General features: G+C 74.3%; 54 protein-coding genes (2 of these 54 cut by a window edge). 36 read left to right on the top strand and 18 right to left on the bottom strand.

From position 1 onward, the window contains the following. The 6 genes from ACFVUY_RS07375 to ACFVUY_RS07350 form a co-directional block, all read left to right on the top strand. Positions 1-545: the end of a MurT ligase domain-containing protein gene (locus ACFVUY_RS07375; protein WP_359898457.1), read on the top strand. The gene continues 718 nt to the left of window position 1, outside the view; only the last 545 of its 1,263 coding nucleotides appear in the window; the start codon falls outside the window, past its left edge; it ends in the stop codon at positions 543-545. A 46-nt stretch (positions 546-591) separates the two neighbouring features. Next, the gene (locus ACFVUY_RS07370) at positions 592-1,320 is read left to right on the top strand and encodes a glutamine amidotransferase (RefSeq protein ID WP_359898456.1); all 729 of its coding nucleotides are present in this window, start codon (positions 592-594) and stop codon (positions 1,318-1,320) included. Between the two features lie 352 nt (positions 1,321-1,672). Then, positions 1,673-2,698: a 6-phosphofructokinase gene (locus tag ACFVUY_RS07365; protein ID WP_359898455.1), complete on the top strand. Its 1,026-nt coding sequence runs from the start codon at positions 1,673-1,675 to the stop codon at positions 2,696-2,698. A gap of 119 nt (positions 2,699-2,817) precedes the next feature. Further along, positions 2,818-3,813, top strand: a complete 996-nt coding sequence (locus ACFVUY_RS07360; RefSeq protein WP_387728018.1) for a 2-hydroxyacid dehydrogenase — start codon at positions 2,818-2,820, stop codon at positions 3,811-3,813. Between the two features lie 112 nt (positions 3,814-3,925). Then, positions 3,926-4,561: an RNA polymerase sigma factor gene (locus tag ACFVUY_RS07355; protein ID WP_387728016.1), complete on the top strand. Its 636-nt coding sequence runs from the start codon at positions 3,926-3,928 to the stop codon at positions 4,559-4,561. Then, complete coding sequence (locus ACFVUY_RS07350) at positions 4,558-5,619, top strand: CU044_5270 family protein (protein WP_387728014.1); 1,062 nt, start codon at positions 4,558-4,560, stop codon at positions 5,617-5,619. The genes ACFVUY_RS07355 and ACFVUY_RS07350 overlap by 4 nt, the downstream gene beginning before the upstream one ends. 164 nt (positions 5,620-5,783) lie before the next feature. On the opposite strand, the gene ACFVUY_RS07345 is transcribed toward ACFVUY_RS07350, so the two are convergent. Next, complete coding sequence (locus ACFVUY_RS07345; RefSeq protein ID WP_387728012.1) at positions 5,784-6,749, bottom strand: NAD-dependent epimerase/dehydratase family protein; 966 nt, start codon at positions 6,747-6,749, stop codon at positions 5,784-5,786. 202 nt (positions 6,750-6,951) lie between these two features. Here ACFVUY_RS07345 and ACFVUY_RS07340 point away from each other — a divergent pair, with 202 nt between their 5' ends. After that, positions 6,952-7,959 carry a cytochrome c oxidase assembly protein gene (locus ACFVUY_RS07340; protein ID WP_387728010.1) on the top strand — a complete coding sequence of 336 codons (1,008 nt, stop codon included), beginning with the start codon at positions 6,952-6,954 and terminating at the stop codon, positions 7,957-7,959. A gap of 178 nt (positions 7,960-8,137) precedes the next feature. Then, complete coding sequence (locus ACFVUY_RS07335) at positions 8,138-8,725, top strand: YdcF family protein (protein WP_387728008.1); 588 nt, start codon at positions 8,138-8,140, stop codon at positions 8,723-8,725. Between the two features lie 82 nt (positions 8,726-8,807). Here ACFVUY_RS07335 and ACFVUY_RS07330 read toward each other — a convergent pair whose 3' ends face one another. Next, positions 8,808-11,030 carry an NADP-dependent isocitrate dehydrogenase gene (locus ACFVUY_RS07330; RefSeq protein ID WP_387728006.1) on the bottom strand — a complete coding sequence of 741 codons (2,223 nt, stop codon included), beginning with the start codon at positions 11,028-11,030 and terminating at the stop codon, positions 8,808-8,810. Between the two features lie 448 nt (positions 11,031-11,478). Here ACFVUY_RS07330 and ACFVUY_RS07325 point away from each other — a divergent pair, with 448 nt between their 5' ends. Together ACFVUY_RS07325 and ACFVUY_RS07320 are read left to right on the top strand one after the other, a co-directional pair. Further along, positions 11,479-11,829, top strand: a complete 351-nt coding sequence (locus ACFVUY_RS07325) for an SAV_915 family protein (protein WP_387728004.1) — start codon at positions 11,479-11,481, stop codon at positions 11,827-11,829. Beyond that, the gene (locus ACFVUY_RS07320) at positions 11,826-12,152 is read left to right on the top strand and encodes a hypothetical protein (protein ID WP_387728002.1); all 327 of its coding nucleotides are present in this window, start codon (positions 11,826-11,828) and stop codon (positions 12,150-12,152) included. Before ACFVUY_RS07325 ends, ACFVUY_RS07320 begins: the two co-directional genes overlap by 4 nt. Before the next feature lie 81 nt (positions 12,153-12,233). Here the strand turns inward: ACFVUY_RS07320 and ACFVUY_RS07315 are convergent, their stop codons facing one another. Together ACFVUY_RS07315 and ACFVUY_RS07310 are read right to left on the bottom strand one after the other, a co-directional pair. Then, positions 12,234-12,494 carry a hypothetical protein gene (locus ACFVUY_RS07315; RefSeq protein WP_387688066.1) on the bottom strand — a complete coding sequence of 87 codons (261 nt, stop codon included), beginning with the start codon at positions 12,492-12,494 and terminating at the stop codon, positions 12,234-12,236. Positions 12,495-12,578: 84 nt separating this feature from the next. Continuing rightward, entirely contained in the window at positions 12,579-13,460 is an 882-nt protein-coding gene (locus tag ACFVUY_RS07310; RefSeq protein WP_387728000.1) for a DMT family transporter, read from the bottom strand. A gap of 277 nt (positions 13,461-13,737) precedes the next feature. Between ACFVUY_RS07310 and ACFVUY_RS07305 the strand changes: the two genes are divergently transcribed. Both ACFVUY_RS07305 and ACFVUY_RS07300 read left to right on the top strand, forming a co-directional pair. Beyond that, positions 13,738-14,658 (top strand): threonine/serine dehydratase, encoded by a 921-nt coding sequence (locus tag ACFVUY_RS07305; protein ID WP_387727998.1) that lies wholly within the window; start codon positions 13,738-13,740, stop codon positions 14,656-14,658. Positions 14,659-14,926: 268 nt separating this feature from the next. Further along, positions 14,927-16,588 carry an APC family permease gene (locus ACFVUY_RS07300; protein ID WP_387727996.1) on the top strand — a complete coding sequence of 554 codons (1,662 nt, stop codon included), beginning with the start codon at positions 14,927-14,929 and terminating at the stop codon, positions 16,586-16,588. Positions 16,589-16,648: 60 nt separating this feature from the next. Here the strand turns inward: ACFVUY_RS07300 and ACFVUY_RS07295 are convergent, their stop codons facing one another. Continuing rightward, complete coding sequence (locus tag ACFVUY_RS07295) at positions 16,649-18,274, bottom strand: FAD-dependent oxidoreductase (protein ID WP_387727994.1); 1,626 nt, start codon at positions 18,272-18,274, stop codon at positions 16,649-16,651. 303 nt (positions 18,275-18,577) lie between these two features. On the opposite strand from ACFVUY_RS07295, the gene ACFVUY_RS07290 reads away from it, so the two are divergent. The 9 genes from ACFVUY_RS07290 to ACFVUY_RS07250 all read left to right on the top strand — a co-directional run bounded on the left by ACFVUY_RS07290 (position 18,578) and on the right by ACFVUY_RS07250 (position 25,343). Further along, on the top strand, positions 18,578-19,753 hold the full coding sequence (locus ACFVUY_RS07290; RefSeq protein WP_387727992.1) for a SchA/CurD-like domain-containing protein: 1,176 nt from the start codon (positions 18,578-18,580) through the stop codon (positions 19,751-19,753). Positions 19,754-19,780: 27 nt separating this feature from the next. Beyond that, the gene (locus tag ACFVUY_RS07285) at positions 19,781-20,206 is read left to right on the top strand and encodes a cupin domain-containing protein (protein WP_359912324.1); all 426 of its coding nucleotides are present in this window, start codon (positions 19,781-19,783) and stop codon (positions 20,204-20,206) included. Continuing rightward, on the top strand, positions 20,203-21,459 hold the full coding sequence (locus tag ACFVUY_RS07280) for a beta-ketoacyl-[acyl-carrier-protein] synthase family protein (protein WP_387727990.1): 1,257 nt from the start codon (positions 20,203-20,205) through the stop codon (positions 21,457-21,459). Before ACFVUY_RS07285 ends, ACFVUY_RS07280 begins: the two co-directional genes overlap by 4 nt. Positions 21,460-21,464: 5 nt before the next feature. Beyond that, the gene (locus ACFVUY_RS07275; protein ID WP_387727988.1) at positions 21,465-22,703 is read left to right on the top strand and encodes a beta-ketoacyl synthase N-terminal-like domain-containing protein; all 1,239 of its coding nucleotides are present in this window, start codon (positions 21,465-21,467) and stop codon (positions 22,701-22,703) included. Between the two features lie 29 nt (positions 22,704-22,732). Further along, a complete protein-coding gene (locus ACFVUY_RS07270) occupies positions 22,733-22,993 on the top strand; it encodes an acyl carrier protein (RefSeq protein WP_359912333.1) in 261 nt (86 codons plus the stop codon). Between the two features lies 1 nt (position 22,994). Beyond that, positions 22,995-23,450 carry an SRPBCC family protein gene (locus tag ACFVUY_RS07265; RefSeq protein WP_387688081.1) on the top strand — a complete coding sequence of 152 codons (456 nt, stop codon included), beginning with the start codon at positions 22,995-22,997 and terminating at the stop codon, positions 23,448-23,450. Continuing rightward, positions 23,447-23,776 carry a TcmI family type II polyketide cyclase gene (locus ACFVUY_RS07260; RefSeq protein ID WP_359912339.1) on the top strand — a complete coding sequence of 110 codons (330 nt, stop codon included), beginning with the start codon at positions 23,447-23,449 and terminating at the stop codon, positions 23,774-23,776. The genes ACFVUY_RS07265 and ACFVUY_RS07260 overlap by 4 nt, the downstream gene beginning before the upstream one ends. A gap of 328 nt (positions 23,777-24,104) precedes the next feature. Continuing rightward, positions 24,105-24,560 (top strand): hypothetical protein, encoded by a 456-nt coding sequence (locus ACFVUY_RS07255; protein ID WP_387727986.1) that lies wholly within the window; start codon positions 24,105-24,107, stop codon positions 24,558-24,560. A 102-nt stretch (positions 24,561-24,662) separates the two neighbouring features. Beyond that, positions 24,663-25,343 carry a class F sortase gene (locus tag ACFVUY_RS07250; RefSeq protein ID WP_387727984.1) on the top strand — a complete coding sequence of 227 codons (681 nt, stop codon included), beginning with the start codon at positions 24,663-24,665 and terminating at the stop codon, positions 25,341-25,343. A 146-nt stretch (positions 25,344-25,489) separates the two neighbouring features. Here the strand turns inward: ACFVUY_RS07250 and ACFVUY_RS07245 are convergent, their stop codons facing one another. From ACFVUY_RS07245 to ACFVUY_RS07235, 3 genes are all read right to left on the bottom strand, one after another. Further along, complete coding sequence (locus ACFVUY_RS07245) at positions 25,490-26,524, bottom strand: methyltransferase (protein ID WP_387688087.1); 1,035 nt, start codon at positions 26,522-26,524, stop codon at positions 25,490-25,492. A gap of 149 nt (positions 26,525-26,673) precedes the next feature. Continuing rightward, a complete protein-coding gene (locus tag ACFVUY_RS07240) occupies positions 26,674-27,756 on the bottom strand; it encodes a nitrous oxide reductase family maturation protein NosD (RefSeq protein ID WP_387727982.1) in 1,083 nt (360 codons plus the stop codon). A gap of 366 nt (positions 27,757-28,122) precedes the next feature. After that, complete coding sequence (locus ACFVUY_RS07235) at positions 28,123-29,493, bottom strand: cytochrome P450 (protein ID WP_387727980.1); 1,371 nt, start codon at positions 29,491-29,493, stop codon at positions 28,123-28,125. A 231-nt stretch (positions 29,494-29,724) separates the two neighbouring features. Between ACFVUY_RS07235 and ACFVUY_RS07230 the strand changes: the two genes are divergently transcribed. Then, a complete protein-coding gene (locus ACFVUY_RS07230; RefSeq protein WP_380545737.1) occupies positions 29,725-30,717 on the top strand; it encodes a deoxyribonuclease IV in 993 nt (330 codons plus the stop codon). Between the two features lie 43 nt (positions 30,718-30,760). Here ACFVUY_RS07230 and ACFVUY_RS07225 read toward each other — a convergent pair whose 3' ends face one another. Next, positions 30,761-30,976 carry a hypothetical protein gene (locus ACFVUY_RS07225; protein ID WP_359912359.1) on the bottom strand — a complete coding sequence of 72 codons (216 nt, stop codon included), beginning with the start codon at positions 30,974-30,976 and terminating at the stop codon, positions 30,761-30,763. 440 nt (positions 30,977-31,416) lie between these two features. Here ACFVUY_RS07225 and ACFVUY_RS07220 point away from each other — a divergent pair, with 440 nt between their 5' ends. Next, complete coding sequence (locus tag ACFVUY_RS07220; protein ID WP_387688094.1) at positions 31,417-32,817, top strand: amino acid permease; 1,401 nt, start codon at positions 31,417-31,419, stop codon at positions 32,815-32,817. Between the two features lie 190 nt (positions 32,818-33,007). Continuing rightward, entirely contained in the window at positions 33,008-33,655 is a 648-nt protein-coding gene (locus tag ACFVUY_RS07215) for an HNH endonuclease family protein (protein WP_387727978.1), read from the top strand. 153 nt (positions 33,656-33,808) lie between these two features. Here ACFVUY_RS07215 and ACFVUY_RS07210 read toward each other — a convergent pair whose 3' ends face one another. Beyond that, entirely contained in the window at positions 33,809-34,690 is an 882-nt protein-coding gene (locus ACFVUY_RS07210) for an SDR family NAD(P)-dependent oxidoreductase (protein ID WP_387727976.1), read from the bottom strand. Between the two features lie 81 nt (positions 34,691-34,771). On the opposite strand from ACFVUY_RS07210, the gene ACFVUY_RS07205 reads away from it, so the two are divergent. The 6 genes from ACFVUY_RS07205 (at position 34,772) to ACFVUY_RS07180 (ending at position 40,805) form a co-directional block, all read left to right on the top strand. Next, complete coding sequence (locus ACFVUY_RS07205; protein WP_387727974.1) at positions 34,772-35,449, top strand: TetR family transcriptional regulator; 678 nt, start codon at positions 34,772-34,774, stop codon at positions 35,447-35,449. Between the two features lie 137 nt (positions 35,450-35,586). Next, the gene (locus tag ACFVUY_RS07200) at positions 35,587-35,775 is read left to right on the top strand and encodes a YegP family protein (RefSeq protein WP_387688102.1); all 189 of its coding nucleotides are present in this window, start codon (positions 35,587-35,589) and stop codon (positions 35,773-35,775) included. A gap of 109 nt (positions 35,776-35,884) precedes the next feature. Continuing rightward, positions 35,885-37,102 carry a glycosyltransferase family 4 protein gene (locus tag ACFVUY_RS07195; protein ID WP_387727972.1) on the top strand — a complete coding sequence of 406 codons (1,218 nt, stop codon included), beginning with the start codon at positions 35,885-35,887 and terminating at the stop codon, positions 37,100-37,102. Further along, positions 37,099-38,409, top strand: coding sequence for a glycosyltransferase (locus tag ACFVUY_RS07190; RefSeq protein WP_387727970.1), 1,311 nt, complete (start codon positions 37,099-37,101; stop codon positions 38,407-38,409). The genes ACFVUY_RS07195 and ACFVUY_RS07190 overlap by 4 nt, the downstream gene beginning before the upstream one ends. Then, positions 38,390-39,268: an SGNH/GDSL hydrolase family protein gene (locus ACFVUY_RS07185; RefSeq protein WP_387727968.1), complete on the top strand. Its 879-nt coding sequence runs from the start codon at positions 38,390-38,392 to the stop codon at positions 39,266-39,268. The genes ACFVUY_RS07190 and ACFVUY_RS07185 overlap by 20 nt, the downstream gene beginning before the upstream one ends. Positions 39,269-39,653: 385 nt before the next feature. After that, entirely contained in the window at positions 39,654-40,805 is a 1,152-nt protein-coding gene (locus ACFVUY_RS07180; protein WP_387727966.1) for an NUDIX domain-containing protein, read from the top strand. A 112-nt stretch (positions 40,806-40,917) separates the two neighbouring features. Here the strand turns inward: ACFVUY_RS07180 and ACFVUY_RS07175 are convergent, their stop codons facing one another. From ACFVUY_RS07175 to ACFVUY_RS07155, 5 genes are all read right to left on the bottom strand, one after another. After that, positions 40,918-41,292, bottom strand: a complete 375-nt coding sequence (locus tag ACFVUY_RS07175; RefSeq protein WP_359898244.1) for a hypothetical protein — start codon at positions 41,290-41,292, stop codon at positions 40,918-40,920. Between the two features lie 90 nt (positions 41,293-41,382). Next, entirely contained in the window at positions 41,383-41,778 is a 396-nt protein-coding gene (locus ACFVUY_RS07170; protein WP_387688112.1) for a roadblock/LC7 domain-containing protein, read from the bottom strand. An 82-nt stretch (positions 41,779-41,860) separates the two neighbouring features. Next, positions 41,861-43,006 (bottom strand): hypothetical protein, encoded by a 1,146-nt coding sequence (locus ACFVUY_RS07165; RefSeq protein WP_387727964.1) that lies wholly within the window; start codon positions 43,004-43,006, stop codon positions 41,861-41,863. Positions 43,007-43,010: 4 nt separating this feature from the next. After that, positions 43,011-43,394, bottom strand: a complete 384-nt coding sequence (locus tag ACFVUY_RS07160; RefSeq protein WP_359898247.1) for a hypothetical protein — start codon at positions 43,392-43,394, stop codon at positions 43,011-43,013. Positions 43,395-44,042: 648 nt separating this feature from the next. After that, entirely contained in the window at positions 44,043-44,651 is a 609-nt protein-coding gene (locus ACFVUY_RS07155; protein WP_387727962.1) for a TetR/AcrR family transcriptional regulator C-terminal domain-containing protein, read from the bottom strand. A gap of 205 nt (positions 44,652-44,856) precedes the next feature. Between ACFVUY_RS07155 and ACFVUY_RS07150 the strand changes: the two genes are divergently transcribed. Next, a complete protein-coding gene (locus tag ACFVUY_RS07150; protein WP_387727960.1) occupies positions 44,857-46,503 on the top strand; it encodes an amidohydrolase in 1,647 nt (548 codons plus the stop codon). Positions 46,504-46,683: 180 nt separating this feature from the next. Next, positions 46,684-48,249 (top strand): APC family permease, encoded by a 1,566-nt coding sequence (locus ACFVUY_RS07145; RefSeq protein WP_387727958.1) that lies wholly within the window; start codon positions 46,684-46,686, stop codon positions 48,247-48,249. 162 nt (positions 48,250-48,411) lie between these two features. Here ACFVUY_RS07145 and ACFVUY_RS07140 read toward each other — a convergent pair whose 3' ends face one another. The 3 genes from ACFVUY_RS07140 to ACFVUY_RS07130 all read right to left on the bottom strand — a co-directional run bounded on the left by ACFVUY_RS07140 (position 48,412) and on the right by ACFVUY_RS07130 (position 51,550). Further along, positions 48,412-49,419 (bottom strand): LLM class flavin-dependent oxidoreductase, encoded by a 1,008-nt coding sequence (locus ACFVUY_RS07140; RefSeq protein WP_387728218.1) that lies wholly within the window; start codon positions 49,417-49,419, stop codon positions 48,412-48,414. A gap of 71 nt (positions 49,420-49,490) precedes the next feature. Further along, entirely contained in the window at positions 49,491-50,198 is a 708-nt protein-coding gene (locus tag ACFVUY_RS07135) for a DUF2269 domain-containing protein (RefSeq protein WP_387688122.1), read from the bottom strand. 158 nt (positions 50,199-50,356) lie between these two features. Further along, the gene (locus ACFVUY_RS07130; RefSeq protein ID WP_387727956.1) at positions 50,357-51,550 is read right to left on the bottom strand and encodes a peptidoglycan-binding protein; all 1,194 of its coding nucleotides are present in this window, start codon (positions 51,548-51,550) and stop codon (positions 50,357-50,359) included. Between the two features lie 358 nt (positions 51,551-51,908). Here ACFVUY_RS07130 and ACFVUY_RS07125 point away from each other — a divergent pair, with 358 nt between their 5' ends. The 4 genes from ACFVUY_RS07125 to ACFVUY_RS07110 form a co-directional block, all read left to right on the top strand. Beyond that, the gene (locus tag ACFVUY_RS07125) at positions 51,909-53,255 is read left to right on the top strand and encodes a DUF6271 family protein (RefSeq protein WP_387727954.1); all 1,347 of its coding nucleotides are present in this window, start codon (positions 51,909-51,911) and stop codon (positions 53,253-53,255) included. Beyond that, entirely contained in the window at positions 53,252-53,749 is a 498-nt protein-coding gene (locus ACFVUY_RS07120) for a GNAT family N-acetyltransferase (RefSeq protein ID WP_380545771.1), read from the top strand. The genes ACFVUY_RS07125 and ACFVUY_RS07120 overlap by 4 nt, the downstream gene beginning before the upstream one ends. Before the next feature lie 149 nt (positions 53,750-53,898). Then, the gene (gene adhP, locus ACFVUY_RS07115; protein ID WP_387688129.1) at positions 53,899-54,912 is read left to right on the top strand and encodes an alcohol dehydrogenase AdhP; all 1,014 of its coding nucleotides are present in this window, start codon (positions 53,899-53,901) and stop codon (positions 54,910-54,912) included. 71 nt (positions 54,913-54,983) lie between these two features. Further along, positions 54,984-55,260: the start of a hypothetical protein gene (locus tag ACFVUY_RS07110; RefSeq protein WP_387727952.1), read on the top strand. It continues 1,037 nt past the right edge of the window; the window shows 277 of its 1,314 coding nt (coding positions 1-277); the start codon lies at positions 54,984-54,986; its stop codon lies off the right edge, out of view.

The raw sequence follows: 55,260 nt of genomic DNA, 5'->3' as shown, positions 1-55,260 counted from the left end.
AGGGCACCCACGTGATCGACCCGCAGCGCGGCGCCTGGCCGATCCAGCTTCAGCTGCCCGGCCGGGCCAACCTGGCCAACGCCACCAGCTCGGCCGCCGTCGCCGCCGTCTTCGGCGTCGCCCCGCAGGTCGCCCTGGAGCGGATGCGCTCGGTGGCCGCCGTGGCCGGCCGCTACGACGTGGTCCAGTACCAGGGCCGGGACATCCGCCTGCTGCTGGCCAAGAACCCGGCCGGCTGGCTGGAGACCTTCTCGCTGATCGACGGCCCGCCCGCCCCGGTGATCCTCTCCGTCAACGCCCTCGACGCCGACGGCACCGACACCTCCTGGCTGTGGGACGTCGACTACGAGCGCCTCGCCGGGCACCCGGTCTTCGTGATGGGCCAGCGCAAGCTGGACCTGGCCGTCCGCCTGGAGGTCGCCGGACTCCAGTTCCACGTGGTCGACACCCTGGAGCAGGCCGTCCGGATGGCCCCGCCCGGCCGGATCGAGGCCATCGCCAACTACACCGCCTTCCAGCAGCTGCGGAAGGTCGTGGCCGGCTGATGCCGCGCCCGCACACCAGTCTTTACGTGACGGAAGGCCTTCGAGGATGAGTGAGAGCAGCCTGCGCGTGGTCTGGGTCTACCCGGACCTGCTCAGCACCTACGGCGACCGGGGCAACGCCCTGGTCGTGGAGCGCCGGGCCCGCCAGCGCCACCTCAACGTGACCCGGATCGACGTCCGCTCCGACCAGGCGATCCCCACCAGCGGTGACATCTACCTGATCGGCGGCGGCGAGGACCGCCCGCAGCGCCTGGCCGCCGAGCGGCTGCGCGCCGACAGCGGCCTGGTGCGGGCCGCCGAGAACGGCGCGATCATCTTCGGCGTCTGCGCCGGCTTCCAGATCATGGGCCACGAGTTCATCAACGACCTCGGCGAGCGCGAGCCGGGCCTGGGCCTGCTCGACGTCTGGACCGCCCGCGGCGAGGGCGAGCGCTGCGTCGGCGACGTGCTCGCCGACGTCGACCCCCGACTCGGCCTGCCGCAGCTGACCGGCTTCGAGAACCACCAGGGCGTCACCCATCTCGGCCAGGGCGTGCAGCCCTTCGCCACCGTCTCCGTCGGCCGGGGCAACGGCACCGGGGACGGCACCGAGGGCGCCTGGCGGGACACCGTGTTCGGCACCTACCTGCACGGCCCGGTGCTGGCCCGCAACCCCGCCGTGGCCGACATGCTGCTCAAGCTGGCGCTGGACGTCAACGCCCTGCCGCCGGCCGACACCACCTGGTACGACGCGCTGCGCGCCGAGCGCATCGCGGCCGCGACGCGCCCCCAGTAGTACGTCCGGTACGCCCCGGCCGGGTGCCCGCCATGCGGTCACCCGGTCCGCGGGTGGCCCCGGACGTACCACAATGGGGCTGCCTACTGCACACCCTCCTCGGCAGCAGGCTGCAATTCCGCGCGGGGGCGCCGACGGCGCCGCTCCCGCGTCGGCTCCTGCCCGGCCGGACCAGGGGCCGTATGCTCGACTTCGCGGCCGTTTTCGGGCGTTCTGTCCGGATCGGCCGGTCCTTCACCCCACGGCCACCTCCCCGCCACCGCGGCGTGGGAGCGCCCCGTTACGGTGACGGCTCGTCGTCCCAGCCTGTAGTCCGGCCGTTCCTCGGTTCTGCTCGGGAGTTGCAAAGCTAATGCGTATCGGAGTGCTGACCAGCGGCGGTGACTGCCCCGGCCTGAACGCGGTGATCCGCTCCGTGGTCCACCGGGGGGTGGTCGACCACGGCGACGAGATCATCGGGTTCGAGGACGGGTGGCGCGGATTCCTGGAGGGCCACCACCGCCCCCTGACCCTGGATTCGGTGAGCGGCATCCTGGCCCAGGGCGGCACCATCCTCGGTTCCTCCCGGGTCCAGCCGAGCCACCTGCGGGACGGCGTCGAGCGGGCCAAGCGGTACTGCTCCGACCTCGGCCTCGACGCGGTCATCCCGATCGGCGGCGAGGGCACCCTCAAGGCCGCCAAGCTGATGAGCGACGCGGGCCTGCCGATCGTCGGGGTGCCGAAGACCATCGACAACGACATCGCCGCCACCGACGTGACCTTCGGCTTCGACACCGCCGTCTCGGTGGCCACCGAGGCGCTGGACCGGCTGAAGACCACCGCCGAGTCCCACCAGCGGGTCATGGTCGTCGAGGTCATGGGCCGGCACACCGGCTGGATCGCGCTGAACGCGGGCATGGCGGCCGGCGCCCACGCCATCGTCGTCCCGGAACGCCCGTTCCACATCGACAAGCTCACCGACGTCGTCCGCGAGCGCTTCGACCGCCAGAAGAAGTTCGCCATCGTGGTCTGCGCCGAAGGCGCCAAGCCCGAGCCCGGCACCATGCACTGGGAGGAGGGCACCAAGGACATCTACGGCCACGAGCGGTTCACCGGCATCGCCACCCAGCTCTCCCGCGAACTGGAGCACCGCCTCGGCAAGGAGGCCCGCCCGGTGATCCTCGGCCACACCCAGCGCGGCGGCACCCCGACCGCCTACGACCGGGTGCTCGCCACCCGCTTCGGCTGGCACGCCGTCGAGGCCGTCCACAAGGGCGCCTTCGGGCACATCACCGCGCTGCAGGGCACCAACATCAACCTGGTGCCGCTGGCCGAGGCGGTCGCCGAACTGAAGACCGTTCCGCAGGACCGCTACCTGGAGGCCGAGACGGTCATCTGACCGCCCTCCGCCCCTCCCGAGGCCCCCGGACCGCACCGTCCGGGGGCCCCGGCCCGTCCCGGGGACGGGCCGCCGCATCCGGCGGGCGTCCGCGGGCCCCGGCCGTTAGCGTGTCCGGCATGGAGATCCTCGCGTACGGAGTACAGGCCGACGAGCGGCCGCTGCTGGAGCAGGCCTTCGCCGGCCGGCACGGGCTGCGCTGCCTGGACGTGTTCCTCAACCGCGACACCGCCCCACTCGCCGTCGGCTACCCGGCCGTCAGCAGCAGCGTCAACGCCGTCCTGGACGCCGGGACGCTCGCCGCCCTGGCGGCGGGCGGCACCGAACTGATCGCCCAGCGCTCCACCGGCTTCAACAACATCGACCTCGACGCCGCCGCCGAACTCGGCCTCACCGTCGCCCGGGTCTCCCATTACAGCCCGTACGCGGTCGCCGAACACGCCTGGGCCCTGGCCCTCGCCGTCAACCGCCGCCTCACCCGCGCCGCCAACCGCTCCCGCGAGTTCGACTTCCGGCTCGACGGCCTCCTCGGCCGGGACATCCACGGCATGACCGTCGGCGTCATCGGCACCGGCAAGATCGGCGAGTGCTTCGCCCGCATCGCCGCCGGCTTCGGCACCGAACTCCTCGGCTGGGACATCGCCCCCAACCCCGCCTGCCTCGACCTCGGCATGCACTACACCGAACTGCCCGAACTCCTCACCCGCGCCGACCTGGTGAGCCTCCACGTCCCCCTGCTCCCGGCCACCCACCACCTCATCGACGGCGCCGCCCTCGCCCGGATGAAGGACGACGCCATCCTGATCAACTCCAGCCGCGGCGGCCTCGTCGACAGCGCCGCCCTCGTCGAAACGCTGCGCGCCGGACGCCTCTCCGGCGTCGGCCTCGACGTCTACGAGGAGGAGACCGGCGTCTTCTTCACCGACCGCTCCATCGAGGGCATCACCGACGACACCCTCGCCCGCCTCGTCACCTTCCCCCAGGTCCTCGTCACCAGCCACCAGGCCTACTTCACCCGCACCGCCGTCGGCCAGATCATCGACGCCACCGCCCGCAACATCGACGACTTCGCCGCCGGGCGCACCAACGAGAACACCCTCGTCCCCAGGAAGTAGCCCGCAGGGATCCGGAACGCGAGCTCCTCGGTCCGCAGTCGTACGCTCGTGCCGGCCGCGGGTGGTGACCCGTGTCACGGGAACCGGTGCCGCCGCTCGGACAAGGCATGACGTGAACCATCCACACTCCCGGCTCCGGGCCGGGAACCCCGAAGCGTTCCGCGACCTCTTCCGGGACCACGCCTCGTTGGTGTACCGCCACGCCGTGCGCGTGACCGGAAACTGGGCACTCGCCGAGGACGTGGTCTCGCTGACCTTCCTCGAAGCCTGGCGCCTGCGCGGGAAACTCCGCGACGAGGGCGACAGTCCACGCCCCTGGCTCATGGGCATCGCCGTCAACGTGCTGCGCAACACGACGCGCGCCGCCCGCCGCCACAGCGCGGCCATGGCCCGCATGCCCGCGGCCGATCCGGTCCCCGACTTCGCCGACGAACTCGTCGGCCGCATGGCCGACTCCGAGCAACTCGCGGCCGCGCACAAGGCCTTGGGGCGTCTGCGGCGCTCGGAACGCGAGGTCTTCGCCCTCTGCGTCTGGTCCGGGCTCGGCTACGCGGAAGCGGCAGCCACCCTCGGCGTACCCGTCGGCACCGTACGCTCGCGCCTCTCCCGCGCCCGCGCCCGACTGCGCAAACTCGCGGCCGAGGAACTGCGCGCCACGAAGAAGAACACGGAACCGCTCCCGATCCCCGGACAAGTACAGGACAGCCGCAGCACTGCGGCCCGGCCGCACAAGGAGACGCACCGATGATCCGCAACTCGCGGCGGCGCACCGAACCGCTCGACCACGCGGAACTGGCCCGTCTGCTGCCGGCGCCGGCCGATCCCCAACTGGCGGCCAGCCGCCAGGACCTGCTCGAGGAGCACTTGATGAGCGAGATCCACCGGCCCGACCACGCCCCCGCGGCGTCCCCGGTGCGGCGCCCGCTGCGCCGCCCGCTGCGCCGCGCCGTCCTCTTCGCGGCACCTGTCGCCGCGGCCGCGGCCCTGGCCGTGGTCGTCTCCATGAGCAACCCGGCCGGCACCATCGCCTCCCCGCAGCTGGTCAAGGCCCCCGTCGTACAGATCGAGGAGGGGAGCACCGTCCAGCTCGCCTCGACGGTCCACGCGATCGCCGCCGCCGCGACGGCGCGCACCACACCCCAGCCCGGGCCGGGCCAGTTCATCTACATCAAGAGCCAGGTCTCCTTCATGTCCACCCGCAACAACGCGGACACCGGGGAGTCCGCCACCTGGGTCCAGCCGCTGCACGACCGCGAGGTGTGGAAGTCCCCCGACGGCACCAAGGGCTGGCTGGACGAGCCGGGCTACCAGGACAAGGGCGGCATCACGCTGGACACCAACGAGCCCCGCAAGCAGCTGTCCTACACGTGGCTGGCGGCCCAACCCGCCGACCCCGACGCGTTCCTGAAGTCCGTCTACTCGACGGTGAGCGGCAACCGGGACCACGACCAGCAGGCGTTCAACGAGATCGGCTCCATCATCCGCGAGCAGCTCGTCCCCTCCGGCCTCGCCGCCTCGCTCTACGAGGCCGCCGGCAAGATCCCGGGCGTCGTCGTGGTCGAGCACGCGCAGGACGCCTCCGGCCGCGACGGCATCGCGTTGGCGCGACTCGACCCGCAGACCGGCGAGCGATCGGAGTGGATCTTCGACCGGGACAGCCACCAGTACCTCGGCAGCCGTGGCGTGCAGGTCCGGGAGTTCAACGGCGTCAAGCCCGGCACCGTCGTGGAGCGCACGACCATCCTCACCCGGGCCGTCGTCGACGCGAAGAACCAGCGTCCCGGCGCCGGGCAGGCCACGGCCTGACGGTGCCACGCCGGGCGGGGTGGCCTTCCGGGCGCGCCGGCCGACAGGCGGGATCGGCCCGGTCCGGGCTGAACCTGCCCTTCCCCCGGAAGACCGGTTCATTCACACGGCGCACCCCACGCCCTCGTCGGCCCGGCCCTCCAGGGGGTCGGGCCGACGGCCGGTCAGGACCCGCTCAGGCCGAGCACCTCGCGGTACCAGCCGGCGGCCTCCGGGAGGCGGGCCAGCGGGCCGGGGCCGGGCGGGCAGGCGGCGAGCCGCCAGATCCGTTCGCTGCGGTACCAGTGGTCGCGGGCGATCAGGCCGAACTGCCGCTCGGAGACCCGGCCGGGGGCGGCGGCCAGCAGTCGGCGGCACTCCTCCCACGGGACGGCCGGGCCGTCCGGGGCGGGCAGCAGGCCGAGGGCGGCCAGGGCAGCGAGCAGGTCGCCGCCACGGACCGGCCCGGGGTGCGAGGCGTGGTGGACGCCCGGCGGGGCGGCGTGCTCGTCCAGGGCGAGCGCGGTGATCAGCCGGGCCAGGTCGGTGCGGTCCACCAGGGAGAGCCGGGCGCTGCCGCCCTCCCAGCGGACCGGCACCCGGCGGACCAGCTCGGCCAGCGCGGGCACCACCCAGCGGTCGCCGGTGCCGGTCACCAGTCCGGGGCGCAGCACGTACCCGCCGGCCGCGAGCGCGTGGCGCTCGCCGAGCAGCCGGGTGCGGCTGGCCTCGGACACCGGGGCGGGCGGCACCTCGTCCACCTCGACGTCCGCGTGCGGGCCCTCGCCGTAGACCGCCGCCGTGGAGAGGTGGACGATCCGCCGCACCCCGGCGCGGGTGGCGGCCGCCATCAGGGCGGCGGTGCCCCGGTCGTTCACCGCCTCGCACTCCTCGGCGCCGCCGTCGACCCGGGAGGCGAGGTGCACCAGGGCCCCGGCGCCCGTGCAGAGCTCCGTGAGCGCGGCCGGGTCGGCGAGGTCGCCCGGTACCCAGGCGGTGCCGGGAGCGGCGTCCTGGGGCGGTGTGCGGGCCAGCGCCCGCACCGGGACGCCGCGCGCCCTGAGGGCCACCAGCACGCCGGAGCCGATGAAGCCGGTCGCCCCGGTCAGTGCGACCGCGGGGCGCGCCGCGGATCCGTGTTCCGTCGCCATCTCCGAGCCTCCCTGCCGACCGGCCGGTCAGTCTAGCCAGCGGGCGCCCCCGTGGGGAGGCACCCGTACGGAGGGGGTGGGGGGATGGCCCGAGGTAAGGCCCACCTAGGCTGTAGACCAAGCAAAACGGGCGAACCGGACCCCCACCGGGGACCACGAGGACGGAAAGCGGGACCCGCCGATGGGCGACGGAATGTCAGGCATGCACCACCACGGCGGGATGACCCGACTAGGCCCGTTCACCTTGTCCAACGTCTGGACCTGGTCGCCGGACTGGGTGTTCCTGCTCGGCGGCCTGGTCCTCCTGGGGCTGTACGCGGCGGGCGTGGTGCGGCTGTACCGGCGCGGCGACCGCTGGCCGATCGGCCGGATGGCGGGCTGGGCGATGGGTGTCGCCAGCCTGCTGCTGGTCACCTGCACCGGGCTGAACGACTACGGCATGGTGCTGTTCAGCGCGCACATGATCCAGCACATGGTGCTCTCCATGCTGACGCCGATCCTGCTGCTGCTCGGCGCCCCGATCACGCTGGCGCTGCGGGCGCTGCGCCCGGCCGGCAAGGGCCGTCCGCGCGGGCCGCGCGAGCTGCTGGTGGCGCTGCTGCACAGCCGGTACGTCCGGATCGTCTCGCACGCGGCGTTCACCATCCCGATGTTCATCGCGAGCCTGTACGGGGTCTACTTCACCCCGTTGTTCGACTTCCTGATGCAGTACCGCCTCGGGCACATCTTCATGATGGTGCACTTCCTGCTCACCGGTCTGGCCTTCTTCTGGCCGATCATGGGCGTGGACCCGGGCCCGCACCGCCCCGGCCACGTGATGCGGATCATCGAGCTGTTCATGGGGATGCCGTTCCACGCCTTCTTCGGCGTGGCGGTGATGATGGCCGCCCACCCGCTGGTCACCACCTTCACCGTGGAGGGCGCGCCACCGGGGACGAACCTGCTGGAGGACCAGAAGCTGGCCGGCGGCATCACCTGGGCGTTCGGCGAGATCCCGACCGCGATCGTGCTGATCGCGCTGGTCTACCAGTGGATGGGCTCCGAGCAGCGGCAGGCCCGCCGCCGCGACCGCTCCGAGGAGCGCACCGGCGACGCCGAGCTGGAGGCGTACAACGCCTACCTGGCCTCCTTGCACAAGCGTGACCGGCGCCCTGGCACGGCCCCGGCCGCCCCGGTCACCGGCGCCGCCCCGGCGGCCGACGTCGGCTGAGCCCGCCGCCCGCCGCGGAACCCCTGTTCCCGGGAACCCCCGTTCCGCCTCCGGAACGGGGGTTCCTCCGTTTCCGGCCGCCCGCTGAGCAGGGGTCCACGGGAGGCCGGAGCGGTCGCGGGGCGGGGGTTCCACCGGGCCCCGGAACGGTCGTTCCGCCGCGGGCGTTCGAACGGATATGCACGTCCTGCTGTTCGTCGCCGTCCTGCTCTGCGGGTCCGTCCTGCTCTGGCCGCTCGGCTTCCTCGGCGTGGCGCTGTACCAGCGCCGCCGGCCCGCGCCGGCCGGCTCCGACTACCTGGTGGTCCTGGGCGCCGCGCTGGACGGCTGCGAGCCCGCTCCCCCGCTGGCGGCCCGGCTGGACGCCGCGCTGGAACGTTTCGCCGCCGAGGAGGCCGCAGGGTACGCCCCACTGCTCCTGGTGACCGGCGGGAAGGGCCCGCACGAGGAGTGCACCGAGGCCGCCGCGATGGCCCGCTACCTGACCGCCCGGGGCGTCCCGGCCGAGCGGATCCGACGCGAGGAGCGGGCCGTGAACACCGCCGAGAACCTGCGGTTCAGCGCCGCCCTGATGGCCGCCGAGCGCCCCGGCTACCGCTGCACGGTGGTCACCAACGGCTTCCACACCGTCCGCTCCGCGCTGGCCGCCCGCCGGGCGGGCGCCACCGCCGCCGTGCTCGGCGCGGACGGCCCGCTGGCCCACGGCCCGTACCTCCTGCTGCGCGAGGCCGTCGGCACCGCCCTCGCCCTGCTCGGCCGGGCCTGAACCGCGGTCCGGAGCGTGAACGCCGAGAGGCCCCGGGTCCGATGCGGACCCGGGGCCTCTCGTCAGCTCAGCTCGGCCAGGTTCAGCCGAGGTTGGCGAGCGCCTCGTTGAAGGTCTTGGACGGGCGCATCACGGCCGCGGCCTTGGCCGCGTCCGGCTGGTAGTAGCCGCCGAGGTCGACCGGCGAGCCCTGGACGGCGATCAGCTCGTCCACGATGGCCGACTCCTGCTCGGTCAGCGTCGCGGCCAGACCGGCGAAGGCCTCGGCCAGCTCGGCGTCGGCGGTCTGCCCGGCCAGCTCCTGGGCCCAGTACATGGCCAGGTAGAAGTGGCTGCCGCGGTTGTCGATGCCACCGAGGCGGCGGCTCGGCGACTTGTCCTCGTTGAGGAAGGTGCCGGTGGCGCGGTCCAGGGTGTCGGCCAGCACCTGGGCGCGGGCGTTGTCGGTGGTGGTGGCCAGGTGCTCGAAGCTGGCGGCCAGCGCGAAGAACTCGCCCAGGCTGTCCCAGCGCAGGTAGTTCTCCTTGACCAGCTGCTGGACGTGCTTCGGGGCGGAGCCGCCGGCGCCGGTCTCGAAGAGGCCGCCGCCCGCCATCAGCGGGACGACCGACAGCATCTTGGCGCTGGTGCCCAGCTCCAGGATCGGGAACAGGTCGGTCAGGTAGTCGCGCAGCACGTTGCCGGTCACCGAGATGGTGTCCTCGCCGCGGCGGATGCGCTCCAGCGAGAACGTGGTGGCCTCGACCGGGGACTTGATCTCGATCTGCAGACCGGTGGTGTCGTGCTCCGGCAGGTACTGCTTGACCTTCTCGATCAGCACCGCGTCGTGGGCGCGGTTCTCGTCCAGCCAGAACACCGCCGGGACGCCGGTGGCGCGGGCGCGGGTGACGGCCAGCTTGACCCAGTCCTGGATCGGCAGGTCCTTGGTCTGGCAGGCGCGGAAGATGTCGCCCGGCTGGACGGCCTGCTCCAGCACCACGTTGCCCTCGGCGTCGACCAGGCGGACGGTGCCCGCGGCGGCGATCTCGAAGGTCTTGTCGTGCGAGCCGTACTCCTCGGCCTTCTGGGCCATCAGGCCGACGTTAGGCACCGAGCCGATGGTCGCCGGGTCCAGGGCGCCGTGGGCGCGGCAGTCGTCGAGGACGGCCTGGTACACGCCGGAGTAGCTGCTGTCCGGCAGCACGGCGAGGGTGTCGGCCTCCTTGCCGTCCGGGCCCCACATGTGGCCGGAGGTGCGGATCATGGCCGGCATCGAGGCGTCGACGATGACGTCGCTCGGCACGTGCAGGTTGGTGATGCCCTTGTCGGAGTCGACCATGGCCAGGGCCGGGCCCTCGGCCAGCTCGGCCTCGAAGGAGGCCTTGATCTCGGCGCCCAGGTGCGGCACGTTGTCGAGGCCGGCCAGGATGCCGCCGAGGCCGTTGTTCGGGTTCAGACCGGCGGCGACCAGCGCCTCGCCGTACTTGGCGAAGGTCTTCGGGAAGAAGGCGCGGACCACGTGGCCGAAGATGATCGGGTCGGAGACCTTCATCATGGTGGCCTTGAGGTGCACCGAGAACAGCACGCCCTCGGCCTTGGCGCGGGCGACCTGCGCGGCCAGGAACTCGTTCAGGGCGGCGGCCCGCATCACCGAGGCGTCGACGACCTCGCCGGCCAGCACCGGCACCTTCTCGCGCAGCACGGTGGTGGCGCCGTCCTCGCCGAGCAGCTCGATGCGCAGCGCACCGTCGGCGGCGATCACGGCGGACTTCTCGGTGGACCGGAAGTCGTTCTCACCCATGGTGGCGACGTTGGTCTTCGAGTCGGCCGTCCAGGCACCCATGCGGTGCGGGTGGGTCTTGGCGTAGTTCTTGACCGACTGCGGGGCGCGGCGGTCCGAGTTGCCCTCGCGCAGGACCGGGTTGACGGCGCTGCCCTTGACCTTGTCGTAGCGGGCGCGGACGTCCTTGTCCTCGTCGGTCTGCGGGTCGTCCGGGTAGTCCGGCAGGGCGTAGCCCTGGGCCTGCAGCTCCGCGACGGCGGCCTTGAGCTGCGGCACCGAGGCCGAGATGTTCGGCAGCTTGATGATGTTGGCGCTCGGGGTCTTGGCCAGCTCACCCAGCTCGGCCAGCGCGTCGCCGATCCGCTGCGCCTCGGTCAGACGCTCCGGGAAGCTCGCGATGATCCGCCCGGCCAGGGAGATGTCGCGGGTCTCCACGCGCACACCCGCGGTCGAGGCGTAGGCCTGGACAACCGGCAGGAACGAGTAGGTCGCCAGGGCCGGAGCCTCGTCGGTGTGCGTATAGATGATGGTCGAGTCAGTCATCGGTACTCCGCTTCACGTCTCCAACGTCTTGACGTCAAGATATCTCGTCACGGGCCTCCGGCTCCACCTCCCCCCGTTTCCGGTCGCGTTCCGGTCGCGTTCCGCTTCCGCACGGGTCCGGTCGACGGGCGCGGCGGCGCCCGCGGCGGGGCGCTCCGGCGGCCGTGAGCGGGGGCTCGACGCAGGACTCGACGCAGGACTCGACGCAGGGTGCGGCGAAGGACGGGCCGGGGGCCGAACTCCACGGTGGTCCGGGTCGGCACGCGCGGCAAGCGGAGCGCTCGACCGGTGGTTTGGTCCACTCGGGTGAGTCGGACGTCAGGAGTGCGTCAACGCACGACCCCATTCGGTCAACGGCGCGTCAGGACCGGCGCTCCCCGGGCCGGGCCGCCCTAGCGTCGAGGCAGTAGTTCCGGCAGGCACCACCACCCCACTCGGGAGCATCCGCATGGCCCGCGTCGTCTGGCACGTTCCGGTCACCGCCTCCGGCACCGGAAGCACCACCGCACTCCGCCTGTTCCGCCTGCGCGACGGCCGCCGCTGCGCGGTCGGATTCTCCAGCCCCGAGGCCCTCGTCGCCCTCCTCGGGCCCGACCAGGCCCACGCCGAACTCGGCGAGCCCGCCCTCCGTGACCTCACCGCCCCGCTCGGGATCGACACCCTGGTGCTGGACCCGCGGCTGGTCGCCCCCTCCGTCACCGCCCCGCCCGTCACCGTCCCGCCCGCCGCGCCGCTCACCCCGGCCCCGACCCCGACCGCCCCGGCCCCGGCCCCGGCTGCCCGGCTCCAGCGCCGGTGACCGCCCCGCTCCGACTCGTCCCGGACGGCCCGGATCCGGCGGTACGGGCCCAGCCGGCCCGCTCCCTGCACGCGATCGTCCGGATCAGCCACGGCCCCGTCCCGCTCGACTTCGACCGCCTCGCGGCGGAGTTCCCGGCCGTCCAGAGCGGCCTGGCCCTGGTCGGCGAGGCCGACCTCGAACTGCGCCTCGCCTGTACCGGCCCCGAGGAGTTACGGACGATCGCCGCCGCCCTGCACCGCGCGGGCGCCGCCAGGGTGCACATCGACCTCGTCCTGCGTGCCCTCACCCCGGCCCCGGTCACCCTGCGCCCGGTGCCGTAGCGGTGCCGTGAGCGGCCCCGGTCCGGGCCGCCGACCCGGCGCCCCGCTCCCCCGCCCGGGGGGCGGGGCGCCGGAGCGCGCTCACTCCTCCCCGGGCCGCGGATCCGGGTTGATCGCCTGGCCGTCGATGGGCTGGCCCCAGCCGTCCTCACCGGCCGCGTCGACGCAGTAGCCGCTGCCCTCGACGTGCCCGCCCGCGCTCCGGCACTGGTCCGCGGTGACGTCCCGGCGCCCGGTCGCCGCCGCCGGACCGGCGGCGGCGACCACGGCCCCGGCGGCGGTGGTGAGCAGGAGGACGGAGGCGGTCGCGGCGGCCACCCGGGCCGGGAGTGAGCTGTTCATGCGGACCACGACAGCACGCCGCCGGGCCCCGGGCGACCACAGGGCGCCCGCCCGGGTGGCCGCCCTGGTGGCCGCCCGCCCCGGCTACTCCCGCGCCAGCACGGCGATGGCCGCGAGCAGCAGCGCGGAGCCCGCCAGCAGGCCCGCCGTCAGCGGTTCGCCGAGGAACAGCACCCCGATCACCGCCGCGGTCGCGGGCTCCAGCAGGATCAGCACCGCGGCCGTGGTGCTGGGCACCGTGGTCAGGCCGGTGAAGTACCAGCGGTAGGCGAACAGGGTGGGCACCGTGCCGAGGAAGAGCAGCGAGGGCACGGTCACCACCGGGTCGCCACCGGTCGGCAGGAGGCCGTGGAGGCCCTGGAAGGCCGCGAGCGGGAGCAGGCAGAGCAGGCCGGTGGTGAAGGCGCCGGTGCCGGCCCGGGCCGAGCCGCCGCTGCGGGCCCAGAGGGTGAGGCCGCTCTGGCCGGCGCCCGCGAGGACGGCCAGCGCGACGCCCAGGGCCGGGCGCGGGCCCGCCGCCGGGGCGGCCACCAGGAGGGCGAGGCCGGCCAGGGCCAACGCCACCGCGGCCGCCGCCCGACGGGTCAGCCGCTCGCCGAGCAGCAGGTGGGCGCCGAGGCTGGTGAACACCGGCCCGGCGCCGATGGTGATCAGGGTGCCCAGCCCGAGGCCCGCCCAGCGCACCGAGCCGAAGTAGGCGCACTGGCTGACCGCGAGGCCGAGCCCGGTCAGCGCCGCGGAGCGCCACCGGGCGGCGCCCCGGTCGGCGCGGGGCCCGCGGCTCGGCAGCAGGGCCAGGCAGAGCGCGGCGACGCCGAAGCGCCAGCAGGAGACGCCCACCGGGCCGAGCCCGCCGGTGCGCATCAGCAGCGCGGACACGGCGCCGCCCACGCCCCAGGCGACGGCGGCGGCGGAAATGGACAGGAGGCCGTGCCGGAAGGGCACGGCGGTGTACGAGGGGGTCATGCGTCGGTACTCCACGATGAGGTGCCGGTTCGGGTCCGCTGGGTGGGCGGGCGGCAGTCATCGCCCCGGCCGCGGGCAGGTCCCGTCGGGCCGGAGTGGGTGGAGTGGGCCGCCCGCTAGCGGGCCGGCGGGGGGAGGATCACAAGACGCACGGGGCCACCCTACGCCGCCCGGCCGCGGTGTTCGCGATCTTTTCCTCGCCCACGAACGGGACGTACGGTCGACCGGGCCGGGGGCTCCCGGTGGAACGCCCCACTCGACGAAGGAGCGGTACACGATGGACCAGCTGACGTACGACGAGGTCGAGGCCGCCGGGAAGCGGATCGCCGGGCGGGTGCGCCCGGTGGCGGTGGCGCCGGGGGACGACGGCGGGCGGACCTGGCTGGCCCTGGAGTTCCTCCAGCACACCGGCAGCTTCAAGGCCCGCGGCGCACAGAACTTCCTGCTCGCGCACGACGAGGCGGGCACCCTCCCGGACAGCGGGGTGACCATCGCCTCGGGCGGCAACGCCGGACTGGCCTGTGCCTGGGCGGCCCGTGAACTCGGCGTCCGGGCAACGGTGTTCCTGCCCGAGACGGCCTCCCCGGTGAAGCTGGCGCGGCTGCGCTCGTACGGCGCCGAGGTGCGGTTGGCGGGCCGGGAGTACGCGGAGGCGCTGAGCGCCTGCGAGGAGTTCGCGGCCGGCAGCGGGGCGCTGTCCTCGCACGCGTACGACCACCCGCTGATCGCCGCCGGAGCCGGGACGGTGCTGGCGGAGATGCGCGCCGGGGTGCCCGGGCTGGACACCGTGGTGCTGTCGGTCGGTGGCGGCGGGCTGTTCGCCGGGGTGGCGGTGGCGGCCCGTGAGCACGGCGTCCGGGTGCTCGCCGTGGAGCCGTCGGGCAGCCGCGCGCTGAACGCCGCGCTGGAGGCGGGCCGCCCGGTGGACGTCCCGGTGGACTCCGTCGCCCAGGACGCGCTCGGGGCCCGCCGCGCCACCGTCCTCGCCGTGGACGCGGCCGCGCACGCGGGCGTCCGCTCGGTGCTGGTCGACGACGAGGCCATCGTGCGTGCCCGCCGGCAGCTCTGGGAGGACCGCCGGATCGCCGTCGAGTACGCGGCCGCCACCGCGCTCGCCGCCGCCGGCCTGGCCGAGGGCGAACGGGTCGCCGTCCTGCTCTGCGGCGCCAACACCGACCCGTCCGATCTGGTGGATTAGCGCCGCACCGCTATACGGAGACCACTATTCCCATCGTCGAAAGGAGCGTCTATCATGCGGCCCCACTCGGCACTGATCGAATTCCGAGTGGGTCGATCGAATACGTAAGAGATCGGGGACAATGACGCCCCCTACCTGCAGGGACGTCCAGAAAAGAATGTAAACATTCAGTAATGAAATCTGTGCAGGGGCCCCTGAATAGTCCTACTGTGTGGCAACTCTCATCGCTCCGCCCACCCCGGAGCCCCCACCCACAGAGAGATCGTTCATGGCTTCCCTCAACCAGATCTCGCCGCCCGACCAGGGCACCGACTCCTCCTCCGGGACTCCCCACCGCTCACTGCGCCGCCACGTCGGGCTCATCGGCCTCATGTGGGCCTCGGTCGGCTCGATCATCGGCTCCGGCTGGCTGTTCGGCGCGAAGGAGGGCGTGATGGCGGCCGGTCCGGCCGCCGTCCTGTCCTGGGGCATCGGCACGGTCGCGATCGTGCTGCTCGCGCTCGTGCACGCCGAGCTCGGCAGCATGTTCCCGGTCTCGGGCGGCACCGCGCGGTACCCGCACTACGCCTTCGGCGGCCTGGCCGGCATGTCCTTCGGCTGGTTCTCCTGGCTGCAGGCGGCCACCGTCGCGCCGATCGAGGTCGAGGCGATGATCGGCTACGCCCGGCACTGGTCCTGGGCGGGCGGCCTGCTCAACGACAACAACACCCTCACGGCCAGCGGCTTCGCCGTCTCCACCGTGCTCATGGCGGTGTTCGTCGCGGTGAACTTCCTCGGGGTGCGCGTCCTGGCCCGCACCAACAACATCGCCACCTGGCTGAAGATCTTCGTCCCGCTGCTCACCATCTTCGTGCTGGCCGCGACCAACTTCCACGGCTCCAACTTCACCTCGCACGGCTTCGCGCCGTTCGGCGCCCAGGGCGTGCTGGCGGCGATCAGCACCAGCGGCATCATCTTCGCCCTGCTCGGCTTCGAGCAGGCCATCCAGCTCGCCGGTGAGAGCCGCAACCCCAAGCGCGACATCCCCCGCGCCGTGCTCGGCTCGGTCGCCATCGGCAGCCTGATCTACACCCTGCTCCAGGTCGTCTTCATCGGCGCGCTGCCCGTCAGCGCCTTCGCCAACGGCTGGGACAAGCTCGACTTCCCCGGCATCGACGGCCCCTTCGCGGGCCTCGCCACCGTGGTCGGCCTCGGCTGGCTGGCGTGGGTGCTCTACATGGACGCCGTGATCTCCCCCGGCGGCAGCGGCCTGATCTACACCACCTCGACCTCGCGCATCTCCTACGGCCTGAGCCGCAACGGCTACGCCCCGCAGAGGTTCGAGGAGCTCGACAAGAACGGCGTGCCGTGGTTCGGCCTGGTCATCGCCTTCGTCACCGGCGTGATCTGCTTCCTGCCGTTCCCGAGCTGGCAGGAGCTGGTCGGCTTCATCACCTCCGCCAGCGTGCTGATGTACGCCGGCGCCCCGCTGGCCTTCGGCGCGATGCGCCGCCGCCTGCCCGGGCACGAGCGCCCCTACCGGCTGCCGGCGGGCGAGCTGATCTCCCCGGCCGCGTTCGTGGTCTCCAGCCTGATCATCTACTGGTCCGGCTGGCACACCCTCTCGCGCCTGGGCATCGCGATCGTGCTCGGCTACGTCCTGCTCGGCAGCTACGCCGCGTACGCGATCAAGAAGGGTCTGCCGAACGCGCCCCGGCTGAGCTGGAAGTCCGCCCAGTGGCTGCCGCCCTACCTGGTGGGCCTCGGCCTGATCTCCTGGCAGGGCAGCTTCGGGGACGGCACCGGCAACATCCCGATGTGGGCCGACATGGCCCTGGTGTCGGTGTTCTCGCTGGTCATCTACTACTGGGCGATCCGGGTGGCGCTGCCGACCGAGGCGATCGAGCAGGAGATCGCCGACGTCGAGGTGGTCGACGAGGGCGGCCACTGACCGCCGACGACCGACAGGAAGGGCCCGCCGGCCGTGCGACCGGCGGGCCCTTCCGCGTCCTCAGAGGCTCAGCACCGTCCGCAGCGCCGTGACGAGCTCGGCCTCCGCGTCCTGGGCCGGGCCGGGCGAGCGCCACGCGACGAAGCCGTCCGGACGGACCAGCACCGCCCCCTGCGGGCCGATGCCGTGCAGCGCGGCGAAGTCCGCGCCCGGCTCCGGCGCCAGATCGTCCTCGGCGCCGTCGCCGATCCGGAAGCCGTCCAGCGGGACGGCCAGCCGGTCGGCCGCCCGCCTTCCGCCCGCCTGCCAGGCCCCGCCCTCGGGGCCGGTGAGCAGCACCATCGCCTGCTCGTAGAGGTCCAGCGTGGAGAGCTTCACGCCCGCGCGCCGCAGCCACTGGTGCGGGGCCCGGCTGCCCGGTTCGCCCGCCGACTCGAACTGCTCGGGGACCACCGGCCCGGCCCGGTCCGCGCCGATCACCGCGCCCACCGGATAGCGGTAGCCGAGCGCCACCGCCAGCACCCCGGCCTGCCGGCCCACGCCCGGCGCCACCGCGTAGCCCGGGTGGCTGTGCTCGGCGGACCGGGCCGAGGCCCGCTCGCCGGTCACCCGGGCCACCGGGAGGCGCTCCTGCCCGTACGTCTCCAGCAGCCTTGGCCCGGCCCAGCCGCACAGCACGGCGGCGACCTTCCAGGCCAGGTTGTGGGCGTCCTGGATGCCGGTGTTGGAACCGAACGCCCCGGTCGGGGACATCTCGTGGGCGGAGTCCCCGGCGAGGAAGACCCGCCCGGCGCCGTACCGCTCGGCCACCCGCTCGGCGGCGTGCCAAGGAGCCCGGCCGGTGACCTCGACGTCCAGCTCCGGCAGGCCGACGGCGGTGCGGATGTGCCGCTCGCAGCGCTCGTCGGTGAAGGCCTCCAGCGGCTCGCCGTCCTCCGGGTGCCAGGGCGCGTGGAACACCCACTCCTCCTGGTTGTCCACCGGCAGCAGCGCGCCGTCCGCCTCCGGGTTGGTCAGGTAGCAGGCGATGAAGTGCCGGTCGCCGACCACCTCGGCCAGCCGCTTGGCCCGGAAGGTGATGCTGACGTTGTGGAACAGCTCGCCCTTGCCGGACCGGCCGATCCCCAGGCTCTCCCGGACCGGGCTGCGCGGGCCGTCCGCGGCGATCAGGAAGTCCGAGCGCACCACCCGCTCCTCGCCGCTCTCCCGGCTGCGCAGCACCGAGGTGACGCCGTCCGCGTCCTGCTCGAAGGAGATCAGCTCGGTGCTGAACCGCAGGGCGCCGCCCAGTTCGCGGGCCGCCCGCCGCAGCACCGGCTCCAGGTCGTTCTGGCTGCACAGGCACCAAGAGCTGGGGCTGAACCGGGCCAGCCGGCCGCCCGGGTCGATCTCCCGGAACAGCCACTCCTGCTCGGCGCCGGTCAGCGAGGGCGCCTGGAGGATGCCGTGGTTGGGGGCCAGGATCGAGGCCGCCTCGCGGATCGCCGGCTCGATCCCGGCCACCCGGAACAGCTCCATGGTCCGCACGTTGTTGCCGCGTCCCCGCGGGTGGTGCGAGGTGTCGGCGTGCTTCTCGACCAGCAGGTGCCGGACCCCGAGCCGGCCGAGGAAGAGTGAGGCCGACAGCCCGACCAGCGAGCCGCCCACGATCAGGACCGGCACCCGGTCGTCAACCTTCGGATTCATCGATTGCTCCGCCCTGTCAGGGGATTCCGCGGCCCGGCCACCGGGCTCGGCGCCGCCCTCGGCGGGCCCGCTCAGCCGGGGCCCCGCTCTTCCATCCCCCGCCGGAGGCGGCCCGTGCCGCCCCTTCGCCCGGATGGCCCGCAAATCTCGCGCCGCGCCCGGTGCGCCGCCCACGATCGACCTCAGGCCTGGCGCCGACTCGCCCGGCCGAACCGCCGTCGCACCGCCCTCCCAGGCCGGGGAGCACCCGCCGGGCACGGCCGACACGGCCCGCAGCGTGCGGCCCAGAGCAGAAAGTGGATCATGACAACTCTGTCCGAACCCCAGCCGAAGCAGCAGGACGAGGCCGACACCCGGCTGCGAGTGGTGCTGATGCTGGAGATCCAGGACGGCGCCCAGCAGCGCTTCCTCGACGTGTACGAGCAGTTGCGCCACCAGGTGGCCTCGGTCCCCGGCCACGTCAGCGACCAGCTGTGCCAGTCGATCAACGACCCGCGCCAGTGGCTGATCACCAGCGAGTGGAAGGACCAGGAGACCTTCCTGGAGTGGGTGGACAGCCCGGCCCACCGGGAGATGGTCAAGCCGATGCACGGCTGCGTCAGCGACAACTTCCGCTCGCTGCGCTACGCCGTGCTGCGCGAGACCTCCGCCGCCGGCTCCACCGGCACCCGGGCACCGATGGAGGTGCCGCCCGGGCTGCCGCGCACCACCCCGGCCGGGCACGTCGGCCCGCCCAAGGCCCCGCCGGGCCCGGACGGCGTGGTCCGCCACGCGCTGACCTTCACCGTCAAGCCCGGCAGCGAGCCCGAGGTGGCCCGCATCCTCTCCGGCTACGCCTCCCCCCGGGCCGAGGTCGACGAGCACACCCGGCTGCGCCGCACCTCGCTGTTCATGCTCGGCAACCGGGTGGTCCGCGCCGTCGAGGTGGTCGGCAACCTCGGCGACGCGCTGCGCCACGTGGCGATGCAGCCCGAGGTGCGGGCCGTCGAGGAGGCGCTGAACCCGCACCTGGAGGAGGCCCGGCAGCTGGGCGACCCGCAGGCCGCCCGGGCGTTCTTCGCCAGGGCCGCGCTGCCCGCCCGGCACCAGGCGATCGCCAGCTCCCCCGCCTCCGCCCGGCTGCACCGGCACGCCGTGCTCTACCCGGTCCGTCCGGGCAGCGGACAGGACGTGGCCGAGCTGCTGGCCGAGCACGACAACCTGGCCACCGCCGACCCGACCGGGCCGGTCGCGGCCGCCACCGTCTTCCACCGCGAGGACGTGGTGGTGCGCCTGGTCGACCTGCGGGTGCCGGCCGAGGCCGACCCGGCCGCCGCCCTCGGCGTGGCCGACGACCGGCAGGCCGCCGTGCTCGCTGGACTGCTGAACCTCGGACCGCAGGGCGACCTGCGCACCGCCACCGGGCTCGGCGCCTTCCTCGCCGCCCGCGCCATGAACCCGGTCACCGACCGCAGTTCCGCCGACCCGATCAACAACTGACGTTCCGTCACCTCACGGGAGAACTCCATGACCACCCAGTCCCCACGGATCGTCAGCGTCCACGACGCGCCGGAGAACCGCCGTCACGGCGCCGAGCTGCGCACCATGCTCACCCCGACCAGCTGCGGCGCGACCAGCGGCTTCATGGGCCTGGCGATCGTCAAGCCCGGCGAGCGGATCCGCGAGCACTACCACCCGTACTCCGAGGAGTTCGTGTTCGTCGTCTGCGGCGACCTGGAGGTGGACCTGGACGGCGAGCCCCATCCGCTCAAGCCGGACCACGGCCTGATGATCCCGATCAACATGCGCCACCGCTTCCGCAACGTCGGCGACACCGAGGCCCGGATGGTCTTCCACCTCGGCCCGCTCGCCCCCCGCCCCGACCTCGGCCACGTGAGCACCGAGGGGACCGCGGCGTCCGGACCGCCGGAACACGCCAAGGTGGGCTCGTGACCCGGCGCGTCGCCGTCACCGGGATCGGTGTGGTCGCTCCCGGCGGGGTCGGCGTCCCGGCGTTCTGGGACCTGCTGACGGCCGGCCGCACCGCGACCCGGGGCATCACGCTCTTCGACCCCACCGGGTTCCGCTCCCGGATCGCCGCCGAGGTCGACTTCGACCCGGCGGCCCACGGACTGGGCCCGGCGGACGTCCAACGGGCCGACCGCTACGTGCAGTTCGCGATGGTCGCGGCCGACGAGGCGCTCGCCGACGCCGGCCTGGACCTGGCCGCCGAGGATCCGTGGCGGATCGCCGTCTCGCTCGGCACCGCCGTCGGCGGCACCACCCGGCTGGAGCACGACTACGCCCTGGTGAGCGCGGCCGGAGCCCGCTGGGACGTGGACCCCGGGCAGGCCGAGCCACAGCTGCACCGGGCGTTCGCGCCCAGCACCCTGGCCTCCGCGGTGGCCGAGCGGACCGGCGCGCACGGCCCGGTGCAGACCGTCTCCACCGGCTGCACCTCCGGCCTGGACGCGATCGGGTACGGCTTCCAGGCGGTCGAGGAGGGACGCGCCGACATCTGCGTCGCCGGCGCCTCCGACTCCCCGATCTCGCCGATCACCGTCGCCTGCTTCGACGCCATCAAGGCCACCAGCGAGCGCAACGACGACCCGCAGCACGCCTCCCGCCCCTTCGACGCCGGCCGGGACGGCTTCGTGCTCGGCGAGGGCGGCGCCGTCCTGGTCCTGGAGGAGCTGGAGCACGCCCGCCGCCGCGGCGCCCGGATCTACGGCGAGATCGGCGGCTTCGCCACCTTCGGCAACGCCTACCACATGACCGGCCTCACCAAGGAGGGGCTGGAGATGTCCCGGGCGATCGACCACGCGCTCGTCCACGCCCGGGTGGACCGCACCGAAGTGGACTACGTCAACGCGCACGGCTCGGGCACCAAGCAGAACGACCGGCACGAGACCGCCGCGGTCAAGCGCTCGCTGGGCGCGCACGCCTTCAGGACGCCGATGAGCTCGATCAAGTCGATGGTCGGGCACTCGCTCGGCGCGATCGGCGCCATCGAGGTCGTCGCCTGCACCCTGGCGCTCGCCCACGGCGTCGTGCCGCCGACCGCCAACTACGAGACGCCGGACCCGGAGTGCGACCTCGACTACGTGCCGCGCACCGCGCGCGAGCTGCCGCTGAGCCACATCCTCTCGGTCGGCAGCGGATTCGGCGGATTCCAGTCCGCCGTCGTGCTCAACAGAACGGGGTGAGTTCCATGACGTCACGTCAGCAGGGCCGCCGGGCGGTGGTCACCGGCCTCGGCGTGGTGGCACCGAACGGGGTCGGGGCCGACGCCTTCTGGAAGGCCACCAGGCAGGGCGTGAGCGTCCTCGACCGGATATCCCGCGAGGGCTGCACCGGGCTTCCGCTCCGGATCGCGGGCCAGGTGAACGGGTTCGATCCGCAGTCGGCGATCGACAACCGCTTCCTGGTGCAGACCGACCGTTTCACGCACTACGCGATGGCCGCCGCCGACCTCGCGGTGGCGGACGCCGGGTTCCGGCCCGACCCGGAACAGCCCTTCGCGATCGGCGTGGTGACCGCGGCCGGCTCCGGCGGCGGCGAGTTCGGCCAGCGCGAACTCCAGCAACTCTGGGGCCAGGGGCCGAAGTTCGTCGGCCCGTACCAGTCCATCGCCTGGTTCTACGCGGCCAGCACCGGCCAGATCTCGATCCGCGGCGGCTACAAGGGCCCCTGCGGAGTGGTCGCCAGCGACGAGGCCGGCGGGCTGGACGCCCTCGCACACGCCGTCCGGGCGATCGAGCGCGGCACCGACGCGGTGGTGGCCGGCGCCGCCGAGGCCCCGCTGGCGCCGTACTCGATGGTCTGCCAGCTCGGCTACCCCGAACTCAGCCTGGCCGAGGAGGCCGAGCAGGCGTACCTGCCGTTCACCGCGCAGGCCTGCGGCTTCGCCCCCGCCGAGGGCGGCGCGATGCTGCTGCTGGAGGACGAGCAGGCGGCCCGCCTGCGCGGCGCCCGGGTCCGGGCGCTGCTGGCCGGGCACGGCGCCACCTTCACCGGCGCCTCCCGCTGGGCGGAGTCCCGGGAGGGGCTGGCGGCCGCCATCCGGATCGCGCTGGACGAGGCCCGCATCGCGCCCGAGGAGATCGACGTGGTCTTCGCGGACGCCCTGGGGGTGCCGGCCGCCGACCGGGCGGAAGCCCTGGCGCTGGCCGACGCCCTCGGCCCGGCCGCCGAGCGCGTCCCGGTCACCGCACCCAAGACCGGTACGGGGCGGGCCTATTGCGGCGCCCCGCTGCTCGACGTGACCGCCGCCGTGCTGGCCATGGAGGACGGCGTGCTGCCGCCCACCCCCAACGTCACCGAGGTCTGCCACGACCTCGCCCTGGTGACCGGCCGCGCCCGACCGGCCGAGCTGAACACCGCCCTGGTGCTCAGCCGCGGGCTGATGGGCTCCAACTCCGCACTGGTCGTCCGGCGCGTGCGGCCCTGAACCACCCACACCTTCGAAGGGACACCCCTGTGAGCAACACCCTCAGTTATCCGGAACTCGCCGAGCTGCTCAAGGCCCGGGCGGGCGTCGCCGTCGACCCGGGCGACCTGGCGCGGCCGGGCGCGGAGTTCGACACCTTCGGCGTCGACTCGCTCGGCCTGCTCGGCGTGGTCGGCGAGCTGGAGAACCGGCACGGCCTCAAGGTCACCTCGGGCGCCGAATCGGCCAAGACCCCGGCCGAGTTCCTGGAGCTGATCAACTCCTCCCTCGCCACGAAGGCTGGTGCCTGAGATGCCCGGACACACCGACAACGAGATCGTCATCGCCGCTCCGCTCGACCTGGTCTGGGAGATGACCAACGACCTGGAGAACTGGCCGCAGCTGTTCAGCGAGTACGCCTCGGTCGAGGTGCTGGACCGGCAGGGCAGCCTCGTCCGGTTCCGGCTCACCATGCACCCCGACGAGAACGGCCAGGTGTGGAGCTGGGTCTCCGAACGGGAGACCGACCGGGAGGCGCTCTCGGTGCGCGCCCGCCGGGTCGAACCCGGCCCGTTCGAGTTCATGGAGATCCGCTGGGAGTACGCCGAGGTGCCGGCCGGCACCAGGATGCGCTGGATCCAGGACTTCGCGATGAAGCCGACCGCCCCGGTCGACGACGCCGGCATGACCGGCCACATCAACCGGAACTCGAAGATCCAGATGCAGCTGATCCGGGAGAAGGTCGAGAAGCGGGCGGCGGAGCTGTGACCGGCGTCCACCGGGCGCTGATCGTCGCCCGGATGAAGCCCGAGGCCGCACCGGACATCGCCGAGGTGTTCGCCGAGTCCGACCAGGGCGAGCTGCCGCACCTGATCGGTGTCACCGGCCGCAGCCTCTTCCAGTTCGGCGACGTCTACCTGCACCTGATCGAGGCCGACCGCCCGCCGGGCCCGGCCGTCGCCAAGGTCGTCGGACACCCGGACTTCCGGACCGTCAGCGACCGCCTGACCGCCTACGTGCAGGCGTACGACCCGGCCACCTGGCGGGAACCGAAGGACGCGATGGCGCGGGAGTTCTACCGCTGGGACCGCTGACCCGGCGCCTCCCCGATGGGCCCGCCCCCGGCCGTGTGCCGGGGGCGGGCCCACGCGTGCCCAGCCGCAGCGCCCCGGATCGGCCTGGATCGGATCGGATCCGGCCGCCCCGGGTGCACCCGCCCGGATTCACCCGGATCGCCCGGCCGTACGGGTGAACACTCCCGGGACTCCACCCGAAGGGCGCACGCTGCGTACCGGCGCTGCCACACTCCGGTGGCAGTCGGCCGCACGGTGGATGACCGTGGATCAGGCGCATCCCCCGCGAGTCCCCTTGCCCGGCACCGTGTCGGCGGTCGCGGTCCTGCGCGCCGGAAGGATCATCCTCATGCGTTCTGCACGCACACTGCTCGCCGGGGCGGCCGTCGCCGCCATGATCACCGTCGGTACCCCCATGGCATTCGCCGACGGTGCCGCCGACCAGGGCAAGAACCTGACCTGGCAGGAGAAGCAGGACAAGTCCGAGAAGACCTCCGACAACTCCAAGGCCACCGACGACAGGAAGGGCGGTGCCGCCTCCGAGGAGCACAAGGGCGCCGACGAGCGCCAGGGCTCCGACGAGCACAAGGGCACCGAGGAACACAAGGGCTCCGACGAGCACAAGGGCTCCGAAGCCAAGGACGAGGACCACAAGACCCCGCACGGCGGCGTGCACACCGGCGGCGGCGGCCTCGCGCTGTCCGGCAGCGGGCTCGCCTCCGGCGCGGTGCTGCTGCTCGGCGGCCTCGGGGCGGGCGCGTACGCCCTGCGCCGCGGCCGCCGTACCACCGGCGCGGTCGCCTGACGCCGGGCACCCTGCTTCCGCCGCCTCCGGACGCCTCCCCGCACGGGGCGGGCGCACCGGGGGCGGCGGGCCGTCGTGGAACAGGTCGAGCGGAGGACAGGAATGACGGGCGGTCCCGCCTCTGGAACACCCCGGCTGCTGCGCGCGGGGATGGGCGCGGCAGCGGTCGGGCTGCTGCTGATCTACAACTCGGTGGACACCGGCGCGGACCCTGGCACGGAGGACGGCCGGCCCGCTCCCCCGGCGGCCGCCGCACCGGCCGTCCCCGGTCCCGCGGGCGCCGCGGACGCGGACGCGGCGCCGCAGACGCCGGCGCTCAAACGCGCCAAGCCGACCCGGCTGCGGATCCCGCAGATCGCCGTGGACGCGCCGTTCACCGAACTGGCCGTCAACCCGGCCGGCCAGCTCGACGCGCCGCCGCCGGACGACAAGAACCTGGTGGGCTGGTACCGGGACGGCGTCACCCCGGGGGAGCGCGGCAGCGCGGTCCTGGCCGGGCACGTGGACACCGCCAAGGGCCCGGCGGTGTTCCTGCTGCTGAGCTTCCTGCTGCCGGGCAACAAGGTCGAGGTGAGCCGCGCGGACGGGACGGTCGCGGTGTTCTCGGTCGACTCGGTGGAGACCTTCGCCAAGAACGCCTTCCCCGACGCCAAGGTGTACGGCAGGACCCCGGACGCCCAGCTCCGGCTGATCACCTGCGGCGGCACCTACGACAAGAAGCGGCGGGACTACCTCGACAACGTCGTGGTCTTCGCCCACCTGGAGTCCTCGCACCCGGGCTGACCCGCCCCGGTCCGGCCCGATCCGGCCCGATCCGGCCCGATCCGGCCCGGGCACGCGCGACCGCCGGCCCCCATCGCTCGGGGGCCGGCGGTCGCGCGTGCCGGTGGTCGTACCCTCGTACCGGCGTACGGGCGTACGGCGGCGGCTCAGCCGGTCACGAGGGCCTCGAAGGCGTGCAGGTAGGGGTTGACCGGGCGGACCGCGGTGACCGTCAGCCCGGCCTCCGCCATCAGCCCGACCATGCTCTCCTCGGAGTGCTTGGCACCGCCCACGTTGAGCATCAGCATCAGGTCCATCGCGGTGGTGAACCGCATCGAGGGGCTGTTGTCGACCAGGTTCTCCACCACCACGACGCGGGCGCCGGAGCCGGCCGCCTTGACCACGTTGGCGAGGGTGCGGCGGGTGCTGTCGTCGTCCCACTCCAGGATGTTCTTGATGATGTAGAGGTCGGCGCGGACCGGGATCTCCACCCGGCAGTCGCCCGGCACCAGGCGGGCCCGGGCGGAGAAGGCGCCGCCGTCCTGGAGCCGCGGGTCGGCGCCGGCCACTACCTTGGGCAGGTCCAGCAGGGTGCCGTGCAGCGCCGGGTGCTTCTCCAGCAGGCTGGCCAGCACGTGTCCCTGGCCGCCGCCGATGTCCGCCACCGAGTCGATGCCGGTGAGGTCCAGGTACTCGGCGAAGTCCTCGGCGGACTGCCGGCTGGAGGTGGTCATCGCCTTGTCGAAGACCTTCGCCGAGTCGCCCGCGTCGCTGTGCAGGTAGTCGAAGAACTCCTTGCCGAACAGCTCGGGGAAGACGTTGCGGCCGGAGCGCACGGCCTCGTCCAGCTTCGGCCAGGCCTCCCAGGTCCAGGGCTCGGTGCACCAGAGGGAGATGTAGCGCAGCGAGTTGGGGGCGTCCTCGCGCAGCAGCCGGGACATCTCGGTGTGCTCGAAGCGGTCGTCGCCGCTCGCCTCGAAGATGCCGTAGCAGGCGAGCGCGCGCAGCAGGCGGCGCAGTTGGCGGGGCTCGGTGTCGAGTGCGACGGCGAGGTCGGTGACGGTGGTCGGGGTGTCGCCGAGCACGTCGGCGACACCGAGCCGGGCGGCCGCGCGGACGGCGGCGGCGCAGGCGGCGCCGAAGACGAGTTCGCGCAGGCGCATCGCGGCCTGGTGGCTGGTATGGGCGGGTGCGGTGGTCATGGCGGGTTCCTCGGGTCCTTGGGGGTTCCTGGGGCGGCGGGCGGCGAGGGGCGACGGGCCGGCGGCGGGAGGCGGTCGGCCGCGGGCCGGCGGCGGGGGTGGGAGTGGGGAGCGACGGGCCGCCGGCCTGGGTGAGGGGGCGCCGGGGCTCAGCAGCGGCCGGCCGGCTCGGAGCGCTCGCAGGTGTTGCGGGCGAAGGTGTTGTCGGCGCCGGCGTCGCGGTCGGCGAGGTCGGCCGGACCGTTGCCGCTCAGTTCGTTGTCGGTGATCACGGCGCGGGCGTTGGAGACGCCGACGACGCTCCGGAAGAGGACGATGCCGCCGGAGAAGTCGGAGGTGCCCGTGTTGTCGCGGACCTCGTTCTCCGTCACCCGGGTGTCCTCGGTGCCGGTGAGCACGATGCCGGCGCCCTGGATGGCGCCCAGGCGCGGGTTGGCCGGGCAGAACTTGTTGTTGCCGACGACGGTGTTGCGCCGGACGTCGAGGTTCCCGGCGCGGGGCACGCCCTCGTCGCCGACCACGAAGACGCCGGCGCAGTTGCCGCTGATCCCGTTGTCCTGGACGGCCAGTCCGCGCAACCGGCGGACGGTGACGCCCACCCGGTTGCCGGTCAGCTCGTTGCGCTCGACGACGGTGCCGCCGGTGTCGGGCGAGCCGCCCTCGCGGTAGGCGTAGTTGGCGAGGAAGACGCCGGACTGGCCGTTGTCGGTCGAGCGGTTGCCGCGGATGACGGCCCGGGTGGACATCTCCTGGCTGATGCCCTGCTGGGCGTTGTCGTGGACGTAGGTGCCGCTGACGGTCAGACCGGTGGTGCCGCTGGCGTCGATGCCGTTCTTGCGGAAGCCGGTGACGGCGAGGCCGTGGACGGTGACGTCGGACAGCGGGTGCTCCTCGGTGCCGACCACGCAGATGCCGTGGCCGGCGGCGGCGCAGGCGTTCTCGGTGCCGTCCCCCGGGACGATCACGCTGTCCCGGCCGGCGCCGCGCAGGGTGATGCCGGGGGTGGTGATGCGGACGCTGCCCCGGTAGGTGCCGGGGAACAGCTGGACGGTGTCACCGGGCCGGGCGGCGTCGACCGCCCGCTGAATCGATTCTCCTGGCCGGACGTGGTGCAGCGGGAGGCCGCCGTCGGCGCGGGCCGCGGGGGCGGCGGCCAGGGCGGCGAGGACGGTGGTCAGGGCGGTGGCGGCGGCGGTGGCCGCGGCGAGGTGGTGGACCCGTCGCGTGGACATGAGTGGTGACCTGTTTCTTTCGGCGCGCGCGGTGTTTCGTGCGGGTGTCGTGGTCCCCCGCACGGGCCGGCGGTGTGGGCTGACGCGCTGTGCGCGGGCGGTGACGGCCGGTGGGTGCGGCCGTGTCGACGGTACGGGCGGCCGGATGGCCCCGCCACCAGGGCTGGGCTGCGGGACTGACGGGGCGTCGACCGGACGTGGGACGGCCCGGCGTGGCGCGGGGTGGTGGGGGTCGGGCGTGCCGTGCGGCAGGTGGGCGGCTGCGGCAGTCGTGGCGACGCGCCCGGCCACGGGGGCGGTCGGGCGCGTCGGGCGCGTCGGGCCCTTCGGCAGTGGGCGCTTCGGCAGCGGGCTCGGCGGCCCGGGTCAGCCCGCGGCCGGGGCCTGCGGCCCGAGGCGGACAGGCAGCGCGGCGAGGTGCCAGGCGGCCGGGTTCGGTCCGCGCTCGACGGCCTCCGGGCCGACCGCGAGAGCCAGCTGCGGGTACGTCCGCAGCAGCGTGTCGAAGGCGACGACGGCCTCCTGGTGCGCCAGCACCGAGCCCAGGCACCGGTGGGTGCCGTGGCCGAAGCCCAGGTGCGCCTCGTGCTGCCCCGCGCGGTCCGGCGCGCTCGCCCGGCGGACGTCCAGGCGCTCCGGCTCGGCGTAGGCCCGCGGGTCGTGGTTGGCCCCGGCGAGGATCGGCATCACCGCCTCGCCCTTGCGGATCGGGGTGCCGGCCAGGGTGAGGTCCTCCGTCGCGTAGCGCGGCACCCCGCCGATGGTCGGGCCGCACCAGCGCATCAGCTCGTCGACGGCGGCGGGCAGCAGGCCCGGGTCGGACCGGACCAGCGCCAGTTGTTCGGGGTGGGCGAGCAGCGCGGCCGTGCCGTTGCCGATCAGGGTGGCGGTGGTCTCGTGCCCGGCCACGATCAGGTTGAGGATCAGCGAGACGGTCTCCACCGGGGCGAGGGTGTCGCCCTCCGCGGCGGCCAGCCGGGAGAGCAGGTCATCGGCCGGCTCGGCCCGACGGCGCCCGACCAGGTCGCGGGCGGCGGTCACCATGGCGCGCAGCGCCTCGTCCAGACCGGGCCCGGCGCCCCGGCCGAGGTAGGAGCTCCAGTGGCGCCACTGGGGGCGGTCGGCCTCGGGGATCCCGAGCAGCTCGCAGATCACCGTGACGGGCAGCAGGTAGGCGAAGTGCGCCACCAGGTCGACCACGCCGTCCGGGCCGGCGTGCCGGGGCAGCGCCCGGGCGTACTCCTCGGCGAGCCGCTCGATCCGGGGCCGCAGGCGCTCCACCGCACCGGCCGTGAAGGCGGGGTGCACCAGCCCGCGCATCCGGCGGTGCCGGGCGCCGTCCGCGCCGAAGACCCCGGCGCGCAGGTACTTCGCGCACTCCGGCGGCATGCCGCGGGCGCGCCAGACCTGCTCGGTGCGGTGCGCGGGGACGGGGGCGGGGGCGGCGGGCGCGTCCGCCGGACCGGACGGGTCGGTGGCGGCGGCGGTGGCGGGCTCGTCGGCGGGCTCGTCGGCGACGGGGCCGTCGACGGCGTTCACGTCGTTGACGAAGCGCGGGTCGGACAGCACGGTGCGGACGTCCTGGTAGCGGACGGCGATCCAGAAGGGCTCCACGCCGGGGATGGTGGCGCGGGCGAGCGGGGCGCGCTCGCGCAGGTCGGCGAAGGCGGTGAAGGGGTCGCGGATCAGGTGGTCGGCGCGCAGGTCGACGGTCTCGACCGGTTCGGCGGTGCTCACGGCTGCCTCCTCAGGAGTCGCGAAGTCCATCTGGTCACGGATCGTGACGGAGGCGGGTGGGGTGGTCCCCGGGTTCCGGCCCGGATTCACTCGATCGAGCACAGCGAATCGTTTCTCCGGACCCCGGCCGACCCTCCCGGGCCACCCCGACCCGGTCACCCCGCTCCGCTCCGCCCGGCCCGGCCCGGCCCGCCCGACACCCCGGTCCGGACGCGTGGCATGCTCGGGGTCATGACCACCGTGCACGTACCGCCCGTCGCCGCTCTCCGCAACCCGATCGGTGCCCACGTCCCGGTGGCCGCGCGCGGACTCGCCGGCACCGGCCTGGCGTACGCGGCCCGGGTCGGCGCGGAGACGGTGCAGGTGTTCGTGGCCAACCCGCGCGGCTGGGCCACTCCCCCGGGCAACCCGGCCCAGGACGAGGAGTTCCGCACCGCCTGCGCCGAACAGGGCGTCCCGGCCTGGGTGCACGCGCCGTACCTGATCAACTTCGGCTCGGACAACCCGGCCACCCGCGAACGCTCCGCCGAGTCGCTGCGGCACTCGCTGCGCCGCGGCCACGCCATCGGCGCGCTCGGTGTCGTCCTGCACACCGGCTCGGCGGTCGGCACCGCGCCCGGCGGCGGTTCGCGCCGGGCCGAGGCGATGGCGCAGGTCCGGACGGACGTCCGGCCGCTGCTGGAGGAACTGGACGGGCTGGGCGACGACGCGCCCTGGCTGCTGCTGGAGCCGACGGCGGGCCAGGGCAGCTCGCTCTGCTCGCGGCTGGAGGAGCTGGCCGCGTACATGGCGGCGCTGGACCATCACCCGAAGGTGGGGGTCTGCCTGGACACCTGCCACGCCTTCGCCGCCGGGCACGACCTGGCGGAGCCGGGCGGGGTGACGGCCGCGCTGGACGCCCTGGCCGCCGCGGCCGGTCCGGGCCGGCTGCGGCTGATCCACGCCAACGACTCCGAGGACGTGGTCGGCGCCCGCAAGGACCGGCACGCCAACATCGGCGCCGGGATGATCGGCGCCGAGCCGTTCCGCGAGCTGTTCGAGCACCCGGAGACGGCCGGGGTGCCCCTGGTGGTGGAGACCCCGGACCGCAAGCACGGCGGGGACGGCACCGGGCACGCGATGGACATCGCGGTGCTGAAGGAACTGCGGGACCGGGCGGCGGTCCGCGGCCCCGGAACCCGTCCTACGGACCTGCGGGAGCCGGCCGCCGCGGGACGGCCGTGAGCCCGGAGGCCGACGGGCGGCCTCCGGGCTCGGGGGGCGGGGATCAGCAGCCGCAGTCGCTCTCGCTGTGCTCGGAGTAGTTGAACCAGGTGGCGTGCGGGCCGACCAGCCCGACGCCCGCGGAGCCGGACTCCAGGTGCTGTCCCTCCGACTGCGTCGGAGCGAAGCCCCCCGCCATGGCCGAGGTCGGGACCGCCACCACGGCACCGGCCACGGCGACGATCACGGCGAGCTTGCGGATCTTCCCACGAAGCGACATCTGATGTCCTTTGGTTCGTCTCTGGTCCTCAACCCGCGCCCCCGACCGGCCTGTTCGGCCGCCCGACGGGCCGGGCGGCGCCCCACCGGGGGCGCCGCGCCAACGTTGGCACACGAACACGCGGCTTCGGGCGCGCGCCGCAACCGGGCTGAGGCGTTCGGGTGAGGCAACTCCCCCGGCCGGGCGAATCCGGGCGTACGTCGAGGAATACGGGCGTACCCGCGTGAATCCGGTCGAACGGCCGGACGGAGGGGGCCGGACGAGTACCCGTCCGGCCGTCCCCCGGCCGCAAGTCTTGCGGCGATGGACCGGGCGAACTGAACAAATCCCGGCGATTTGGTGCAAGGTGCCGCCCGGTCCGAGCATGAACGGTCGCTCCATGACGCTCCACCGAGCGCGAGCGCCAGCAGGAGCAGCACCACGAAAGGCGCACCACCCTCATGCAGACCAGTCCCGCCGCACCCCGGCAGGCGACCCGACCGAGCGGCCCGGAGACCCCGGGACCGGTCGGCTCCCCGCAGGACGGCCCCGCGGCCCGGACCACCGGCCGCCGCTTCGGGCTGCTGACCGCCACCGCCCTGGTGATGGGCAACATCATCGGCGGCGGCATCTTCATGATCCCCGCCGCCGTGGCCCCGTTCGGGACGGTCAGCCTGGCCGCCTTCGGAGTGCTCACCGTGGGCGCGATCGCGCTGGCGCTGGTCTTCGGGCAGCTCGCCCGCCGCAACCCGCGCACCGGCGGGCCGTACGTCTACGCCCGCGAGGCCTTCGGGGACTTCGCCGGCTTCCTGTCCGCGTGGTCGTACTGGATCACCACCTGGGTCAGCAACGCCGCGCTCGCCGTGGCCGCCGTCGGGTACCTGGACGTGCTGCTGCCGCTCCACCACTCCATCCCGCTGGAGATCACCGCCGCGCTGGCCTTCCAGTGGCTGCCGGCCCTGGCCAACCTGGCCGGCACCCGCTACGTCGGGGCCGTCCAACTCGTCTCCACCGTGCTGAAGTTCATTCCGCTGCTGCTGGTCTCGGTGGGCGGCCTGTTCTTCTTCGACCCGAAGAACCTCGGGCCCTTCGACGCCACCGGCCACGGCTGGGCGGGCGGCATGACCGCCGCCGCGGCGATCCTGCTGTTCAGCTACCTGGGCGTGGAGTCGGCCGCGATGAGCGCCGGCAAGGTCCGCGACCCGGAGCGCAACGTCGGCCGGGCCAGCGTGCTCGGCACCATCGGCGCGGCGGTGGTCTACCTGCTCGGCACCATCGCGGTGTTCGGCACCGTGGCGCACCAGCAACTCGTCCACTCCGCCGCGCCGTTCTCGGACGCCGTGGACGCCATGTTCGGCGGCGGCTGGGGCGGCACGGCGATCGCCGTCGCCGCGCTGGTCTCGATGACCGGCGCCCTCAACGGCTGGACCCTGCTCTCCGCCCAGGCCCCGTACGCGGCCGCCAAGGACGGCCTGTTCCCGGCCGCCTTCGGCAAGGAGCGGCGCGGGGTGCCGACCTTCGGCGTGCTGGTCAGCGTGGCACTGGCCTCGGCGCTGACCGTGGTCAACTTCGCCAGCGGCGCGAAGGGCGCCTTCGACATGCTGGTGCTGGTCACCACCTTCACCGCCACCGTGCCGTACCTGCTCTCCACCGCCGCCCAGCTGTACTGGCTGGTGCGCGGGGCGGGCGAGAAGGTCGACCGCGGGCGACTGGTGCGCGACGCCGTCCTCGGCCTCGGCGCCTTCGCCTTCTCGCTCTGGCTGCTCGCCGGGGCCGGCTACGCCGCCGTCTACCAGGGCGTGCTGTTCCTGTTCGCGGGCATCCTGGTCTACGTCTGGATGGCGGGCCGCCGCCGCGACTGAATCCCCCCGGCGGCAGCCGGAAAACCGGACACACCAACCCGAACCCCCGTGACGTACGCCGGACTTGTCCGGTGCACGTCCGATGTGCACGAGGATTTCACTTCCCGGGTCTACCCGCGTAGGTGACCGGATCGCCACACTGGCGCACGCAATTCAGCAGTTCTTCCGATCTGATGATGGAGCGTCCGCCATGGCCCCCACCGCACCCGTGCGCCGGTTCCTGTCCTGCATACCGGCTGCCGCCGCCCTCGCCGCCGTGACCGTGCTCACGGCCGGCACCCCCGCCCAGGCCGCCCTGCCGACCCCGATCTCCGCGGCCACCGCCCGCAGCTACCTCGCCGCGATGCCCGCCACCGCGGAAACCCACGGGGACACCTACGACCGCACGCTGTTCCCGACCTGGATCACCATCAGCGGCACCTGCGACACCCGCGAGTGGGTCGTCAAGCGGGACGGCAGCAACGTCGCCACCGACACCTCCTGCAAGGCGACCAGCGGCAACTGGTCCTCGCCGTACGACGGCGCGACCACCACCAACGCCTCCTCCTTCGACGTCGACCACCTGGTGCCGCTCTCCGAGGCCTGGGCCTCCGGCGCCTGGGCCTGGACCACCGCGCAGCGCCAGGCCTTCGCCAACGACGTCACCCGCCCCCAGCTGCTGCTGGTCTCCGCCAGCAGCAACCGCTCCAAGGGCGACCGCGACCCGGCCGAGTGGCTCCCCCAGGCCTCCTACCGCTGCACCTACGCCCGCGCCTGGGTACAGGTGAAGCAGTACTACGGCCTGGGCGTGGACAGCGCCGAGAAGACCGCGCTCACCGGCATCCTCGACAACTGCTGACGCGAAACCCCTGCGGCCCGGCGCTCACCCCGCGCCGGGCCGCATTGCCGCGCACGGGCGCGGCGATGGCGCCGGTCGCGGCTGCGGTGGTGCCGGTCGCGGCTGCGGTGGTGCCGGGCCGCTCGGCACGGTCAGTCGGTCGAGTCGGCACGCTCAGTCGGTCGAGTCGGCCGGGAAGTCGACCGGATAGGCCTCGGCGAAATCGGCCGAGCGGGCCACCTCGCGCCACCTGGTGTCCTCCGCCAGGAGCCGCCGGTCCATGGCGATCGAGCCCTCGACGGCGTTGACCCCGAGCGGCAGGTGGTGGGGGATGTCGCGCCGCTTGGCCACCCGGACCAGGATCTCGGCGGCCCGGACCGGGTCGCCCGCGGCGCCGTCGCCCCCCTGCCGCAGCCGCCGGTTCACGGCACCGACCGTCTCGTCGTAGGCCTCCGGGACGTCGTGGACGACCATCGAGGAGCCGGCCCAGTCGGTGCGGAAGCCGCTGGGTTCGACCACCAGCACCCGCACGCCGAACGGCGCGGTCTCGGCGCGCAGCACCCGGCTGAACCCGTCGATGGCGAACTTCGCCGCCTGATACGAGGCGATGCCCGGGGATCCGCCGACCCGGCCGCCCATCGAGGAGAACTGCACGACCAGACCGCCCTTCTGCTCGCGCAGCAGCGGGAGCGCGGCCTTGGTGACGTGGTAGACGCCCCAGAAGTTGGTCTCGAACTGGGCGCGGAAGTCGGCGTCCTCGGTGGTCTCGATCGGCGAGACGTTGGCGTAGCCGGCGTTGTTCACCAGCACGTCGATCCGGCCGAAGGCGGCGTGCGCCTCGGCGAGGGCGGCCCGGGCGGCCGCCGGGTCGGTGACGTCCAGCGCGATCGGGCGGATCCGGTCGCCGAACTCCTCGACGAGGTCGGCGAGTTGCTCGGGCCGGCGGGCGGTCGCGGCCACCCGGTCGCCGGCTTCGAGCGCGGCGCGGACGAGGGCGCGGCCGAAGCCACGCGAGCTGCCGGTGATGAACCAGGTCTGTTCCGTGTTCTGCTCCATGCCATCTAGTAAAACACCGTTGCGTTATTAGCGCAACGGCGTTGCGGTATTACGGCAACGGCGTTGCCCTACCATGGGCGGGTGGATGCAGCATCGGAGTTCCAGCGCGCACGCTCGCCCGAGGCCAAACGCCGGCGCGAGGCCGCGATCCTGGCCGCGGCCCGCTCGCTCGGCCACGAGCAGGGCATCAGGGACGTCACCCTGACCGACATCGCCGCCGCGGTGGGAATGCACAAGTCGGCGCTGCTGCGGTACTTCGAGACCCGCGAGGAAATCTTCCTGCGGCTCACCGCCGAGGGCTGGGCGGAGTGGTCGGACGCGCTGACCGCGCGGCTGCGGGAGAGCACGGAGCCGGGCCCGGCCGCCGTGGCGCGGGCCTTCGCCACCACGCTCGCCGCCCGCGGGATGTTCTGCGACCTGCTCGCCCACGCCCCGCTCAACCTCGAACGCAACGTCTCGCTCGACGCGGTGCGCGACTTCAAGCTCGCCACGCTCGCCGCCCGCGAACCGATCGGCGCGGCCGTCCGCGAACAACTGCCCGCACTGGACGACCAGGACGTCACCGACCTGATCGCCACCGCCGTCTCCCTCGCCGGGGCCATGTGGCAGATCGCGAACCCGGGCACCGAGGTCGCCGCCCTCTACCGCACCGATCCCCGGCTGGCACACGCCGTCATCGAGGTCGAACCCCGGCTCGCCCGCATCCTGACCGCCACCGTCACCGGGCTGGCCTCCGGCCGGGCCGAGCCGATCGACTGAGCCGCCCGCCCGGACCGTCCGGCCCGCGCCAACTCCCGTTCCGGTGCACTCGGATGGATCATCTGACGTGCCGCACAAGGGATTTGACCCTAGGTTCCGGTGCCAGGGGGTCAACCGAGCGGAAGGCTGTTTCTGGCATGGCTGGCAAGTTCGAACTGTACGTGGACGAGGGCGGCATGCACCGGTTCCGGCTCAAGGCGAGCAACGGGACGATCGTGGTGACCGGCGACCCGCAGGAGAGCAAGGACGACTGCCTGAGGAGCATCGAGTCGATCCGCAAGCTCGCGCCGTACGCGGAGCTCAAGGAGACCGCCGGGTCCGTGTGACCGGACGCGAACCGCGCCGCGGGTCGGCGGTGCAAATCGCCGACCCGCGTTCTCCTCTACGACAGATCCCTTTGGCCGGGTGCACGCCGGACGCGGACAGAACACTGGCATGCGCGTCGCCATCGTCACCGAATCCTTCCCGCCCGAGGTCAACGGAGTCGCCCACAGCGTGCTGCGGACGGCCGAGCACCTGGTCCGCCGGGGCCACCGGCCCCTCGTCGTCACCCCCGCACCGGCACGGGGCACCGAGTGCCCGCCGGAGACCTTCGGCGGCACCCCGGCGGGCGAGATTCCCGTGGTGTGCATCCCGTCCGTCCCGCTGCCGGGATACCCCCAGGTGCGGATCGCCCTGCCCAGCCGGCAGCTGTCGGCCGCGATCGCCGGGCACCGGCCGGACATCGTCCACCTGGCCAGCCCCTTCGTGCTCGGCGCGCGCGGGATGCAGGTCGCGGCGCGGCTCGGGGTGCCCACCGTGGCCGTCTACCAGACCGACCTGGCCGGCTACGCCCACGCCTACCGGGCCGGGCGGGGGCTCGGTGAGGCCGCCGCCTGGCGGCGGATCCGGGCCGTGCACCGCGCGGCCGCCCGCACCCTGGCGCCCTCCACCCCCGCCGCCCAGGACCTGACCGCGCACGGGGTGCCGCGGGTGCAGCTGTGGCCGCGCGGGGTGGACTCGGTGCGGTTCCACCCCCGGCACCGGGACGAGGCGCTGCACCGGGCGCTCGCCCCCGGCGGGGAGGTGCTGGTCGGGTACGTCGGACGGCTGGCCCCGGAGAAGCGGGTCGACCTGCTGGCCGCGGCCTCGGCACTGCCCGGCGTACGGGTGGTGGTCGTCGGGGACGGCCCCTCGGCGCCCGGGCTGAAGGCCTCGATGCCGGGCGCGGTGTTCCTCGGCCGGCGCACCGGTGACGAACTGGCCCGCTGCTTCGCGACCCTGGACGTCTTCGTGCACACCGGCCCGCTGGAGACCTTCTGCCAGACCATCCAGGAGGCGATGGCCAGCGGCGTACCGGTGATCGGCCCGGCGGCGGGCGGACCGCTGGACCTCGTCGCCCACCACCGCACCGGCCTGCTGGTACCACCCCGGGACGGCACGGCGGTGGCCCGCGCGGTGGCCGAGCTCGCCGCCGACCCGGCGCGGCGGGCCGGGTACGGGCGGGCCGGCCGGGCCGAGGTGACCGCACGCACCTGGGAAGCGGTCGGGGACCTGCTGCTGCGGCACTATGCCGAGGTGCTGGCGGAACACCGCGGGCTGCCGCTGCCGGCCGCCGCCCCCGCGCCGGTCGAACCGGTGGCGCCCGTCCTGCCGGAGGAGCTGCCGGCATGACCCCCGTTCCCGACGACAGCGCACGGCCGACCGGCGGGGCTCGGCCGGCCCCCGGGGCTTCTCGGCCGGCCCCCGGGGCGCCTCGGCCGACCGCCGGGGCGCCGAGGGCCGACCACGCGCCCAGGCCCGGCGAGGCACTGACGATCGTCCGGCTGGCCAACTTCGTCACCCCGGTCTCCGGAGGTCTGCGCACCGCGCTGCGCCACCTCGGTGCCGGGTACCGGGGGGCCGGGCACCGTCCGGTGCTGATCGTCCCCGGGGAACGGCGCTCCGAGGAGGAGACCGAGCAGGGGGTGGTCGTCACCCTGCCCGGCCCGGTGCTGCCGGCCGCCGGCGGCTACCGGCTGCTCACCGACCGGCGGGCGGTGGCCGCCGAACTGACCAGGTTCTCCCCCGACCGGCTGGAGGTGTCCGACCGCACCACGCTGCGCTGGACCGGCGCCTGGGCACGGCGGCACGGGGTGCGGTCGGTGATGGTCTCGCACGAGAGCGCGGCCGGGGTGCTGCGCACCTGGGGCCTGCCCGGCCCGCTGGCGGGCACGGCGGCCGACCGGCTCAACGCGGCCACCGCCCGCGCCTACGACGCGGTGCTCTGCACCACCGACTGGGCCGCCGCGGAGTTCCGGCGGATCGGCGCCCCGAACCTGGTCCGGGCCCCGCTGGGGGTGGACCTGGAGGCGATGCGACCGCTGCCGCCGGCCGCCCGCGCCGCCGAGCGGGCCCGCTACGCCGCTCCGGACGAGACGCTGCTGGTGCTCTGCTCGCGGCTCTCGGCGGAGAAGCGGCCCGAGCGGGCGATCGAGGCCCTGGCCGAGCTGCGCGCGCGGCGGCACCCCGCGGTGCTGGTGGTCGCCGGGACCGGCCCGCTGCGGGAACGGCTGGCGGCCCGGGCCGCACGGCTGCGACTGCCCGTACGCTTCCTCGGGCACCTGGGCGGGCGTGCCGAGCTGGCCCGGCTGCTGGGCTGCGCGGACGTGGTGCTCGCGCCCGGGCCGGTGGAGACCTTCGGCCTGGCCGCGATGGAGGCCCTGGCCTGCGGAACCCCGGTGGCGGTCAGCCGCTCCTCCGCGCTGCCCGGCCTGATCGGGCTCGCCGGAGCGACAGCCGTCGACACGGGCAGCGGATTCGCCTCCGCGGTACGGCAGTTGCTGGGGCGGCCGGAGGACCTGCGGCGGGCCGCCGCCCGGGCGCAGGCCGAGCGGTACGGCTGGCCGGCGGCGGTGGCGGCGTTCCTGGCGGCGCACGGCGCGCACCACGACGAGGCGGTGGACGGGGGGCGGGACGAGCATGCTGGAAGCCGGGCGTGACCGGGCGGCGCGGGAGCGCCCCGCGACGGGCGAACCACTGCGCTTCGTCGCACTCGGGGACTCGCTGACGGAAGGGGTCGGGGACCGGGTCGGCGAGGGCTGGCGCGGCTGGGCCGCCGTCCTGGCCGACGCGCTGGCACCCGAGGGGCGGGCCGCGGAGTTCACCAACCTGGCGTACAGCGGGGCGCTCACCACGGAACTGACGATCCGTCAACTTCCGCAGGCGCTGGCGCTGCGGCCGCAGCTGGCGGCCGTGGTGGTCGGCGGCAACGACACCCTGCGCACCGGCTTCGACATCCGGCGCGCCACGCTGGAACTCGACGCCACGATGGGGGAACTGTCCGGCCACGGTGCCAGGCTGTTGACCGCCTGCCTGCCCGACCCGGGCAGCCTGCTCCGGCTCCCGGCGCCGCTCGCCCGGCCGCTGGCGCGCCGGATGCGGGCGGTCAACACCGTGGTGCACGCCCTCACCGAGCGCCACCGGGCGATCCACCTGCACATCACCGAACTGCCGTGGCTGGCCGAGCGCCGGCTGCTGAGCGTGGACCGCCTGCACCCCAGTGCCGAGGGCCACCACCTGATCGCCCTGCGGTTCCACAACCTGCTCGCCGAGGCCGGCCACCCCCTCGGCCCACCCCCGGCCGCCGCCTCTGCCGCGGCCCCGCCTGGCCCGGCCGCCGACCTCTGGTGGATGGCCACCCGGGGCACCCGCTGGCTCGCCGCCCGCAGCACCGACCTGCTGCCGGGCCTGCTCGCCCTGGCCGCCGCCGAGGGCGTCGCCCGCCTGCGCGGCGGCAGCGGACGGTACGACGAACAGATGGCGCGCGCGGCGGCACAGGCGCTGGCCTCCCTGGGGTGAGGGGCTCGCGCCCACCCCGGAACGACGGCTGTTCGAGGAGGAGTTCACCGGCGCCGGACGGTGGAGCCGCGCGTGGCCTGGGGAGGAGCGCGCGACACCGCGCGGAATCGTCGGGAGCAACCCCTGCCGGGCGTCCGGCGGACACCCGGAGGAGCCGCACCACCTGGGTCCGGACGGGAGCCGGCTCCGCGACGTCGACGGGCCTCGGGTGCCGATGACCACGCCGGACGGCCCCGGAGTACCGCCGTGGGCCGACTCGGACCGAACGCCGCGAACGGCCGGACCGGGCGGCGCAGGGCCTCCCGATCCCCCGATCGTGGAGGGTCGGGGGCGCTGTCCGGTGGGAACCGTAGAGGTGGGCCCGGTTGTCGTGTCCGGGGAGAACGTGACGGAGGGAGTCGGGGTGGAGAGCGCGGGCACGGCCGGTCGGGAGGTCCTGGCGGCGGCGGGGGTGCTGTTCCCGGACGGGGCCGGGCGGGTGCTGGTGGTGCGGCTGCCGTACGACCGGAGGCATCCGGTGGCGATCCCGGGCGGCGGGTGGGAGCCGGCGGACCGATCACCCAGGGAGACCGCCCTGCGGGAGATCCGGGAGGAGCTGGGCTTCACGCCCCGACTGGGACCGCTGGCCTGCGTGGACTGGGCGCTGCTGCGCCACGGCGACCTGCCGATCGTCGCGTACCTGTACTGGGCCGAGCCGCTGACGGCGGCGCAGGCGGCGGCGTTCCGGCCGGACACGGCGGAGGTCGGCGGCTGGACCTGGCTGACGACGGAGCAGGCCGGGCACGCGCTGCCGCCCCGGCTGTCGCGCCGGGTGACGGCCTGCCTGCTGGCGCCGCGCGGCGACGGGCCGCTGGAGCTGGAGGACAGCCGGCCGGTCGGGCACACGCTCCGGCGACTTCCCGCCGACGGGCCGGTGCCCGCGTACGCCGGACTGGCCGCGGCGCCGGGGCTGACGCCGCCGACCGAGGAGCGGCCGGATCCGCCGATGGACCGGGAGACGTACTACGCCACCCGGCCGCGCATCCGGGCGAAGGCGCGGGCGCTGTTCACCGATGCCGCCGGCCGGGTGCTGCTGGTGCGGCTGCGGCCGTGGGACGGGCCGCGCGGGCAGGTCCCGTACTGGACGCTGCCGGGCGGCGGGGTCGAGGCGGACCGGGAGATGCCCCGGGCGGCGGCCCGGCGGGAGATCCGCGAGGAGCTCGGCTGGGAGGTCGAACCGGGGCCGCTGCTGGCGCTGGACTGGCAGCCGGGTGCGGCGGCCGATCCGGCGGCGGACCCGGCGACCGGCCGGGACACCGCCGTCCTGGTGTACGTGTTCGACGGCGGCACGGTGACGGAGCGGATGCTCGGCTCGATCGCGCTGCCGGAGGAGGAGCTGGTGGAGTGGCGGCTCTGCGATCCGGCCGAGGCACGGACGCTGCTGACCGGCCCGTCCTGGGACCGGACGGCCGCCGCGCTGGCCGCCCGGGAGCGGTCGGGCGGGCCGGCCGAGCTGGTGCGCGGGCAGGCCGCCGGGCCGGACCTGCCCCGGAGGTGAGCCCTGCCGGACGGAGCCCGGCGGTGGCCCGAACCACCGCCGGGGCCTCGCCCGTGACCCGCGCGGCCGCGCGCCCGGGTGACGCGCCGGGACGGTGTCCCGGGGCTGCGCGTCAGACCTCCAGCTCGGCCTCGATCCGGCCCAGCTGGTGGCGGGCCATCGCGAGGTTGGCGCGCGCCTTGTCCAGCGCGAGATAGAGGAACAGGCCCTTGCCGGTACGGCCGGTGAGCGGGCGGATCAGGTGGTACTGGCTGCTCAGGGTGATCAGGATGTCCTCGATCCCGTCCTGGAGGCCGAGCATGTCCATGGTGCGCATCTTGGCGCGGACCACGTCGGTGTTGCCGGCGGCGGCGACGTTGAGGTCCAGGCCGCCGGGGCCGTCGAGGGTGGCCAGCGCCATGCCGCTGTTGTAGTCCACCAGGGCCGCGCCGATGGCGCCCTCGATGCTGGTCATGGCCTGCTTGAGCGCGCCGGGTGCGTCGGTCATCTGGGTAACTCCCGTTCATTGATGGGTTGTTCGGGACGGATGGGGACGATGGTTCGGTGGTCGGCCCGGGTCGGCCCGGGTCGGTCCGGGTCAGCCCGCGTCGCGCGGATCCTTGGGCACGAGGGCGTCGTTGAGCAGCCCCGCGATGCGCTGGGCGCTGCGGCGGGCCTCCAGGTGCAGCCGGCCGACGTTGACGTCGGGGTGCGCCAGCAGGGTCAGCACGCAGCTGCCGCCGGCCGCGTACGTGGCGACGTAGCCGTTCTCGCCGCGCACCAGCGACTCGCGGAACTCGCCCTGGCCGGTGGTGTCGGCGAGCCGCTGGGCCAGCGAGAGCGAGGCCGCCGTCATCGCGGCCAGTCCCGAGGGTTCGGTGCCGTGGGTGTCGTGCGCGACCAACAGGCCGTCCACGCTGGCCACCAGACCACCCGCGAGGTGCGGTACGCGGTGTTTGACGGCACGCAGTTCGGCGAGCAACTCGGTCTCCAAGGCGATCAGTTGTCTCCTTCCGACACGCTGCTTGAGTGCCCGCCTCATGGCCGGAACGACGGGGTCGCGGGCGGGGAATGGGTCAAAGTCGGGCCTCCAGAAGGTCTCGGATCCGGGTCAGCAGCGCGACGTCCGGATCGGGGACGGCCAGCGGGTGGGCCGCTGCCGTGATGGGCGGGCGTTCGGGGCACGTGGGGGCGTCGGTCCCGCTGCGGGCCGCCTCGGGGGCGGAGGCGGGAATGGAAGCGGCGGCGGGGGCGGGAACGGCCGTGACCGGGGTGCCGGGGAGGTCGGCGCCCCGGAGGCTGGCGCCGGGGACCCTGCGGTGCAGCCCTCCGGCCGGTCCGCTCGCGACCGGTGGGGCGGCTTCGGGCCGGGGAGCGGTCGTCGGCCGCGCCCCGGGCACCGGGGCCGTCACCGGGACCTCCGGCGCCGCGGGTGCCGCGGGTGCCACGGGTGCCACGGGTGCCGCGGCGGGCGGGCGCGACACGGCAGGCGGGTGCGGCACGGCAGGCGGGCGCGGGGAATCCAGCAGTCCGGCGGCGGCCAGTCGACGGACATCGGCCGTCACCCCGAAGCCGGAGCGGCCGAGCAGCCGGGCCAGGTCCGCCGGGGTCCTGCGACCGTCGGCGTGCTCCAACAGCTCACGTCGCCGGCGGCCGCACGAGCGGTGGGACGACCGGCGGCCGCACTCGGCCGGGCGGACCGGCGCGGTGTCGAGCTGCGCCCACGGCCAGATCCCGTCGAGCAGTTTCCGGCGGCGTTCGACCTCGCGGCGGATCCGGGCCGGGTCGACCTCCGCGACCGGCCCGAGCCAGTGCCGGGCGTCGGCCTCGAACCGCCAGACGCCGCCGGCCGGGTCGGCCAGCACGAAGAACGCGGCGTCGAACAGCGTTCCCAGGTGGCCGAGTTCGAGCTCTCCCCGGGTGAGCAGCCGCCGTTCGACCAGTGCCTCGCCGACCCTCGACCTCGGGCCGTGGGCCCGGAACAGTTCCGCCCAGTCCTCGGGGGTGGTCCGGCCGCAGCCGATGAGCAGGTCGGCCAGTCCGGGCGCCCGGAGGGACTCGGCGGCGGCCACCCGCCCGTCGACCAGGTGGAGGCTGCCGAGCGGCCCGCGCAGGGCGCCGGTGGCGCGGCGGTCGGCGAGCAGGGCGAGCGCCTCGCCCGGGGACCTCGGGGTGGCGGCCTCCGCCGGGGGCGGCGGCGCGGTGCCGGTCGCGGCGGTCACGCGCTCACCCCAGCACCAGCTCCTCGGCGAGTGCCTGGAGGCGGAAGCGGGCGGCGGCGAGGTTGCCCTCCGCGCGGTCCAGCCAGAGGTGCAGGACGAGCCTGTTGTCGAAAACGGTGTCGATGAAGCGGATCAGGTGGTAACTGCGGCCGGCGGTGACGATGATGTCCTCCAACGGGGCCCGCCGGTCCTCCGTCACGGTGAAGGTCTGGCTCTCAACGGCCGCCCGCACCAGGTCGGTTGCCTCGGCGGCGGAGGTCTCGTGCTCTCCGGTCGGGCTGTCCCCGAGGCTGCCGAGGGCGAGCCCGCTGCTCCAGTCGACCAGGCTCGCGGCGCGGGCCCCGTGGATCGCCATCGCTCCGGAGAGGCATTCGTCGATACCGGGCACACCGGCTCCTTCGCGGGGTCTGGGCGGCCGGGCGCAGCGCGGCACCGGCCGGTTCACCACCAGCAGTGGCTAGTTCGACACGGAAGGCTACTGCCGGATTCCAGATGACGAACATTCCAATGGCATATTCACATCAGTAACAGCCAGTTCCAGCCAAGAACTGACGGCACATCAGACCGGATGCAGCCTCGACCCCACGGGTGGACCAGGGGGGTTGGAGTACCGTTTACCGGCCACCTGGCACGGCACCTTGGCCGGTATCGAGCCCCAAGGGAGGGTTTCGAGCCCGAAAGTACGATAAGAGGGCGCGGGCACGGAAGGCGAACACGACGAAGGGGCCCGTTCCGCTGGACGGAACGAGCCCCTTCGATGGGAGCGCCAGGCCCGGATCGCACGGACTCTCCCTACTGAAAGTAGGGCGTGCTCTGGTAGCACCTCTGACGCCTGTTCGAGATTCCGTTTCCCGGAAGATCACTTCCTCTCGACGGGATGAACACTAGCAGGACATCACGCCTGGTCAGAAATCGTGGCCGGGCGAACGGCAGCGACCCCGGGGCGAACGGGGCGAGGCCGGGCCGAGCTGCGAACCGGGGGCCGGACCTGGGCTGCGCGCCGGGGCCGGACCGGGGCTGCGCGCCGGGGCCCGGGTCAGCCCAGCAGCGCCCGGTAGCCCTCGATCAGGGCGGTGAGCCCGAGCCCGAAGGCCCGGTCGGCGCGCTCGCGCCCGGCGGGGACGGCGTCCAGGGCGTCGGCCAGCCGCGGGGTGGCATCCCGGTCGACGGCGTCGACCATGACGTCCGGGGCGACCAGGTCCAGCGCCGAGCCCAGGACGAAGCTCTCCAGGGCGGTGATCAGTCCCATCACGTCCTGTGCGGCGAAGCCCGCGTCCTCCAGGGTGGCGACGGCCCGCTCGTACAGCTCGTGCATGAACGATTCGGCCAGCGGCGCGGTGGCGAGCAGCCGGACGATGCCGGGGTGTTCGGCGAAGGCGTCCCGGTAGGCGTGCGCCCAGGTGCACAGCGCGGCGTCCCAGGGCTGATCCCACATCGACTGCTCGCCGATCGTGCGCACCAGCTCGGCGCGCATCAGGGCGACGATCTCGGCCCGGCCCGCGACGTGGTGGTAGAGCGCGGAGGGGCTGACCTTGAGCGCACCGGCCAGCGCGGGGATGGTGAGGTCCCCCGCCTCGTCGACCAGCCGCAGCGCGGTGTCCACGATGCGCTGCCGGTCCAGCAGGGGTGTGCGCGGCCTGGGCATGCCCGGCTCCTCACCTTCGGGGTCGCCGAGCGGCCCGTCGGCACCGGCAGACCAAGATCGTCGTTATCCAAGCGTTACTGAACGGCTTTCAGTAAAACTCTTCCGCACCCGCCGGTGCCGCGCCTACGGTAACCGAACCCCATTCGGTTAGGCAGGCCGCGCACCCGTCGGCCCGCCCTGCCCCGGAGAGGACGCACACCCCCGCATGCGTGCCGAAACGATCTTCACCGGCGGCCGGATCCACACCGGAGACCCCGCCCTCCCCCGCACCCACGCCCTCGCCGTCGGCGCGGGGCGGATCGCCGCCCTCGGCGACGCCGCCCTCGCCCTGCGCGACGAAGGCACCGAGACCGTCGACCTCGACGGCGGCGCCCTGCTGCCCTCCTTCGGCGACGGACACGTCCACCCGCTGCTCGGCGGCATCGGCCTGCGCGGCGCGCCGGTCCGCGACTGCACCAGCCTGGAGCAGGTCGTGGCGGCCGTCCGCGACTGGGCGCAGCGCCACCCCGAGGCCGAGTGGATCACCGGCGACGCCGTCGACCCGTGGCTGGCCGAGGGCGGACTGTTCGACGCCCGACTGCTCGACGCCGCCGTCCCGGACCGCCCGGTGCTGCTGCGCACCATGGACCACCACACCGGCTGGGCCAACAGCGAGGCGCTGCGCCGGGCCGGGTACGGGCCGGACACTCCCGAGCCGGTGGGCGGCGAGATCGTCCGCCGGCCGGACGGCAGCCCGCTGGGCACCCTGCGCGAGTTCGGTGCGCTCAACCCCGTCCTCGCGCTCGTCCCCCCGCCGCCGTTGGCCGAGCAGGTCGCCGCACTGCGGGAGAGCACCGCCGCGCTCGCGGCCGCCGGGATCACCTGGCTCCAGGACGCCTGGGTCGAGCCCGCGCAGGTGGACACCTGGCTGGCGGCCGTCGCCGAGGAGGGCCTGCCGGTCCGGGCCGGGCTCGCCCTGCTGCTCGAACCGGACGGCTGGCGCGAGCAGCTCCCCCGCCTGGCCGCCGACCGCGACCGGGTCCAGGCCGCCGGGCACGGGCGGCTCACCGCGCGGGCGGTCAAGTTCTTCGCCGACGGGGTCATCGAGTCCGGGACGGCCGCGCTGCTGGAGCCGTACAGCGACTGCCCGCACTCCCACGGCGTCGCCAACTGGACCGGCGCCGAACTGGCGGAGGCCGTCACCGCCGTGGACGCGCTGGGCTTCCAGCCGCACATCCACGCGATCGGCGACCTCGGCGTACGGATCGCGCTGGACGCCGTCGAGGCCGCCGCCCGCCGCAACGGGCCGCGCGCCCGCCGGCCGGTGATCGCACACGTGCAGCTGGTCCACCCCGACGACCTGCCGCGCTTCGCCGAGCTCGGCGTGATCGCCAACTTCGAGCCGCTCTGGGCCCAGACCGACCCGCTGATGACCGAGCTCACCCTGCCCCGGATCGGCCCGGAGCGCGGCTCCCGGCAGTACCGGATCGCCGCCCTGCTGCGCGGCGGCGCCCGGGTGTCCTTCGGCAGCGACTGGCCGGTCACCCGCTACGAGCCGCTGGCCGGGCTGGCCACCGCCGTCACCCGGCAGACCCCGGACGGCCTGCCGGACGGCGGCTGGCTGCCCGAGGAGCGGATCGGACTCACCGAGGCGCTGGCGGCGTACTCGGCGGGCGTGGCGCACCAGGCCTTCGAGGAGGCCGAGTGGGGCGTGCTGCGGCCGGGCATGCGGGCCGACCTGGTGCACCTGGCCACCGATCCCTACGCGGTGCCGGCCGGTGAGCTGGCCTCGATCGAGGTGGCGGGCACCTGGCTCCGCGGGCGGCGCACCCACGGCGGCCCGCCCGGTGGCGCCGACCGCTCGACCCGCTGAGGCGCCCCGCTCCCCCGGCCACCCCGGCAAACCCCAGCCGCCCCGGCCACCCCGACGGACTTCCCGACCGGTTCCGGCCGTCCCCCACGGCGGCCGTGCCTCGTTCCCCGGTCGGCGGCCGGCGCGTGTCCGCCGCCGACCGTCGCTTCCTCGTTCGCACGACCTCAGGAGAGCTCCCCCATGAACCCGCCCTCCGACGCGGCCTCCTCCTCCGCGCTCCGTCCCCCCGGCTCCGCCGCCGCTTCCGGCTCCACCACCTCCACGTCCGCCTCCCCCGCCTCCCCCGGCGCCCTGACCTCCCCCGGCGGCTCCGGCGGCTCCGGCGGCCTGGGACGCGGGGTGCTCGGTACCGGCGACATCGTCTTCTTCGTCGTGGCCGCCGCCGCGCCGCTGACCGTGATGGCCGGCGTGGCACCGTTCGCGATCTCCTTCGGCGGCATCGGCACACCCGTCGCCTACCTGGCCACCGGCGTGGTGCTGGCGCTCTTCGCGGTCGGGTTCACCGCCATGACCGCGCACATCCGCAACGCCGGCGCCTTCTACGCGTACGTCACCCGCGGCCTCGGCCGGGCGGCCGGGCTGGGTGCGGCGCTGCTCGCGGTGTTCTCGTACAACGCCATCCAGATCGGCATGTTCGGCGCCTTCGGGTTCTTCGCCCGCACCACCGCCGCCGACCTGCTCGGGCTGGACCTGCCCTGGCCGGTCTGGGCGCTGTTCGGGGTCGCGGTGGTCTGGTTCCTCGGCTTCCGCTCGATAGACCTCGGGGCCAAGGTGCTCGGGGCGCTGCTGATCGCCGAGACCGGCATCCTGCTGGTGCTCGCGGTGGCGGTGCTGGTCAAGGGCGGGGCGCACGGGCTGAGCCTGTCCTCGTTCGCCCCCGAGCACGTGTTCTCCGGGGGGATGGGCGGCGTGCTCGGACTCTCCTTCGCCGCGTTCATCGGCTTCGAGGCCACCGCGATCTACCGCGAGGAGGCCCGGCAGCCGCACCGGACCGTGCCGCGCGCGACCTATGCCGCGATCGCCTTCCTCGGCCTCTTCTACACCTTCGTCACCTGGATGATCGTGCAGGCCTTCGGCGACACCGAGGCCGTCGCCGCCGCCACCGCCGACCCGGCCGGGATGTTCTTCACCGCGATGACCGACTACGTCGGCGGCTGGGCGACCGAGGTGCAGCGGGTGCTGATCGTCACCAGCCTGCTCGCGGCGCTGCTCGCCTTCCACAACACCATCACCCGGTACGGCTACGCGCTGGCCAAGGAGCAGGCCGCCCCGGCCGCCCTCGGCCGGGTCCACCCGCGCCACGGTTCGCCGTGGATCGGCGGCATCGCGCAGTCGGTGCTGGCGGCGGTGGCCGTCGGGGTGGCGGCGCTGATCGGGGCGGATCCGTACAACCAGTTCTTCCTCTGGGTGAACTCCCCCGGAGTGGTGGGCATCCTGGTGCTCCAGGCGCTGGCCGGCCTCGCCGTGTTCGCCTTCTTCCGCCGCAACCGGGCGGCCGCCGCGAGCGCCGGGGTGTTCCGCACGGTCGTGGCACCGCTCGCCGCTACGGTGCTGCTGTGCGGGGCCACGGCGCTGGTGGTGTGGCGGCTCGACCTCTTCACCGGCGCCGGTCCGGAGGTCAACTGGCCGCTGGTCGCGATCGTGCCGGTGGTCTTCCTGACCGGCGTCGGGATCGCCCTGCGGCTGCGGGCCCGGCGACCGGAGGTGTACGCGCGGCTCGGGACGACCGAGGTCGACGCGGGCTGAGCCGCGGGCGACCGGCCGGGGCGGGCGACGGGCGGGCGGGGCCCGGTGGCGACCGGGTGACGAACCGGCTCCATCCCGGCCCGGACCGATCCGGCCCGCCCCTGCCCGGCCCACCCCGGCCCGGACCGACCCCCGATCCGGCCCGCCCCGGCCCTCGCCTGGTCAGATCTGGCCGACGGCCTCGGCGAGGAGCCGGTAGGAGTCGAGCAGCGCGGTGCGGTCGTAGGTGCTGGTGGTGACCAGGAACTCGTCCGCCCCGCTGCACTCGACCAGCTTCGCCAGCTCGGCGGCGGCCTGCTCCGGGGTGCCCGCGATGTGGCCCTTGAGCGACTGCTCGAACGCGGCCCGCTCCCTGGCGGTCATCGCCCGGGCCCGGATTTCGGCGGCGGAGGTCAGCGGCGGGAACTCGCCATGGGTGCGGGAGTACGCGCCGGACCAGGCCTCCGGGACGAGCAGCTCGCACGCCCGCTCGGCCGTGTCGGCGACGGCCACCGTCCCCGAGACCACCACGTACGGCTCGGCGGCCTGCGCGGAAGGACGGAAGCGGGCCCGGTAGCGGTCGATCGCCTCCAGCATCCGGTCCATTCCGCGCGGGGCGGCGATCACCAGCGGCAGTCCCGCGTCGGCGGCCAGGTCGGCGCCCGTGCCGGTGGCCAGGACGAAGGCCGGGACGTGCAGGCCTTCGGCCGGCCGGGCGTGGACCCCGCGGTTCGCCGACTGCGAGCCGTCGAAGTAGCCGAGCAGTTCGGCCAGCTGGGCACCGAACGCGTCCGCGGCGTCCTTCTCCCGCCCCAGCGCCCGCCGGACACCGTCGGTGAAGCCCACCGAGCGGCCGAGCCCCATGTCGATCCGACCCGGGAACAGTGCGGCCAGCACCCCGAACTGCTCGGCCACCACCAGCGGCTGGTGGTTGGGCAGCATCACCCCGCCGGTACCGACCCTGATGCGCGTGGTGGCGGCCGCCACCGCCGCAGCGAGCACGGTGGGCGCCGACCCGGCCACCCCCGGCACGCCGTGATGCTCGGAGACCCAGAACCGGTGGTAGCCGAGCCGCTCGACCTCACGGGCGAAGGCCACGGTGCTCCGCAGCGCCTGGGCCGGCTCCTCGCCCTGTCGGGTCCGGGAGCGGTCGAGCACGGAGAGCCTGGTCGTGGGCGCGGCAGTGGTCACGTCGTTGGACAACGCCTGCGCCCCGCACGGGCATTCCCCGCGCGACCGGGCCGCGGCCGACGGCCTGCCGGTCAGTCGCCCGCTCCGGGTATTCGGCCCGGACGGGTGTCCGTGGCCTCGGCCGCAGCCTCGGCCCTGACCGGGGCCGGTGCCGGGGCTGTGACCTGGGCCGGGGCGGTGACCTGGGCCGGGGCGGTGACTTTGGCATGGGCCTTGCGGCGGCCCCAGGGCTTGTACACCGACAGGATCACGTTGAACAGGTAGAGCGTCAGCGCCACCGCCGGAACGATCACCGTGTTGTAGCGGACGAAGCCGAGGTCCGCCACCGTGATCGGGCCGGTCGGATGCGCGTCCACCACCCGCACCGCGTCGTGCAGCCGGTCGGTGAGGGCGAGGACCGAGGCCGTCATCGCCCCGAGTGTCAGCCAGAACTTGGTACTCACCCAGTAGTACCGGAACAGCCCCCAGGACGTGCCGAGCCCGAGCGCCACCCCGCTCAGGAAGGTGAGCAGGCTCAGCGGCAGGATCAGCGCGTCACCGAGCAGGCCCATCGCCCGGTAGGCGGTGCGCAGCCGGTCGGCGTCCGCGGTGGTCAGAGCCGTCACCGCCAGGGTGAGCAGGCAGAGCATCAAGGCCAGCCAGCTCACCGAGGCGACGACGTGCAGGACGACCAGCGGTTTGCGCACCGGCGGCGGCAGTCGGCGGCCCCCGGACGCGGGTGCCGCCACCCGCCGTGGCGTCGGTTCGGACGCCGCGACGGCGCCGGTGGGCGAGCGCACGGGTACCTCCTTCGAGTCGGGGTCACCAGGACGGCCCCAGACTCTCCCGTCCCTGCCTCATCCGGCATCTGACGGAGGAAGTAACCTCGCGTACTCCCGAGCGAGTACACAGCCTCGGCGCGGCGCCGGCCACGCCTCCCCCGGGAGCAGCACCGCCCTCAGTCGGTCACCGCGAACCCCTGCGCCGCGCCCAGCCGCTGCAGCGAGGCCGGGCCGGGGATCCCGTCCGCCGCCCCCGCCTCGTACCCGCAGCTCCGCTGCCAGGCCGCGTACGCGGAGACCGTCCGGCTGCCGAACGAGCCGTCCACCCAGCGCTGGTCGAGCAGTCCCTCGTCCACCAGCGCCTGCTCCACGATGGCCGCCTCGGCCGGGTAGGTCAGGTGCCCCTGCTCGGCCCCCGGGTCGGTCCGGGCCGCCTCGATCACGTGGGCCACCGAGACCGTCCGCCGCCCGGGCAGGTAGCCGAGCAGCCGGCGCAGCGAGCTCGCGCCCGGGACGCCGTCCGCCGCCTGCCCGGAGTAGCCCAGACTCCCCTGGTAGTCCGAGTAGTTCTCGGTGTCCGCGTCCGTCCAGTTCGGGCCGGGTCCGGAGCGGTAGTGGTCGCCGAAGCCGTTCGCGACCAGCGCCCGCCCGACGGCCGTCACCTGGTAGCCCTGGGCCCCGTAGCCGTACGCCAGGCCGTTGATGCTGACCTGGTAGCGGGCGGGCGCGGCAGGGGGCACCGGGTTCTGCTGGGAGGGCGGGATGTCCGGGGAGCCGGGCCCGGCCGTGAAGTCGGGCCATGAGCCCGGGTCGGTGTGGTCGTTGTAGGGCACGTGGGCGTGCGCGTACCAGCCGCCGAAGGCCTCCCAGGTCCGCTCGTCGCGGTGGCCGGAGAAGTCGGTGGGCCGGCCCATCGGCCAGATGTCGGGCACGCCCCAGGAGGAGATCCAGGCGTGGATGCGGTCCCAGCCCGCGCACGGGGTGTCGACCAGGCGCGGGTAGACGCCGCCCTGGTAGCGGCAGTAGGGGAAGAAGACCGCCTCGATCTGGATCACCACCCGACCGGCCCGGTTGGTGCGGGTCGGGCTCTCGGCGGGGCTGAGCAGGCTCTTCGAGCGGGAGTCGGCCGGGAACAGCTGCGCCGTGCGGCCGCTGAACGGGTCCCAGACCAGGTGCGGCGCGCTGCCGGCGCCGCTGCCGGTGAAGTAGCCGACCAGGTCCTCGTAGGGGCACCAGTCCTGCGGTGCGGCGGCGGTCGCGTTGCGGTCCCAGGTGATGTGGGCGATGGCCTTCGGCGGGTACTGCTGATCGGTCGGCGCGTGGTCGCCGAGGTCGTGGATCTCGGCACCGGGCAGCCACGGTTCGGGCATTGCGGGCTCCTCCGAACGGCGTAAGGGCATCACCTCCGGTATCGGCAGGAACGGCTCGCGGATTGACCCCGACGGCGCAAATGCCCGGCGATGAACCCCCCGTACCCGTCCGGACGTTCGACTCTGCAGGGGGCGTTCGCCCCCGCGTGCGATTCCGGCGCCCGTGCGGGGGCGGTGGATCGCGCGGGAGGGGGCGTATTGCACCCCGCCGGGGCGCCGCTGTCAATCGTTGACATCAAAAGTGGTCTAGTCCACGGTAGTCCGGCGGACCGGCACCAGCCCGCGCCCGGGGCCTCCCTGTGCGCCCAACTGGCCTCCGTGGAACCGAATCTGACGATCCGATGGAGAAATCCGCACCATGCAAAGAGTCTGCCTCGCCCTGCCCACCATGCGGCCCTGCCCCGACACCATCGCGGAACTCGCCGAGGAGGCGGCCTACGCCGTCGCAACCTTCGGGGTCGAGGTGCACCTCCTCGTCCTCGACACCACCGACGCCGTCGGGTTCGCGGAGAACGCGGGCGCCGTGGCCGCGCTGGAGCCGACCCCCGGCGTGGCCGTCCACCACCTGAGCGAGGCGGGGCAGCGGGAGTTCCTGCGCCGGGTGTCCGAGCGCTCCGGCGCCGCCGACCCCGAACTGCTGCTCGACCTGATGCTCCCGCGGGCCGTCGCGTACGGTTCCTGCGTCAACCGGCTCTTCCTGGGCGCGGCCGCCCTGGGCTGCACCTCGGCGCACCTGCGCAACGACGACGCCGACTTCCAGGTCGTCGACGGCCGGAAGGTCTTCCCGATCCACCACGAGCTGCTCTCGATCGGCCGCCCGGCCGGCGAGGCCGCGGCCGGCGTGTCCCGCTCCGAGCTCGACCCGGCCGACGCGGACAAGCCGGTGATGCTGGTCAGCGGCTCCTTCATCGGCGAACTCAACGTGGACATCAGCGAGATCCACGAGATGGACCCGGCCGTCTACCGCGACGTGGTGCGCCTGTGGACCCCGCCGGTGTGGTCGGAGGGGGAGAGGGACGCGATGGTGGACGTCTCCTTCAAGGGCGCCGGCTCCGAGCCGTTCAGCACCGACGAATCCGTCCTCGGCGTGCCCGACATCTGGGACGTCTACATGTGCAACATCGCCCTGGACCACCGGGCCTACGAGGTGCTGCCGCTGCTGCCCTCGATCGAGACCATCGGCAGCGACTACGCCCTGCTGCACGCCATGGTCCACTCCCGGCTGCCCGGCGTCGTCCACAACCGCCACATCGTCAACTACTACACGCCCGAGCGCCGCACCGGCACCGGCTTCGTCTCCTACCAGATGCGGTTCGTCAAGTTCCTGCTCTCGATGCTGTACCTGTACCCGGTCTACGGCGGGATGATCGACCTCGGCCGCGGGCTGCTGGACGAGCGGCACGGGCTGAAGGTCGAGCCGATCCTCGACCTGGTGCGGGGCAGCGTCGACTGGGACCAGGCCGGGAACGTGCACTGCCTGGACGTCCTGGACCGCTCCTACCGCAAGCTGGGCGGCAAGTACGCCGAGCTCGCGGACGTGGTGGCCGGGCAGCGGCAGCAGCTCCTGGACGAGGCCCGGCAGGACGCCGAGCGGTGGGCGGTGCTGCTGGAGGCCTGGGCGCCGATGGTGGCCGCCGCCCGCGCGGAGGGGCTCGACGCCGGCACGGACGGCGCGGACACCGGCACGGAGGCGCCGGCTCGGTGAGCGAGGACCTCCGGATCCGGCAGCTGGCCGACGACGACTGGGACGCCGTGGTCGCGCTGGAGCACGACGCCTACGCGGCCGACGACCTGTCCGAGGGCCGGGAAGCACTCCAGTCGCGCGCCCGCAGCTCGCCCGGCACCTGCTTCGTGCTGGAACAGCACGGCGTGGTCCGCGGCTACCTGCTGAGCCTGCCCTACCCGCCGCTGCGCTGCCCGGACCTCAGCCGCCCGGAGGAGCAGGCCTTCCGCTCGACCAACCTGCACGTGCACGACCTGGTGATCGCCGAGGACCTGCGCGGACGGGAGGTCGCGCTGGGCTTCATCCGGCACTTCCGGGAGCACGCGAGCGGGCAGGGCTACGAGCGGATCTCGATGGTCGCGGTGCGCGGGGCGGACATCCTGCTCCGGCTGCTCGGCTACCGGGCGCACCGGGAGGTGCCGGTACCCGCCTGCTACGGGCGACGGGCGGTGTACATGTCGATGCCGGTGCGCTGACCTGCGCGGATACGCGGACGGATGATCACTCGTTCGGCCTAGTTCGACCGGCGAAGATCACCCCGTCGGGTGAAGCTGGTGGCGGCTGCGCCCCCGCGCCGCCGCCGGCAGTACCCCCCGTACCCGGCCGTACGCCCGAGGAGCAGCGCATGAAGGCCGCCGTCGTCCGCGATTTCACCGCACCGCTGGTCGTCGAGGACCAGCCGGTACCCGAGCCGGCCGCGCACCAGGTCCGGGTCCGGATCGAGGCCTCCGGCCTCTGCCACACCGACATCCACGCCGCCCACGGCGACTGGCCGGTCAAGCCCAGCCCGCCGTTCGTGCCCGGGCACGAGGGCGTCGGCATCGTCGAGGCGGCCGGCGGCCTGGTCCGGCACGTCCGGGTGGGCGAGCGGGTCGCCATCCCCTGGCTCGCGGACGCCTGCGGGCGCTGCGACCACTGCGTCTCCGGCTGGGAGACCCTCTGCCTCCAGCAGCACAACAGCGGCTACTCCGTGGACGGCGCCTACGCCGAGTACGCGATCGCGCACGGCGACTACGTCGTCCCCGTCCCCGACGGCATCGACCCGCTGGACGCCGCGCCGCTGTCCTGCGCGGGCGTCACCACCTACAAGGCGCTCAAGGTCTCCGGAGCCGGGCCCGGCACCCGGGTGCTGGTCTCCGGCATCGGCGGGCTCGGCCATCTGGCACTGCAGTACGCCCGCGTCTTCGGCGCCGAGACCATCGCCGTCGACGTCACCGACGACAAACTCGCCCTGGCCCGCGACCTCGGCGCCGACCACGTCCTCGACGCCCGCACCCAGGACGTCGCCGCCGAGGTCCAGGCCCTCGGAGGCGCCCACGCGGCGATCGCCCTCGCCGTCAGCAACGCCTCCTTCCAGGCCGCCTACGGCGCCCTGCGCCGCGGCGGCACCCTCGTCCTGGTCGCCCTCCCGGCCGGCGGCAAGCTCGAACTTCCCGTCTTCGAGACGGTGTTGAACGGCACCAAGGTGATCGGCTCGATCGTCGGCACCCGCGAGGACCTCGCCGAGGTCTTCCGGCTGCACGCCCTCGGCCGCACCCGGGTGATCCGCGAGACCCGCCGCCTCGACGACGTGAACGCCTGCTTCGACGAGGTGCTGAGCGGCAAGGTCTCCGCCCGCCTGGTCTTCGACCTGCGCTGACGGCCCCCGGCCCGCCACCCGGCCGGTCAATTCGGCGGCGCGCCCGGCCGGGTGGCGGGCACAATGCCCGGATGCCGCCACTGCTGCACGCCGCCGCCCGCAACCCCGCCCTGCCGCCCGACCTTCTCGGACGGCTGCTCGACGCCGCCGACACCGACGAGGAGCTGGCCGACGCCCTCGCGGACCGGCCGGACCTCGACCCGGCGCAGGCCCGTCGGCTCGCCGGACGCGACGAGGACAGCGCCGTCCGGCTCGCCCGCGGCGGCGCGCTGCGCACCACGGACGTCGACCCGGTCACCCGCCCGCTGGTCGCGCTCACCCTGCTGGACGAGGGACGCGGGGACCCGG

This window comes from Kitasatospora sp. NPDC058063, from assembly GCF_042885395.1.
Classification (GTDB): domain Bacteria; phylum Actinomycetota; class Actinomycetes; order Streptomycetales; family Streptomycetaceae; genus Kitasatospora; species Kitasatospora lactacystinica.
Note: the sequence above shows the minus strand (reverse complement) of the source record. Positions and strands in the feature narration are given on the sequence as shown.

What these genes read in the sequence shown, in the direction of transcription:
- ACFVUY_RS07370 (WP_359898456.1), top strand. Translation starts at nt 592, where the DNA reads ATGAGTGAGAGCAGCCTGCGCGTGGTCTGGGTCTACCCGGACCTGCTC.
- ACFVUY_RS07365 (WP_359898455.1), top strand. Translation starts at nt 1,673, where the DNA reads ATGCGTATCGGAGTGCTGACCAGCGGCGGTGACTGCCCCGGCCTGAAC.
- ACFVUY_RS07360 (WP_387728018.1), top strand. Translation starts at nt 2,818, where the DNA reads ATGGAGATCCTCGCGTACGGAGTACAGGCCGACGAGCGGCCGCTGCTG.
- ACFVUY_RS07350 (WP_387728014.1), top strand. Translation starts at nt 4,558, where the DNA reads ATGATCCGCAACTCGCGGCGGCGCACCGAACCGCTCGACCACGCGGAA.
- ACFVUY_RS07345 (WP_387728012.1), bottom strand. Translation starts at nt 6,749, where the DNA reads ATGGCGACGGAACACGGATCCGCGGCGCGCCCCGCGGTCGCACTGACC.
- ACFVUY_RS07340 (WP_387728010.1), top strand. Translation starts at nt 6,952, where the DNA reads ATGCACCACCACGGCGGGATGACCCGACTAGGCCCGTTCACCTTGTCC.
- ACFVUY_RS07335 (WP_387728008.1), top strand. Translation starts at nt 8,138, where the DNA reads ATGCACGTCCTGCTGTTCGTCGCCGTCCTGCTCTGCGGGTCCGTCCTG.
- ACFVUY_RS07330 (WP_387728006.1), bottom strand. Translation starts at nt 11,030, where the DNA reads ATGACTGACTCGACCATCATCTATACGCACACCGACGAGGCTCCGGCC.
- ACFVUY_RS07325 (WP_387728004.1), top strand. Translation starts at nt 11,479, where the DNA reads ATGGCCCGCGTCGTCTGGCACGTTCCGGTCACCGCCTCCGGCACCGGA.
- ACFVUY_RS07315 (WP_387688066.1), bottom strand. Translation starts at nt 12,494, where the DNA reads ATGAACAGCTCACTCCCGGCCCGGGTGGCCGCCGCGACCGCCTCCGTC.
- ACFVUY_RS07310 (WP_387728000.1), bottom strand. Translation starts at nt 13,460, where the DNA reads ATGACCCCCTCGTACACCGCCGTGCCCTTCCGGCACGGCCTCCTGTCC.
- ACFVUY_RS07305 (WP_387727998.1), top strand. Translation starts at nt 13,738, where the DNA reads ATGGACCAGCTGACGTACGACGAGGTCGAGGCCGCCGGGAAGCGGATC.
- ACFVUY_RS07300 (WP_387727996.1), top strand. Translation starts at nt 14,927, where the DNA reads ATGGCTTCCCTCAACCAGATCTCGCCGCCCGACCAGGGCACCGACTCC.
- ACFVUY_RS07295 (WP_387727994.1), bottom strand. Translation starts at nt 18,274, where the DNA reads ATGAATCCGAAGGTTGACGACCGGGTGCCGGTCCTGATCGTGGGCGGC.
- ACFVUY_RS07290 (WP_387727992.1), top strand. Translation starts at nt 18,578, where the DNA reads ATGACAACTCTGTCCGAACCCCAGCCGAAGCAGCAGGACGAGGCCGAC.
- ACFVUY_RS07285 (WP_359912324.1), top strand. Translation starts at nt 19,781, where the DNA reads ATGACCACCCAGTCCCCACGGATCGTCAGCGTCCACGACGCGCCGGAG.
- ACFVUY_RS07275 (WP_387727988.1), top strand. Translation starts at nt 21,465, where the DNA reads ATGACGTCACGTCAGCAGGGCCGCCGGGCGGTGGTCACCGGCCTCGGC.
- ACFVUY_RS07265 (WP_387688081.1), top strand. Translation starts at nt 22,995, where the DNA reads ATGCCCGGACACACCGACAACGAGATCGTCATCGCCGCTCCGCTCGAC.
- ACFVUY_RS07255 (WP_387727986.1), top strand. Translation starts at nt 24,105, where the DNA reads ATGCGTTCTGCACGCACACTGCTCGCCGGGGCGGCCGTCGCCGCCATG.
- ACFVUY_RS07250 (WP_387727984.1), top strand. Translation starts at nt 24,663, where the DNA reads ATGACGGGCGGTCCCGCCTCTGGAACACCCCGGCTGCTGCGCGCGGGG.
- ACFVUY_RS07245 (WP_387688087.1), bottom strand. Translation starts at nt 26,524, where the DNA reads ATGACCACCGCACCCGCCCATACCAGCCACCAGGCCGCGATGCGCCTG.
- ACFVUY_RS07240 (WP_387727982.1), bottom strand. Translation starts at nt 27,756, where the DNA reads ATGTCCACGCGACGGGTCCACCACCTCGCCGCGGCCACCGCCGCCGCC.
- ACFVUY_RS07230 (WP_380545737.1), top strand. Translation starts at nt 29,725, where the DNA reads ATGACCACCGTGCACGTACCGCCCGTCGCCGCTCTCCGCAACCCGATC.
- ACFVUY_RS07225 (WP_359912359.1), bottom strand. Translation starts at nt 30,976, where the DNA reads ATGTCGCTTCGTGGGAAGATCCGCAAGCTCGCCGTGATCGTCGCCGTG.
- ACFVUY_RS07220 (WP_387688094.1), top strand. Translation starts at nt 31,417, where the DNA reads ATGCAGACCAGTCCCGCCGCACCCCGGCAGGCGACCCGACCGAGCGGC.
- ACFVUY_RS07215 (WP_387727978.1), top strand. Translation starts at nt 33,008, where the DNA reads ATGGCCCCCACCGCACCCGTGCGCCGGTTCCTGTCCTGCATACCGGCT.
- ACFVUY_RS07210 (WP_387727976.1), bottom strand. Translation starts at nt 34,690, where the DNA reads ATGGAGCAGAACACGGAACAGACCTGGTTCATCACCGGCAGCTCGCGT.
- ACFVUY_RS07200 (WP_387688102.1), top strand. Translation starts at nt 35,587, where the DNA reads ATGGCTGGCAAGTTCGAACTGTACGTGGACGAGGGCGGCATGCACCGG.
- ACFVUY_RS07195 (WP_387727972.1), top strand. Translation starts at nt 35,885, where the DNA reads ATGCGCGTCGCCATCGTCACCGAATCCTTCCCGCCCGAGGTCAACGGA.
- ACFVUY_RS07190 (WP_387727970.1), top strand. Translation starts at nt 37,099, where the DNA reads ATGACCCCCGTTCCCGACGACAGCGCACGGCCGACCGGCGGGGCTCGG.
- ACFVUY_RS07185 (WP_387727968.1), top strand. Translation starts at nt 38,390, where the DNA reads ATGCTGGAAGCCGGGCGTGACCGGGCGGCGCGGGAGCGCCCCGCGACG.
- ACFVUY_RS07175 (WP_359898244.1), bottom strand. Translation starts at nt 41,292, where the DNA reads ATGACCGACGCACCCGGCGCGCTCAAGCAGGCCATGACCAGCATCGAG.
- ACFVUY_RS07155 (WP_387727962.1), bottom strand. Translation starts at nt 44,651, where the DNA reads ATGCCCAGGCCGCGCACACCCCTGCTGGACCGGCAGCGCATCGTGGAC.
- ACFVUY_RS07150 (WP_387727960.1), top strand. Translation starts at nt 44,857, where the DNA reads ATGCGTGCCGAAACGATCTTCACCGGCGGCCGGATCCACACCGGAGAC.
- ACFVUY_RS07145 (WP_387727958.1), top strand. Translation starts at nt 46,684, where the DNA reads ATGAACCCGCCCTCCGACGCGGCCTCCTCCTCCGCGCTCCGTCCCCCC.
- ACFVUY_RS07130 (WP_387727956.1), bottom strand. Translation starts at nt 51,550, where the DNA reads ATGCCCGAACCGTGGCTGCCCGGTGCCGAGATCCACGACCTCGGCGAC.
- ACFVUY_RS07125 (WP_387727954.1), top strand. Translation starts at nt 51,909, where the DNA reads ATGCAAAGAGTCTGCCTCGCCCTGCCCACCATGCGGCCCTGCCCCGAC.
- adhP (WP_387688129.1), top strand. Translation starts at nt 53,899, where the DNA reads ATGAAGGCCGCCGTCGTCCGCGATTTCACCGCACCGCTGGTCGTCGAG.